This window comes from Caballeronia sp. GACF4, assembly GCF_023631025.1.
Classification (GTDB): domain Bacteria; phylum Pseudomonadota; class Gammaproteobacteria; order Burkholderiales; family Burkholderiaceae; genus Caballeronia.
This window is the reverse complement of the sequence record NZ_JALQDW010000022.1, coordinates 1-57,671: the sequence shown is the minus strand read 5'-3', so window position 1 is coordinate 57,671 and position 57,671 is coordinate 1. Positions and strand designations below refer to the sequence as shown.

At 62.0% G+C, this 57,671-nt stretch carries 48 protein-coding genes and 2 pseudogenes; 31 read left to right on the top strand and 19 right to left on the bottom strand.

Going from position 1 to position 57,671, the window contains the following annotated elements; translation table 11 throughout:
- Positions 1 to 71: 71 nt before the first annotated feature.
- The 5 genes from NCR40_RS21955 to NCR40_RS21935 all read right to left on the bottom strand — a co-directional run bounded on the left by NCR40_RS21955 (position 72) and on the right by NCR40_RS21935 (position 6,270).
- Positions 72 to 1,598, bottom strand: a complete 1,527-nt coding sequence (locus NCR40_RS21955; RefSeq protein ID WP_250510662.1) for a hybrid sensor histidine kinase/response regulator — start codon at positions 1,596 to 1,598, stop codon at positions 72 to 74.
- Between the two features lie 87 nt (positions 1,599 to 1,685).
- Complete coding sequence (locus tag NCR40_RS21950; RefSeq protein WP_250510661.1) at positions 1,686 to 2,858, bottom strand: zinc-dependent alcohol dehydrogenase; 1,173 nt, start codon at positions 2,856 to 2,858, stop codon at positions 1,686 to 1,688.
- 11 nt (positions 2,859 to 2,869) lie between these two features.
- Positions 2,870 to 3,622: an SRPBCC family protein gene (locus tag NCR40_RS21945; RefSeq protein ID WP_250510660.1), complete on the bottom strand. Its 753-nt coding sequence runs from the start codon at positions 3,620 to 3,622 to the stop codon at positions 2,870 to 2,872.
- Positions 3,623 to 3,934: 312 nt separating this feature from the next.
- Positions 3,935 to 4,969, bottom strand: coding sequence for a glycosyltransferase family 4 protein (locus NCR40_RS21940; protein ID WP_250510659.1), 1,035 nt, complete (start codon positions 4,967 to 4,969; stop codon positions 3,935 to 3,937).
- 152 nt (positions 4,970 to 5,121) lie between these two features.
- Positions 5,122 to 6,270 carry a glutathione-independent formaldehyde dehydrogenase gene (locus tag NCR40_RS21935; RefSeq protein ID WP_250510658.1) on the bottom strand — a complete coding sequence of 383 codons (1,149 nt, stop codon included), beginning with the start codon at positions 6,268 to 6,270 and terminating at the stop codon, positions 5,122 to 5,124.
- A gap of 533 nt (positions 6,271 to 6,803) precedes the next feature.
- Here NCR40_RS21935 and NCR40_RS21930 point away from each other — a divergent pair.
- From NCR40_RS21930 to arsH, 5 genes and pseudogenes are all read left to right on the top strand, one after another.
- Positions 6,804 to 8,999 (top strand): PAS domain-containing hybrid sensor histidine kinase/response regulator, encoded by a 2,196-nt coding sequence (locus NCR40_RS21930; RefSeq protein WP_350029321.1) that lies wholly within the window; start codon positions 6,804 to 6,806, stop codon positions 8,997 to 8,999.
- A 373-nt stretch (positions 9,000 to 9,372) separates the two neighbouring features.
- On the top strand, positions 9,373 to 10,224 hold the full coding sequence (locus NCR40_RS21925) for an IclR family transcriptional regulator (RefSeq protein ID WP_250510656.1): 852 nt from the start codon (positions 9,373 to 9,375) through the stop codon (positions 10,222 to 10,224).
- Between the two features lie 155 nt (positions 10,225 to 10,379).
- Positions 10,380 to 10,496 (top strand): annotated as a pseudogene (locus NCR40_RS21920) (transposase); the annotation flags it as partial.
- 170 nt (positions 10,497 to 10,666) lie between these two features.
- A pseudogene (locus NCR40_RS21915) lies at positions 10,667 to 10,837 on the top strand (arsenical-resistance protein); the annotation flags it as partial.
- A 50-nt stretch (positions 10,838 to 10,887) separates the two neighbouring features.
- The gene (gene arsH / locus NCR40_RS21910; RefSeq protein WP_350029320.1) at positions 10,888 to 11,610 is read left to right on the top strand and encodes an arsenical resistance protein ArsH; all 723 of its coding nucleotides are present in this window, start codon (positions 10,888 to 10,890) and stop codon (positions 11,608 to 11,610) included.
- A 130-nt stretch (positions 11,611 to 11,740) separates the two neighbouring features.
- On the opposite strand, the gene NCR40_RS21905 is transcribed toward arsH, so the two are convergent.
- Both NCR40_RS21905 and NCR40_RS21900 read right to left on the bottom strand, forming a co-directional pair.
- Positions 11,741 to 12,577 (bottom strand): alpha/beta fold hydrolase, encoded by an 837-nt coding sequence (locus NCR40_RS21905; RefSeq protein WP_250510655.1) that lies wholly within the window; start codon positions 12,575 to 12,577, stop codon positions 11,741 to 11,743.
- Between the two features lie 224 nt (positions 12,578 to 12,801).
- Positions 12,802 to 13,719: a LysR family transcriptional regulator gene (locus NCR40_RS21900; RefSeq protein WP_250510654.1), complete on the bottom strand. Its 918-nt coding sequence runs from the start codon at positions 13,717 to 13,719 to the stop codon at positions 12,802 to 12,804.
- A 113-nt stretch (positions 13,720 to 13,832) separates the two neighbouring features.
- On the opposite strand from NCR40_RS21900, the gene NCR40_RS21895 reads away from it, so the two are divergent.
- Positions 13,833 to 14,585: an SDR family NAD(P)-dependent oxidoreductase gene (locus NCR40_RS21895; protein ID WP_250510653.1), complete on the top strand. Its 753-nt coding sequence runs from the start codon at positions 13,833 to 13,835 to the stop codon at positions 14,583 to 14,585.
- 49 nt (positions 14,586 to 14,634) lie between these two features.
- The gene (locus NCR40_RS21890; RefSeq protein ID WP_250510652.1) at positions 14,635 to 15,360 is read left to right on the top strand and encodes a pirin family protein; all 726 of its coding nucleotides are present in this window, start codon (positions 14,635 to 14,637) and stop codon (positions 15,358 to 15,360) included.
- Positions 15,361 to 15,440: 80 nt separating this feature from the next.
- Here NCR40_RS21890 and NCR40_RS21885 read toward each other — a convergent pair whose 3' ends face one another.
- Positions 15,441 to 16,067, bottom strand: a complete 627-nt coding sequence (locus tag NCR40_RS21885) for a tyrosine-type recombinase/integrase (RefSeq protein ID WP_250510651.1) — start codon at positions 16,065 to 16,067, stop codon at positions 15,441 to 15,443.
- Positions 16,068 to 16,663: 596 nt separating this feature from the next.
- Here NCR40_RS21885 and NCR40_RS21880 point away from each other — a divergent pair.
- Genes NCR40_RS21880 through dapA (NCR40_RS21860) form a run of 5 tightly spaced genes read left to right on the top strand, consistent with a single transcriptional unit; the run spans position 16,664 to position 23,043 of the window.
- Positions 16,664 to 18,025, top strand: coding sequence for an FAD-binding oxidoreductase (locus tag NCR40_RS21880; protein ID WP_502801014.1), 1,362 nt, complete (start codon positions 16,664 to 16,666; stop codon positions 18,023 to 18,025).
- A gap of 51 nt (positions 18,026 to 18,076) precedes the next feature.
- A complete protein-coding gene (locus NCR40_RS21875) occupies positions 18,077 to 19,177 on the top strand; it encodes an ABC transporter substrate-binding protein (RefSeq protein WP_250510649.1) in 1,101 nt (366 codons plus the stop codon).
- A gap of 33 nt (positions 19,178 to 19,210) precedes the next feature.
- Positions 19,211 to 20,305, top strand: a complete 1,095-nt coding sequence (locus NCR40_RS21870; protein WP_250510648.1) for an ABC transporter ATP-binding protein — start codon at positions 19,211 to 19,213, stop codon at positions 20,303 to 20,305.
- A gap of 4 nt (positions 20,306 to 20,309) precedes the next feature.
- Positions 20,310 to 22,112 (top strand): ABC transporter permease subunit, encoded by a 1,803-nt coding sequence (locus NCR40_RS21865; RefSeq protein ID WP_502801013.1) that lies wholly within the window; start codon positions 20,310 to 20,312, stop codon positions 22,110 to 22,112.
- 25 nt (positions 22,113 to 22,137) lie between these two features.
- The gene (gene dapA, locus NCR40_RS21860) at positions 22,138 to 23,043 is read left to right on the top strand and encodes a 4-hydroxy-tetrahydrodipicolinate synthase (RefSeq protein WP_250510647.1); all 906 of its coding nucleotides are present in this window, start codon (positions 22,138 to 22,140) and stop codon (positions 23,041 to 23,043) included.
- On the opposite strand, the gene NCR40_RS21855 is transcribed toward dapA (NCR40_RS21860), so the two are convergent.
- Positions 23,044 to 23,871 carry an IclR family transcriptional regulator gene (locus NCR40_RS21855; RefSeq protein ID WP_250510646.1) on the bottom strand — a complete coding sequence of 276 codons (828 nt, stop codon included), beginning with the start codon at positions 23,869 to 23,871 and terminating at the stop codon, positions 23,044 to 23,046. It lies immediately after the preceding gene.
- A 70-nt stretch (positions 23,872 to 23,941) separates the two neighbouring features.
- Here NCR40_RS21855 and proC point away from each other — a divergent pair, with 70 nt between their 5' ends.
- From proC to NCR40_RS21805, 10 genes are all read left to right on the top strand, one after another.
- Positions 23,942 to 24,751, top strand: a complete 810-nt coding sequence (gene proC / locus NCR40_RS21850) for a pyrroline-5-carboxylate reductase (protein ID WP_250510645.1) — start codon at positions 23,942 to 23,944, stop codon at positions 24,749 to 24,751.
- 27 nt (positions 24,752 to 24,778) lie between these two features.
- Positions 24,779 to 25,528 (top strand): electron transfer flavoprotein subunit beta/FixA family protein, encoded by a 750-nt coding sequence (locus NCR40_RS21845; RefSeq protein ID WP_250510644.1) that lies wholly within the window; start codon positions 24,779 to 24,781, stop codon positions 25,526 to 25,528.
- A 2-nt stretch (positions 25,529 to 25,530) separates the two neighbouring features.
- Entirely contained in the window at positions 25,531 to 26,469 is a 939-nt protein-coding gene (locus NCR40_RS21840; RefSeq protein ID WP_250510643.1) for an electron transfer flavoprotein subunit alpha/FixB family protein, read from the top strand.
- A gap of 222 nt (positions 26,470 to 26,691) precedes the next feature.
- Positions 26,692 to 27,315 carry a TetR/AcrR family transcriptional regulator gene (locus NCR40_RS21835; RefSeq protein ID WP_250510642.1) on the top strand — a complete coding sequence of 208 codons (624 nt, stop codon included), beginning with the start codon at positions 26,692 to 26,694 and terminating at the stop codon, positions 27,313 to 27,315.
- A 71-nt stretch (positions 27,316 to 27,386) separates the two neighbouring features.
- Entirely contained in the window at positions 27,387 to 28,622 is a 1,236-nt protein-coding gene (locus NCR40_RS21830) for an ABC transporter ATP-binding protein (protein WP_250510641.1), read from the top strand.
- The gene (locus NCR40_RS21825) at positions 28,622 to 29,524 is read left to right on the top strand and encodes an ABC transporter permease (protein WP_250510640.1); all 903 of its coding nucleotides are present in this window, start codon (positions 28,622 to 28,624) and stop codon (positions 29,522 to 29,524) included. Before NCR40_RS21830 ends, NCR40_RS21825 begins: the two co-directional genes overlap by 1 nt.
- Complete coding sequence (locus NCR40_RS21820; RefSeq protein ID WP_250462523.1) at positions 29,521 to 30,342, top strand: ABC transporter permease; 822 nt, start codon at positions 29,521 to 29,523, stop codon at positions 30,340 to 30,342. Before NCR40_RS21825 ends, NCR40_RS21820 begins: the two co-directional genes overlap by 4 nt.
- 38 nt (positions 30,343 to 30,380) lie before the next feature.
- Positions 30,381 to 31,412: an extracellular solute-binding protein gene (locus NCR40_RS21815; protein WP_250510639.1), complete on the top strand. Its 1,032-nt coding sequence runs from the start codon at positions 30,381 to 30,383 to the stop codon at positions 31,410 to 31,412.
- A 21-nt stretch (positions 31,413 to 31,433) separates the two neighbouring features.
- Positions 31,434 to 33,485 (top strand): hydantoinase/oxoprolinase family protein, encoded by a 2,052-nt coding sequence (locus NCR40_RS21810; RefSeq protein WP_250510638.1) that lies wholly within the window; start codon positions 31,434 to 31,436, stop codon positions 33,483 to 33,485.
- A 9-nt stretch (positions 33,486 to 33,494) separates the two neighbouring features.
- A complete protein-coding gene (locus NCR40_RS21805; protein WP_250510637.1) occupies positions 33,495 to 35,495 on the top strand; it encodes a hydantoinase B/oxoprolinase family protein in 2,001 nt (666 codons plus the stop codon).
- Positions 35,496 to 35,583: 88 nt separating this feature from the next.
- On the opposite strand, the gene dapA (NCR40_RS21800) is transcribed toward NCR40_RS21805, so the two are convergent.
- From dapA (NCR40_RS21800) to NCR40_RS21780, 5 genes are all read right to left on the bottom strand, one after another.
- On the bottom strand, positions 35,584 to 36,489 hold the full coding sequence (dapA, locus tag NCR40_RS21800; protein WP_250510636.1) for a 4-hydroxy-tetrahydrodipicolinate synthase: 906 nt from the start codon (positions 36,487 to 36,489) through the stop codon (positions 35,584 to 35,586).
- Between the two features lie 39 nt (positions 36,490 to 36,528).
- A complete protein-coding gene (locus NCR40_RS21795) occupies positions 36,529 to 37,941 on the bottom strand; it encodes an FAD-binding oxidoreductase (RefSeq protein ID WP_250510635.1) in 1,413 nt (470 codons plus the stop codon).
- Positions 37,938 to 39,164 carry an alpha-hydroxy acid oxidase gene (locus tag NCR40_RS21790; RefSeq protein ID WP_250510634.1) on the bottom strand — a complete coding sequence of 409 codons (1,227 nt, stop codon included), beginning with the start codon at positions 39,162 to 39,164 and terminating at the stop codon, positions 37,938 to 37,940. The genes NCR40_RS21795 and NCR40_RS21790 overlap by 4 nt, the downstream gene beginning before the upstream one ends.
- Positions 39,165 to 39,188: 24 nt before the next feature.
- Positions 39,189 to 40,280: an ABC transporter substrate-binding protein gene (locus tag NCR40_RS21785; protein WP_250462503.1), complete on the bottom strand. Its 1,092-nt coding sequence runs from the start codon at positions 40,278 to 40,280 to the stop codon at positions 39,189 to 39,191.
- A 199-nt stretch (positions 40,281 to 40,479) separates the two neighbouring features.
- Positions 40,480 to 41,403, bottom strand: a complete 924-nt coding sequence (locus NCR40_RS21780; RefSeq protein WP_250510633.1) for a LysR family transcriptional regulator — start codon at positions 41,401 to 41,403, stop codon at positions 40,480 to 40,482.
- 145 nt (positions 41,404 to 41,548) lie between these two features.
- Between NCR40_RS21780 and NCR40_RS21775 the strand changes: the two genes are divergently transcribed.
- From NCR40_RS21775 to NCR40_RS21745, 7 genes are all read left to right on the top strand, one after another.
- On the top strand, positions 41,549 to 42,577 hold the full coding sequence (locus NCR40_RS21775; protein ID WP_250510632.1) for a DUF1338 domain-containing protein: 1,029 nt from the start codon (positions 41,549 to 41,551) through the stop codon (positions 42,575 to 42,577).
- Position 42,578: 1 nt separating this feature from the next.
- Positions 42,579 to 45,533, top strand: a complete 2,955-nt coding sequence (locus tag NCR40_RS21770) for an FAD-binding and (Fe-S)-binding domain-containing protein (protein ID WP_250510631.1) — start codon at positions 42,579 to 42,581, stop codon at positions 45,531 to 45,533.
- Between the two features lie 84 nt (positions 45,534 to 45,617).
- Positions 45,618 to 47,117 carry an L-piperidine-6-carboxylate dehydrogenase gene (gene amaB / locus NCR40_RS21765; RefSeq protein WP_250510630.1) on the top strand — a complete coding sequence of 500 codons (1,500 nt, stop codon included), beginning with the start codon at positions 45,618 to 45,620 and terminating at the stop codon, positions 47,115 to 47,117.
- Between the two features lie 24 nt (positions 47,118 to 47,141).
- Positions 47,142 to 48,350: an aminotransferase-like domain-containing protein gene (locus NCR40_RS21760; protein WP_250510667.1), complete on the top strand. Its 1,209-nt coding sequence runs from the start codon at positions 47,142 to 47,144 to the stop codon at positions 48,348 to 48,350.
- A 245-nt stretch (positions 48,351 to 48,595) separates the two neighbouring features.
- Positions 48,596 to 49,831, top strand: a complete 1,236-nt coding sequence (locus tag NCR40_RS21755; RefSeq protein ID WP_250510629.1) for a porin — start codon at positions 48,596 to 48,598, stop codon at positions 49,829 to 49,831.
- 65 nt (positions 49,832 to 49,896) lie between these two features.
- Positions 49,897 to 50,091, top strand: coding sequence for a hypothetical protein (locus NCR40_RS21750; RefSeq protein WP_250510628.1), 195 nt, complete (start codon positions 49,897 to 49,899; stop codon positions 50,089 to 50,091).
- A gap of 78 nt (positions 50,092 to 50,169) precedes the next feature.
- Positions 50,170 to 50,418: a hypothetical protein gene (locus NCR40_RS21745; RefSeq protein ID WP_250510627.1), complete on the top strand. Its 249-nt coding sequence runs from the start codon at positions 50,170 to 50,172 to the stop codon at positions 50,416 to 50,418.
- 544 nt (positions 50,419 to 50,962) lie between these two features.
- Here the strand turns inward: NCR40_RS21745 and NCR40_RS21740 are convergent.
- Positions 50,963 to 51,307 carry a BON domain-containing protein gene (locus NCR40_RS21740; protein WP_250510626.1) on the bottom strand — a complete coding sequence of 115 codons (345 nt, stop codon included), beginning with the start codon at positions 51,305 to 51,307 and terminating at the stop codon, positions 50,963 to 50,965.
- A gap of 195 nt (positions 51,308 to 51,502) precedes the next feature.
- A complete protein-coding gene (locus tag NCR40_RS21735) occupies positions 51,503 to 51,907 on the bottom strand; it encodes an HAD family hydrolase (protein ID WP_250510625.1) in 405 nt (134 codons plus the stop codon).
- Positions 51,908 to 52,206: 299 nt separating this feature from the next.
- On the opposite strand from NCR40_RS21735, the gene NCR40_RS21730 reads away from it, so the two are divergent.
- Both NCR40_RS21730 and NCR40_RS21725 read left to right on the top strand, forming a co-directional pair.
- The gene (locus NCR40_RS21730) at positions 52,207 to 52,719 is read left to right on the top strand and encodes an SLATT domain-containing protein (protein WP_250510624.1); all 513 of its coding nucleotides are present in this window, start codon (positions 52,207 to 52,209) and stop codon (positions 52,717 to 52,719) included.
- Positions 52,719 to 53,495: an SMODS domain-containing nucleotidyltransferase gene (locus tag NCR40_RS21725; protein ID WP_250510623.1), complete on the top strand. Its 777-nt coding sequence runs from the start codon at positions 52,719 to 52,721 to the stop codon at positions 53,493 to 53,495. The genes NCR40_RS21730 and NCR40_RS21725 overlap by 1 nt, the downstream gene beginning before the upstream one ends.
- A 31-nt stretch (positions 53,496 to 53,526) precedes the next feature.
- Here NCR40_RS21725 and NCR40_RS21720 read toward each other — a convergent pair whose 3' ends face one another.
- The 3 genes from NCR40_RS21720 to NCR40_RS21710 all read right to left on the bottom strand — a co-directional run bounded on the left by NCR40_RS21720 (position 53,527) and on the right by NCR40_RS21710 (position 57,397).
- Positions 53,527 to 54,261 carry a hypothetical protein gene (locus NCR40_RS21720; RefSeq protein WP_250510622.1) on the bottom strand — a complete coding sequence of 245 codons (735 nt, stop codon included), beginning with the start codon at positions 54,259 to 54,261 and terminating at the stop codon, positions 53,527 to 53,529.
- Positions 54,262 to 54,459: 198 nt separating this feature from the next.
- Positions 54,460 to 54,942, bottom strand: a complete 483-nt coding sequence (locus NCR40_RS21715; RefSeq protein ID WP_250510621.1) for a hypothetical protein — start codon at positions 54,940 to 54,942, stop codon at positions 54,460 to 54,462.
- Between the two features lie 1,423 nt (positions 54,943 to 56,365).
- Positions 56,366 to 57,397, bottom strand: a complete 1,032-nt coding sequence (locus NCR40_RS21710) for an IS110 family RNA-guided transposase (protein ID WP_250470253.1) — start codon at positions 57,395 to 57,397, stop codon at positions 56,366 to 56,368.
- Between the last annotated feature and the right edge of the window lie 274 nt (positions 57,398 to 57,671).

Here is a 57,671-nt window from a genome sequence, read left to right as displayed (position 1 = left end):
GGTTCGGAGAATGACGTCTGAACAAGCGACTGCAACATCTCTCCGTGGCTGCGCTAGGCTGCGAGGAAAACTCAATGCGCTTTATGCTCTGCAAGGAGTCTCTCAAGTTCATGAATAGGCGCAGGCTTGACGAGATGATGCGTAAAGCCGGCTTCGGCTGACAACTTCTGGTCTTCTTTTTGACCGTAACCCGTGTGAGCCACAAATACCGCGCTTCTGGTGCCGGGTAGTACATGAAGCTCACGGGCAAGACTGTAGCCGTCCATGCCCGGCAGCCCGATGTCGAGAATGCAGGTGTCAAAACTTTCCTTGCGAGCGCGCTCTATCGCGCCGGCTCCTTCATGCTCGATCGCTACGTCGTGACCCAAAATGTGGAGCACCGCGCCTAGCGATTCGGCAACGTCCACGTTGTCGTCGACAAGGAGAATTCGCTGTCGCTTGAAACTAGGTTGGCGCGACGTCTCGTCATCCACGACGCGCTTGTCCACGGATCTTGCCGCGACAGCGGGCAACCGGACGACGAACTCGCTACCTCGACCCAGACCTTCGCTTGATGCGGTCACGGTTCCTCTGTGTTGATGCACAAGGTTCTTCACCAAAGCTAGACCGATGCCCAAGCCGCCTTCGCTTCGCGCAGCAGTTTGCTGGCCTTGCTCAAAAAGGTCGAAGGCCCGTCTCAGCAGTTCGGGCTCCATTCCAACACCATTATCCATGACTCGGACGACAACGTTATCCTTGGTGCTCCCGACCTCAACGCTGACGAGCCCGTTCTCGGGTGTGTATTTCGCCGCGTTATTAAGCAAGTTGCCAACAACTTGCACCAAACGAATGTAGTCGCCGCAAACACACGCAGGATCGGCCCCGAAGACAATGTTCAGCTGGTGTCGTTTCTTCGCAAAGGTTGGCCTGACTTGCTCTACAGCGTCATGGACGACCTCCTTCATATCCAACGTGCGCCACTCGAGCGCAACGCGGCCGTGCGTCACGCGTGAGACATCAAGCAAATCGTTCACAAGCGCTGTCACGTGTTTGACTTGACGTGCGATCATCTCGCTTGCTCTGAGCACACGGCCGTCGACCGCCGGGTCCAACGACAGCATTTCAGCACTGGCACCGATTGGCACAAGTGGATTTCGCAGTTCGTGGGCCAGCATCGCAAGGAACTCATCTTTGCGACGGTTGGCGTTTCTTAATGCGTCCTCCGCGACTACTCTGTCGTTAATATCCGTATTGGTTCCGACCCATTTGATGATGATGTTTTCCGCGTTTCGAAGCGGCCTCGCACGGGCGAGTATCCACCGATACTCGCCTGCGGCGTTGCGAGCGCGGAAAATCGCCTCGGAAGGCTCGCCTGTCTCGACAGCGCGTGCCCACTGTCTTCGCGCATCGTCCCTGTCGGCGGGATGAACGAAGCTGACCCAAAGGCCGTCCTCTATCGGTGCTGTGCCGGCGAAAGCCGCGAATTGTTCATTGAAGTAATCGACTGATCCATCCGGGCGCGCGGTCCAAACCATCTGTGGCAAGGCGTCGATAAGCTTCAACTCACCGACGTCTTGTTGGCGAATTGTGTCGCTTGGTAAGAAACTGTCGGGGTTCACGACTCTAGATCCAAACGGTTGCACCCAGGCAAAAAAGCATCGGTGCGTCACCGTGTAAGGGCCTCTCAGGTTTGGTACACGCGGCTTTCATGGCGCGAACACCGCACGCACGCAGCCATCCGTTTTATGCTTGAACATGTCGTAGCCACGTGGCGCCTCTTCAAGCGAGAAGCGATGGGTGGCAAGGTAGGCGGGATTGAGTTCTCCTTTTTGTGCGTGCCCAAGCAACCGGTCCATATAAGCTTGCCCGTGCTGCTGAGCGCTGCGCATCGTCATGCCCTTGTTCATGATGGCGCCCATCGGGAACTTGTCGATCAGTCCGTAGACGCCGAGCACTGACAGTGTGCCGCCTTTACGACAGGCCATGATTGCCTCGCGCAGTGCCTGACCGCGATCTGTCTGCAGGCGCAACGCCTGCTTGACTCGGTCATAGGCATATTGCGGTCCGACGCCATGCGCCTCCATCCCAACTGCGTCGATGCAGGAATCAGGGCCTCGCCCGCCTGTCATTTCCTTAAGCGCATCCACCACGCTGTCGACGCTGGTGTAATCAATCGTCTCGGAGCCGGCGTGCTCGCGGGCCATCTGCAGCCGCTCTGGAAATCGGTCAATCGCGATTACTCGCTCGGCGCCCATCAGCCGCGCGCTTTGTTGTGCCATCAGACCCACGCCGCCGCAACCCCAGACCGCGACCGTATCGCCCGGGCTGATCGCGCAGAAATCCGCGCCCATGTAGCCCGTGGGCGCGGCATCCGAGAGAAACAGGGCCGTCTCGTCGGCAACCCCGTCGGGAACCGTGAAGCAGTCATTGTCGGCAAACGGTACGCGTACGTATTGCGCGTGCGCGCCCGCGTAGCCCCCGAAGGCGTGGGTGTAGCCGTAGATCCCGGCGGTGCTCTGTCCTCCAAACAGCGGCGCCTGGAGCTCAGGCTTGGGATGCGTGTTGTCACACAACGAGTAAAGGGAATGTTGGCAATACCAGCATTGGCCGCACACGATGAATGAAGGAACGACGACGCGCTGGCCCTTTGTCACGCGCTTCACAGCGGGCCCAACCTCTTCGATGACGCCCATGAACTCGTGGCCAATCACGTCGCCAGCCTTCATGGTGGGGATATAACCATCGATGAAGTGGAGGTCCGAGCCGCAAGTTGTCGACAGGCTCACGCGCAGGATCGCGTCGTGCGGGTTCACAATCTCGGGGTCGTTCACTGTGCCGACACGCAGGTCGTTCACGCCGTTCCAGTAGAGTGCTCGCATGTCTTTCCTCCTTAGCGCGTGTCGGGGCGAGCGGCAGGCTGGCGCCCAGTGGTCGGAATCTCACCGGTTTCAATCAGGCTCTTGAAACGCCGCAGTGCCCTGTCAGCGATTAAATCCAGCGGTGTGGTTCCTAGGAGATTGAGTAAAGCCTCACCGACGTCACCACCAGGCGGGTCGAAACGAAAGCGCAGCGTGGCTTCAGTGCCACGGTCGGCCGGGGCGGGGCTCAAGCGGACCGATCCCTCGCTAAAAATGGCGGCGTTGGACGACGAGCGCCAACCGATGCCCTTGCCAGGCAAGTCCACCGTCTCGGTGTCCCATTCGTAGGCGCGGCCGAGCGGACCCCGTACCCTCCAGTGCATGCGGCCGTCTCCAGTCGGGCGCACGCTCGCGAAACCTGCCATGATCTTAGGAAGCGTGCGCGGGTCGAGCCAACAATCGCGAAGCTCGTCGGCAGTCTTGCCAATCGTGATCGAGCGCTCCACTTCCGGCTCGCCGCTGGAAGCGCCGGCCGGCCTGCCGCTGCCCACCTTCACAAGGTCGAGGTGGCCGCTGCGCACCGCGGCCACGCCCGCCAACGCCGTAAGTGCAAGCGCCAAAGCGCCCTTGTTCCGACCGCCGAGCCCGACCACGATCGAGGCAGCGCCCAGCGTCAAAGGAAACCAGCCAAGGCCTTGCGACGACCCACTGGTCGAGGCGGCCGACAAGCTGCGCCCGCTCTGCGATGGTTCACCTTGTTTCGAAGCAAAGTTGCCGTTTGTCATAATCAATCCTCGTTGGCCGGTGGCATGTTACGCGGATTAGTCGATGCGATGCGGCGCAAGCAAGTGTTCGTGATGTTTGCGCCGTTCGAGATGCTCACAGGGCTCGAAAGTCCGCGTTAATGCACATGGAATGACATCTCAACAATATTCGTATAACTAAGTGTAGGTCGTGATCGAGTCGACCGGTCGAGCCCTTTGGGTTATTTCAAAGCGCAAAAACATCATAGTTCGTAATCGAATGACCGGTCCGCTCGGTATGTTCGCCGTCAGCCGCAAACGGCCGCTTATTGCGCGCGAGGGGACCTTCCTGGGTCATATAGGTTGGCTTGCAAGGACATTCTCATAAATCTCCAGATACCTGCGCACCATTCGCGTTGCGGTGAAGCGCTCTTCGAAGGCCTGACGGCAGAGCCGACGGTTCAACTGCGCTATGCGGCCCACGGCATCGACGGCCTCTTCGATGGTGTCAACAATGAATCCGGTTATTCCGTCGTCGATGATTTCGGTAACGGAGCCATTTCGGAAGGCGATGACAGGCGTGCCACAGGCAAGCGCCTCGACCATCACTAGCCCAAATGGCTCAGGCCAGTCGATAGGAAATAGCAACGCGCGCGCATGACCTAGGAAATCGTCCTTTCCCAGCTCGGTGACCTCGCCTTGGAAACTCACCAGTGGGCTGCAAAACAGCTCTCTTATCGATTGCTCGAAATAGGCTTGATCAGCGCGATCGACCTTGGCTGCAATGACGAGTGGTACGTTGGCGCGGCGCGCGATCTCGACTGCCCGGTCGGGACGTTTTTCCGTCGCAATCCGGCCAAGAAAGGCCAGATAGTCGCCCGGCTGATCGCGGAATGTGTATAGATCGCGGGGCAGCCCGTGGTAGACGGTGGCCTGCCAGTTCAACCAAGGCAAGGGCCAACGTTGTGCGTCGGAGATCGACATCACCGGAATGTCCGCAAACTCCTGGTAAAGCTGCTCGAGACCAGGCGTGTCCAGCCGCCCGTGCAAGGTGGTGAGGTGAGGGCAAGCCAGACGGCGGGAAAATGGGAAGTGTAAATAGTCGACATGATAGTGAATCAAGTCGAAATCGGGCGATTGGCGCACCACCTGTTCCAACATTGCGAAGTGCCAAGCTTGCCGATCGGTCGTATCTTCAATGAGACGCAGTGCGCACGGGCAAGAGGCGATCAGACGCGCGCGGGTGGTCGAGTCTGCGCTAGCGAAAAGCGTGACGTCATGCCCAAGCTGGACAAGTTCCTCCGTCAGATACGAGACGACCCGCTCGGTGCCTCCATACGCCTTTGGTGGGACGCTTTCGTAAAGTGTCGAAACCTGAGCTATTCGCATGACTGAGCCTCGCTTGCCGCCTCCGCCCGTTGCCGTGATGAGCACAGGTGGAAGTGTCAAGGTAATGCGCGCACCTCGAAGCAATTCAATTACCAGTCGAACATATCGCCGACCTTATGGACGGAATGTGTCGTGTCCCGCTGGCTGCTCTGTTACGTATTAGGGTGAAGGACCACCTTGGTCCAGCCGTGGTTGCGCACGTCAAAGTTGGCATAGGCCTCAGGTGCTTCGTCCAGCCCCAGCTCGTGCGAAACAATAAACGAAGGTTTTGCGCGACCCGCGTAAATCAGGTCCCGCAACTGGCGGTTGTAGGCCTTAACGTTGCATTGACCGGTGGCGATGTGCTGACCCTTGAACCAGCACTTGCCCCAGTCGAACGCAATCTTCCCCTTTTTCTCTAGTTCGTCCTGTGCGTGTGGGTCTTCCGGCACGAACACGCCCACGACGCCAATCCCACCGGTGAACTTCACCGACGAGACCAGATTGTTCATGGTGAGATTGGGTCGCTCCTTGCGCTTTGGCGCGGGATCATGGCACTGGTAGCCGACGCATTCGCATCCCACGTCTGCGCCCATTCCGTGCGTCAGGTCCATCACCCGCTGCACCGGGTCGTCTTTCGAGTAGTCGATCGCAATTGCGCCGATCGATTCGGCTAGTTTCAATCGGTCGGGATGGCAGTCGACCACCATCACGCTGCAGGCGCCCTTGATCATTGCCGAATGGGCCGCCATCAGCCCAACAGGTCCCGAGCCATAGATGACCACAGCGTCGCCGGGCCGCATCCCGGCTAGTTCAGTTGCGTGCCAGCCGGTCGGGAAGATGTCCGCACACATCACATAGTCAACTTGCTTCTCCTGCGCGTCCGGCGGAAGCTTCAAGGCCATGAAGTCCGCCCAAGGCACTCGCAGATACTCGGCCTGTCCACCTTGCCACGGCCCCATGTCCGCAAAGCCAAAAGCACCGCCGGCAATGCCGGGTTGGTTTGCACTCAGACAAAAGGCGGTAAGTCCACGCTCACAGTTCTTGCAGTGTCCGCAACTGATATTGAACGGAAGACAGACCCAGTCTCCAGGCTTGAGGCGCTCAACCGCCGCTCCCACTTCCAGCACCACGCCCAGGTTCTCGTGACCAAATATTCGGCCCTGTTCGAAGTCGGTCCGGCCCTCGTACATGTGAAGATCAGAGCCACAGATGTTGGTGCTTGTGATTTTGACGATGGCGTCGGTGGGACGCTCGATCTTAGGCTCTGGCACGTCTTCAACTGCCACTTGTTGAGGTCCACGATAGACAACAGCTTTCATGACCCAGCTCCTATAGTTTCGCCAGCAAACGCTAGCGGCGGTGAACGCGATGCGGCAATAGCCGCCGCCGACGCGCCGGTGTCCTGCCGTCAGGCAGCTCGCCCCTAGAACCGTATGTCCTTCAGACGAGGATAGGACAAAACTTCTACATCCTTCGGTTGAAATTGTCTATTCGACTCCCGCGCTGGTTGCAAACCTTCATGGAAACTTGATGCGACAGGCGGTGAAGGCTGCCTCCATTCCGCTGGATCTGACGCTATGCTGATTTAAGTCGTTAAGGAACACAGGGTGCCTTGAGGAAGACGTTTCATGTTGACGGATGTTCATGCTGAAGGCTTTTCCTTCTCTGTCGAGTAAGCGCAACTGCCTTCGCCAAGCACAGTAACGGAAGTACGCCTGAAGATGGAAATTAAACGGCAACGCGAAACAATACCAAGGCACGGACTGTGGCAGCGACCGTATGCGAATCATTTCTGCAGTCCTTATCTCTCCAGCTCGTTAAGGTGCGATTGCATACGTCTAAGCTTCGATGGATGCCCACATATAGGCACTCGCATGCTTTCGATTTCCCCATCAATTGCGAGTCAGGCCATGTATCAGAGTCGTTGGCTTGTATGTCGAAGCGCGCGGCTTTTCGCGAAGGCAATGGCTGGTTCCTGATCCGTGTTAACCTGAATCATCCAACACCGACTTCTTTAGCCATGGCCTTGCCCATCTGGTTAGGTAAAGAGTGCCGCGTAGCGCAACACCTGCGTGGCATTGACTGGGCCCAAACTTCTGTGGGTCCAATAGGGCAATGGGATGCTTGCTTACAAGGGGCGGTCACAAGCTGTCTCAGTTGTTCCTTTCCAGCTTGTGTGATGTGGGGCGAGGACCTGACCGTTATACCCAACCGGGAACTATGCGAATGTCTCGGAATGGAAGCCGCCGTTCTCGTAGGAACACTCTCGGCAAATGTCTGGACTAGCTGTCGGGATACTGTCTTACCGGTTATCCACGCGACTCTTAGGCAGCGCAGCCTCGTCCGCTCACGCGACGATGAGCTTCCTTTCACTCGCGGCTCAACAGGCGAGCAAATATATTTCGCGGTTTCTTGCAGCCCTATCTATGATAGCGACGGGGAGGTAGCCGGGGCCTTGTGCATCTTTAATGAAACCACGGAAATCGTCCTGGCCCGACAGCGCATCGCGCATGATCAGAAGGCGGTGAAAGCTGCGCGGCGTCTGGACGAAGACCGGCTGCAGGCCATTATTGACCAATTGCCCGCCGGCGTTGGCCTCACCGACGCCACCGGAAGATGGATCCTCAGCAATGCGCTGATGCGAAAATACATACCGACGGCCGTCCCATCAACGCTTCCGGAGCGGGCGACACTTTGGCAGGGATGGGACGCCTATGGAGACCCAATACCACCGCACGAGTGGCCTGGCGCACGAGCGCTGCGTGGTGAGACAGTGACACCCGGCCAGGAGATGCTTTATCTTGGCGTCCCAGGACATCGTATTTGGATGCGAGTAAGTGCGGCTCCGCTGCGTGATGAAGCTCATAATTTGGTTGGGACCTGCTCGGTGGTACAAGACATCAGCGACTTAAAGGATGCCGAGCAAGCGCTGAAGGAAGCGGATCATCGGAAGAACGAGTTCCTTGCTGTGCTCGCCCACGAGCTTCGAAACCCGTTGGCGCCGATACGAACTGGCTTAAACATTCTAGAACATACGCTTGATGCCGAAACGCGTTCGCACGTTCATCGTATGTTCAATCGCCAGATGGCTCACATTGTCCGGCTAGTTGATGACTTACTCGAGGTTTCGCGCATCACCAGCGGCAAGATCGAACTGCGCAAGGAGCAGCTAAATCTACCCGCGATCCTTTCGAACGCTATCGAGATCAGTCGACCCGCCATCGACAGAGGTCAACACCGACTTACCGTCAGATTTTCAGCTGAACCGCTAACCGTCCATGGGGACCCGGTACGGCTCACACAGATCTTCGCCAATCTGCTAAATAATGCCGCTAAGTACACTAACGCCGGTGGCCACATCGAACTTACCACCGCACGAGACAATAAGTATGCGATTGTCTCCGTACGGGATAACGGTATTGGCATTTCCGCGAACATGCTGCCACGAATTTTTGACATGTTTAGTCAAGAAGAGAAGTTCCGCAAGCATGCGCAAGGAGGCCTTGGCATCGGATTGACCTTGGTTCGAAGCCTTGTTCAACTGCACGGCAGTACTGTCTTAGCCCGCAGCGACGGTTTGGATAAAGGTAGCGAGCTGATAGTGCATCTACCCCTGATTGATGCACCCACCTCCTTGCAAACGTGCGCTGCGGAAAATGCCCCGTTTGATCAAAATAAGCTTGTGGGCAAGAGACTTCTCATCGTTGACGACAACGTTGATGCGGCGGAAAGCCTTGCCTTACTTTTGAGTATGTTGGGTGCGCAGACGCGCACTGTACACGGTGGGCTTGCGGCGTTGGACGCATTAAAGACAGTGCAAGTTGACGCTGTCCTGTTAGACGTCGGCATGCCGGACATGGATGGTTACGAGCTTGCCCGACGTATCCGTGCAACTAAGGCGTTAGCTGCATTAACATTGATCGCCATTACCGGTTGGGGCCAGCACGACGACCGACAAAAATCGCGGGCCGCAGGGATCGACCACCATCTCGTGAAACCAGTCGACATTGTCTTGTTGCAGAACGTTTTAACAGTCCAGAACGGTTAATAGACTCAATAACGTCTGCGCCGCAGACCCTAAACGATCAAGATCGTGATCCGCATGTGGTTCGGACGGGCAGCTTCACAGCGGTAGCGAACGCGTTAAAAATATGCAAGTTGATCGCAACCAGGCAAATTTGAAACTGGAAGCGCATCTGGGCGCAAGCGTGTTGCAACAGAACCACGCCGAAGTTATGTTTGACCGAAGCGGGGACAGCTTATGCTGAACGTGCAGCGGGACCGCCAGGCAGCTGATGATGGGAAAACGCTGTTAAGTTGATCCGCGGCCCACCAGAATGACGTTATCTAACTTTAGAGGCGTCCGTCTCGGCAGGCAATTAACTGGTGTTGAAGAAGTTCAAAGATGAGATTACCGAAGAATGCACATGTCAAAAAGCCGGCTATCAGACCGGGAAAAACCGAGAGAGAAAGAGGGCGAAGAAGTCACGGCGCTTGCGCGCGGTCTTGACGTTCTACGCCGTATCGCTGCCGCCGACGCCCCTGTCAGCAACCGAGAGCTGACCGAATGGACTGGCATTCCCAAACCTACCGTGTCGCGCATCACCGCGACGCTCGTGGGCGCGGGCTTGCTGCTGCGGATGCCCGACAGCGAGCGTTTCGTGCTGACCGCCTCGGTTCTGGAATTCAGCAACGGATTTTTTCGCAATTTCGATATTCGTGCTCGGGCGCGCCCCCACCTCATCGCGCTCGCCGAGGAGACCGGTCTGTCGGTGCAACTGGCGGTGCGGGACCAGTTGGAAATGGTGGTCATCGATGCCGTCCGTCCGCATTCGGCCGTGCTCGTCTCGCGTCTCGAAATGGGCGAGAGGGTGGACCTGACCCGTACCGCCGTGGGGCGCGCGTACTTGTCCGTGCTGTCACAGGCGGATCGCGAGTCGCTCATCGGTAGTCTGCAGATCGCATCCGGCGACGACTGGCCGCACATCGCGATGGGACTTCGGCGCGGTATCGAAGACACGCATCGCAATGGTTTTGCGACTTCGGGCAATGAATTGCAGTTAGGCCTCAACGCAATTGCGGCGGGCTTCATCGGACCTTCGGGAGAGCGTTACTCCGTGAATTGCAGCGGCGCGGCACATCAGTGTCCCGAAGAGACGCTCATCGAAACAGTCGCGCCCGCGCTGCTGCGCTGTGTGAGCCAGATCGCGCATGAGATCGGCGGCACGTCGGGCGCCGCAACGGCGAACATTGCGATGAACGCCACTGAGTAGACTCGACACCCTGACGCATCGGCTGGCCGACCCGTTGACGGGTTCGGCCGCCTTGTGCTCGCATCGTGCGAAATTCCCATCAGCGCGCGCGTGCACTGATAATCACGTGAAGGAAGTAAATAGTGCTAACAACTACTGGAGCAGCGTCGGTAATCGGACGGGCCCAGGCTTTCCGCTCTGGACGAGAACTTGCCGCCTATCTAGGACTTGTACCGCAGCAGACGGTTTCGGCGGCAAAGGTCAAGCTTGGCGGGATCAGCAAACGTGGCAACGTGTAACCGCGAGAAGCGCCGAATCTTAACCGGTCTGAGACATCGGTGTGTCCCACAGAAAAAATCAGTGGACGCAGCTTGCCTAGCTCTCAAACCTAGACGCTATTTGGGCGTCTATTCGAACTTACGACGTTTGGCAAATGGAACGCGGCCATGTATAAGATCTGCAACATTGCGTGACCATCGGCTTGACTGGCGCGCTGAACTTCTTCGAACTGGCTGTCGCCACGGCAATCGGATTGTTGGACTTCAGCTCCGGGGCCGCGCTCGCGACGGTCGTGCGAGTGTTGATCGAGATGCCCGTCATGCGGAGCGTGTGCGCGGTTTGCACCGCTCTAAGGACTGGGATGTGTGCGTCTGACGAATTTGGAAACGATCACAGAGAGCGAACGTGTCTAATCTTACTACTGACCTCCCCCAGGTGCACCCCGAGCTGTTTCGCCCGCCCGATATTAATCGCCTGCGGCCTGCGAACGCGTCGCCCCATCCGCCGCGCATTCTGCTGCTCTATGGTTCGCTGCGCGAGCGCTCGTTCAGCCGCCTCCTGAGCGAAGAAGCCGCGCGCCTGCTAAGGGCCATGTATGCCGAAGTGCGTACGTTCAATCCGAGCGGCCTGCCGCTGCCGGACGATGCACCGGACAGCCATCCCAAGGTCGCCGAGCTGCGCGAGCTGGTGCTGTGGTCGGAAGGTATGGTCTGGTGCTCGCCGGAGCGGCACGGTGCGATGACCGGCATCATGAAGGCGCAGATCGACTGGATTCCGCTTTCGGTCGGGGCGGTGCGGCCGACCCAGGGTAAGACGCTCGCCGTGATGCAGGTCAGCGGCGGATCGCAATCGTTCAACGCCGTCAACCAGATGCGCGTGCTCGGACGCTGGATGCGCATGCTGACCATTCCCAACCAGTCTTCGGTGGCCAAGGCCTTCCTGGAGTTCGACGAAGCCGGCCGCATGAAGCCTTCAGCGTATTTCGACCGCGTTGTTGATGTTATGGAAGAGTTAGTCAAGTTCACGTTGCTGACACGCGACATCGGTCCGTACCTTGTAGATAGGTACAGCGAACGCAAGGAGAGCGCAGAGGAACTGATGAAGCGAGTCAATCAGGCCAATATCTAAGGCTTGGCGGCTGAAAGCAGTGGCAGTGCGGACGTTCCAATATCGGCACAAAGCACCGGGCCAGTGTCTGGAAGTGGCCGACTTCGGAAGGCTGCCCGCTTCACGACTATGCTGTGAAGCGGGCATCGGCTTAGGCCTGCACGAAAGCCAGCAGTTCAGCGTTCAACACGTCCGAGTTTACGGTCAACATACCGTGCGAATAGCCGGGATACGTCTTCAGAGTTCCGTTCTTGAGTAACTCGATCGACTTCTTCGCCGAATCACCGATTGGCACAATCTGGTCGTCCTCACCGTGCAAAACGAGCGTGGGTACGGTGATGGCGCGAAGATCTTCTGTCTGGTCCGTTTCGGAAAAAGCCTTGATGCCCTCGTAATGTGCCTTTGCACTACCCACCATGCCTTGTCGCCACCAGTTCTGAATGACGCCTTGGTGGACCGTCGCATCAGGGCGGTTAAAGCCGTAGAACGGACCCGACGGTACGTCTAAAAAGAACTGCGCACGGTTGTCGGCGAGTGCCTTGCGAAAACCATCGAAGACCTCGATGGGCAAACCGTCCGGATTCGCATCCGTCTTCACCATGATCGGCGGCACGGCGCTCACCAGCACCGCTTTCGCCACTCGACCCGCCGGCTGGCCGTGTTTAGCCACATAGCGCGCGACTTCGCCGCCGCCCGTCGAGTGGCCGATGTGCACCGCATTGCGCAAGTCGAGCGCTTCGGCCACGGCGAAAGCATCGGCGGCATAGTGGTCCATGTCGTGACCATCCGACACCTGCGACGAACGGCCGTGACCGCGCCGGTCATGCGCAATGACGCGATAGCCCTTTTGGACGAAGAACAGCATTTGCGCATCCCAGTCGTCGGACGATAGCGGCCAGCCGTGGTGGAAGACAATGGGCTGCGCGTCTTTCGGGCCCCAGTCCTTGTAGAAGATATCGACGTTGTCGTTCGTGGTGACGTACGGCATGATCATTTCCTTTCTAAAGTTTTTAGTGGCAATGGCTGGCTGTCTTAAACCCGGTGTCTGTCTTCGTAGCCCCATGCTGGGTTGTTCACGGTAATCCAGCGCTGTTGCGGACGTGAGAAGCGTACGAAAAAGCGCAACGACGCAGAATAGCTGCTACTGCAAACCACCGTTGCAGTGGTGCAATATAAGAGACCAAAAAGTCATTCGAACGACGCCTGCCAGCTTCACCTTGCACCGAGCCACACCGGTTCGGAGAGATGCTGTGCGAAGTAGTCCGAGAGCGCCGTGACTTTCGCCGGACGCGAGCGCGCTGACGGCGTCACGAAGTAGAGACCGCCCTTTGTCAGGTGCCAGTCCGTCAGAATCGACTCCAGCCGTCCGTCTGCTAAGTACTCGCCAGCGATGAACTCGGGCAACTCCGCGATGGCCAGCCCTTTCAGCAACGTGGGCAACAGCGCATCGGAATTCGTCACCCGGAGCGGACCGACGGGCGTGACCGGCTCCTCCTCGCCTGCATCGTTGACGAAACGCCACACATCGCTGCGCGCTCGGTACGCATAAGACAAACATGGCCTGTCGACGAGGTCGCGAGGATGCGTAGGACGGCCGTGTCGCTCGAGATACTTCGGTGATGCGACAAGCAGTTGAGAGATTGGGCACAGGCGCTTCGCCACGAGCGAAGAATCCGGCAACGCCGCGATTCTTAGCGCCGCATCGAAACCCTGCGCGACGATGTCGACAGTCGCATCTGATAGATGCAGATCGATCGACACCTCGGGATAGGCTTCGAAGAAGCCCGGCAAGAGCGGCGCGACCCAGAGCAAGCCAAACGACATTGGCACGGCTAGACGTACGAGGCCGCGTGGCTGAACCGACATCTCTCGCGCGGCGTTTTCCGCCTCCTCCGCCTGCCGGTAGATGTCCCCGGCTTTCTCCGCAATCGTTCCGCCAAATTCTGTCAGGGCAAGCTGGCGCGAGGTGCGATTGAAGAGCCTCGCACCGAGCCGCTCTTCGAGTCTCGCCACGCCGCGCGAGACCGTGGCAACCGACACACCCATCGCACGCGCTGCCGCGGCGAACGATCCCTCTTCGGCCACCTTGGCGAACATCGCCAGTCCTTCAAAATCCGGAAACTTCGTCATTTCATTTTTGCAATGATTGTTTGCAGGCGATTCTATTTCGAAAAGATCGGTGCGTCGATATTCTTCTCACATCGCTTCACGACACATCAACCGAACAAACAAGGAGAAACACCATGGCACGTAAGCTCGAAGGAAAGATCGCTCTCGTCACCGGCGCCAGCAGCGGCATCGGCCTCGCAACGGCCAAGCGCTTCGCGGCGGAAGGCGCGCATGTGTATATCACCGGCCGCCGTCAGGCCGAACTGGATGCAGCCGTATTGGAAGTCGGCAACGCGACGGGTGTACGTGTCGATTCGTCGAAACTTGATCAGCTCGACGCACTGTATGAGCAGATCCGCGGCGAGAAGGGTCGCCTTGATGTGCTGTTCGCCAATGCAGGCGGCGGCTCGATGGTGCCGCTTGGCGAAATCACCGAAGCGCACTATCACGACACCTTCGATCGCAACGTAAAGGGCACGCTGTTCACGGTCCAGAAAGCACTGCCGCTGCTGTCGCGGGGCGCATCGGTGATCCTCGCCGGCTCGACTGTGACCATCGAAGGAACGGCGGCCTTCAGCGTCTATTCTGCCTCGAAGGCCGCTATTCGCAACTTTGCACGTAGCTGGATTCTCGATCTGAAGGACCGCGGCATCCGCGTCAACACGATCAGCCCCGGCGCGACGAAGACGCCCGGCTTGGTCGAGCTTGCCGGACCGGACGCCACGCAGCAGCAAGGGCTGCTGGATTATTTGGCGTCGCGCATTCCGATGGGCCGTGTCGGCGATCCGAACGAAATCGCGGCCGCAGCGCTCTTTCTGGCATCCGACGACGCGAGCTTCGTGAACGGCGCCGAGTTGTTCGTCGATGGCGGTCAGGCTCAAGTCTGAGCCTGCTGCTCGGGGTGGCAGCGCCAGGCTGCGCTGCCGCACTCGGCACATGGAGATCGAGATGATCGAGCATCGCCCATTCGAGACGCTCGGCCGCATCGAGCGCGACTGGCTTCAGGCGAGACTGCACTTTCGCTTCGGCGAGATCGGTCAGCCCCAACATGCACCGGTAGGCCCGCTCTACATCTGGAACGACGACACGTTCGCGCCGCAGTCGGGATTTGGCATGCACGCCCACAAGAACGTGGAGATCGTCACCTTCGTGCGCTCGGGCGTCCTCACGCACGAAGACAGCTTCGGCAACACCGGCCGCATCGAAGCGGGCGATGTGCAGGTGATGAGCGCCGGCACCGGCATTCGACATGCCGAGCGCAACATGGGAAGTGAGCCGGCGCAGTTGTTTCAGATCTGGCTGACACCGCGCACGTTCGACGGTGAGCCACGTTGGGCTCAATGTCGTTTCGATATGGATCGATATGTCGAAGGCTTCGGTGTCTTTGCAAGCGGCGCGTCAGCGGACATTGACGCCGGCGCCCTGCCGATAGATGCTGATGCCCGTCTCTTGGCTGCAAACATGCATGCCGGGCAATGCCTCGATTGCACGTTGTCCAAGGGTGCGATGGCTTATCTTGTCCCCACAGCAGGCGGCATTCAAGTGAACGACGTCCGTCTCGCCGCCCGCGATGGAGCGGCAGTGATCAACGAGTCTGCTCTGTCGATCACTGCATTCGGCGACACATGGGTCGTCCTTCTTGAGACCGTCCTGTCCCAGTAGCGGCCGTTCGAGTGGCCGCACTGTGAATTAGGCAAGCGGCAGAAATTGGCCGACAAGCGCACGCTCGTCGGCCACGGAAGCTAGACTTCCGTTTGCTCAGCCATCTCAAGTGCGTCGTCTACCTCGATCCCAAGGTACCGCACCGTGCTCTCGATCTTTGTATGGCCCAAAAGCAGTTGGACCGCGCGCAGGTTCTTAGTGCGGCGATAGATCAACGACGCTTTTGTTCGTCGCATTGTGTGCGTACCGTATGCGCTGTCGTCGAGTCCGATCGACGCGATCCAACGATGAACGATGCGTGCATACTGACGCGTCGACACATGCGCTGAGGCATGCAGCCGGCTTGGGAACAAATAATCGGCAGGCTTCAATCCTCGAGCACAAATCCAAGCCAAAACACTTTGACGAGTCTGCTCCGTTATTTCAAACTGAACCGGTCGATGCGTTTTCTGCTGCATGAAAGTCGCGCGAGCTACGATATGACCTCCCATGGAAATATCCTGCACTTGCAAGCGCGTCAAATCGCACGCTCGAAGCTTACTGTCGATCGCAAGGTTGAACATCGCCAACTCGCGAGCGTTGGATGACATCTGCAGTCTTGTCCGAATCGCCCAGATCTCACGAAGCTTCAACGGAGGCTTCTGTCCGGTCAGCCTCCCCTTATTCCACGGCACCCGACGAGCGGGCGAACAATTAAGCGCTTCCATGGCAACCTCCTCTTCGATGAAGGGAGATCAATCTTGCGCTCACGCCAGCGGTCGCTGTTCGACCCACAACGGACGGTCGCATTCTCAGCGATCCAAGGGCAGATAACGGAAGCAGTACAGTCATCCACCTCACGCTCCGCAACCTTTGCGCACGCGACGGAAGACAGTCTGCCCCAAGCTTAACAAGGCCGCTGTTCCGAGCATGCCCGTCGAAGACTTCACCGCGCATCTTCCACGTGCCTCGCAAACCATCGGACACGACGTCGACGGGCTATCCCAGCAAAGCATAGCGACACGATGGAGCAGTGCGCGTTGTCTGCCGCTCGGTCCGAAGGCGGATGCGGCCCTAACGCAGCCTCTCATCAGATTATTACTTTGTAAGTCTTTGACACAAAAGCCAAATATATCGCGCCACACTCTAAGTAATTGCTATGCAATCACCGTGATTTCATTTCAATTTTGGTGCTCATATTCTTTTCTCAACAACGGGTGGAACCTTCGTCGAAATGGAGCTTGCCTTGTTTGATGAAACTGAATTAATCGGCCGTTTGCGCAGTCTGATAGGTGATGATGCAGTCATCTCCGTCGCGGAGGACATGGGCGGTTTCGTCGAGGATTTCCGCGGGCGGTATCGCGGTGCGGCGCTGTGCGTGGTGCAGCCGTCGTCGACGGAGCAGGTCGCGGGTGTCGTCCGCCTGTGCGCGGCGGCGAGGGTGCCCTTGCTCGCCCAAGGCGGCAACACCAGCCTGTGCGGCGGCTCCGTGCCGGCGACGCAAGGCGTGCCGCCTGTCATAGTCAACCTGGCGCGCATGCGCCGCATTCGTGGCATCGACGCCGCGAACGGTTCGATGGAAGTGGAAGCGGGCTGTGTCCTCAAGACTGTGCAGGATGCAGCCGCCGATGTCGCGCTACTCTATCCCGTGAGTCTTGGCGCGGAGGGTTCGTGCCAGATCGGCGGCACGCTTTCGACCAACGCCGGCGGCACCGGCGTGCTGCGTTATGGCAATACGCGCGAGAACGTGCTCGGCCTCGAAGTGGTCATGGCCGACGGCACCATCTGGAACGGCCTGCGCGGGCTGCGCAAGGACAACACCGGCCTCGACCTCAAGCATCTTTTCATTGGCGCGGAAGGCGCGCTCGGCATCATCACGGCGGCGACCCTCAAGCTGCATCCGCTGCCGACGCATCACGCGCTCGCCTGGTTTGCGCCGACCGACCCGCAAGCCGCGCTGACGATACTCGGGATGTTCCAGGCCAACTGCGGCTCGCGCCTCTCGGCGTTCGAACTGATGAACGCACGGCAATTGCAGCTGGTCGTCGAGCACGTGATGGATCGCCGCGCACCGCTCGAAGGCGCGCACGACTGGCACGTGCTGGTCGAGCTGGGCGACACGCAAGGCGCATCCGACATGGAAAGCGTGTTGCAGGCCACGCTCGAAGAAGCGGCCGAAGCAGGCTTGCTCGAAGACGCGATCATCGCGAGCAGCGACCGTCAGCGCGCCGCACTGTGGGAAGTGCGGCACAGCGTGACGGAAGCTAACAAGAAGGCCGGCATCGGGTTGACCACGGATTGCGCGGTGCCGTTGTCCGCGGTGCCTGCGTTCATCGAACAGGCTACGCAAGCTGTGCTCGCGCTCAACGCGCAGATCGGCATCGTGATCGTCGGCCATATGGGCGACGGCAACATCCATCTGGTGCCGATGTACACCTTCGATGCCTGGCGCGCGCTGCCCGACCAGGCCGCCGCGGGCGCTGCCGTGCGTCGCGCCGTGAACGATGCCGCTCATGCGCTCGGCGGCACGTTCAGCGCGGAACATGGCGTCGGCCAGACGGGCTTGCCGGAAATGGCGCACTACAAGTCCGCGGCCGAACTGTCGATCATGCGTGCCGTGAAAAGTGCGCTCGATCCCGCGAACCTCATGAACCCGGGGCGTCTCTTTCCCGCCGCGCCGCTCTGATCCACCCCTCATCAAGCCACCACCGCCCCTCGCTTACCGCAGGAGACTTATATGAAGCCCAAGCACGATAATGACAAAACGATCCTCAACCCCGCCCGCCGCTCGGCGATCAAGACCGTAGGCGCAGGCATCGTGGCCGGCGCGTTCCCGTTTGTCTGGACGCCTTCGCGCGCGGCCAGCAAGCGCATCGTCGTGCGTGACGACGGTGGTATCTACACCAAGGCGTACGGCGCGGTGTACTACAAGCCGTTCTTCGAGAAGACCGGCATCGAAGTGGTGGGCGTGCAGGCGAATGCCGAGCCGACCGCGCAGATCAAGAGCATGGTCGAAGCAGGCAGCTACGCGTGGGACATGGCGAAGATCAGCCAGCCCGCGATTCTTCTGCTGACCTCGGGTGGCAAGGAATATCTCGAGAAGCACGGCCTCGAATCCGATCCGACCATCGCCAAGATTCCCAAGCAATACATGTCGGCATATGGCGTGGGCACCAATGTCTATTCGACCGTGCTCGCGTATCGCACCGATGCGTTCAAGGGCCGCAAGGCGCCGAGTTCGTGGGCCGATCTCTGGAACGTGAAGGACTTCCCGGGCCGCCGCTCGATCCGCAAGTATCCGTTCGATACGCTGGAAGAAGCGATGATGGCCGATGGCGCATCGACGAGCCAGGTCTATCCGATCAACTTCGATCGCGCGTTTGCAAGTCTCGACAAGATCTCGAAGCAAGTGGATGTGTGGTGGACGACGGGCGCGCAAGTCGAGCAGATGCTCAACTCGGGCGAAGTCGCGATGGTCGCGACGTGGGCCTCGCGTGCGCAATCGGCGATGGCCTCGGGCGCGCCGGTGGGCATCGTGTGGAACCAGAACATCTGGGGCTGCGACAACTGGGCGATCCTGAAGGGCACGCCGAACGCCGATGCCTGCCGCGAGTTCATCAGGTTCGCCAGCGACCCGAAGCGTCAGGCCGCGCTCGTCGAGTACTTCCCGGCGGGTCTCACGCATCCGGAATCCTTTAACTACGTGAAGCCGGAACAGGCGAAGAACTGCCCGACGTTCCCGGACAACATGAAGACCGGCGTGCATATCGATGCAAAGTACTGGCAGGAGAATCAGAGCGTGGCGCTCGAGCGCTTCAACCGCTGGATTCTCACTTAAGGCCTGGCATCGTTCATCAAGGAAGAGATCCGCATGGCAACCATCAATCTCCAGATCAGCGGTCTGTGCAAGCGTTACGGCGACTTCGTCGCGCTCGCGCCGACCGATCTTGACGTCGCACAGGGCGAGTTCCTGACGCTGCTGGGCCCGAGCGGCTCGGGCAAGACCACGCTGCTGAGCCTCATCGCGGGGCTTGCGCAGGCGGACGGCGGCTCGATCCGCATCAACGGCGTCGACGTCACCGACGGCGCGCCGTACGACCGCGACATCGGCATGGTGTTTCAGAACTACGCGCTGTTTCCGCACATGACGGTGGCGGAGAACATCGCGTTTCCCCTGCAGATGCGCAAGGTCGATGCGGCCAGCGCGAAGAAGCGCGTCGCCGAGGCGCTGGAGATGGTGCATCTGCCGCACGTCGCGGGTCGCTATCCGCGCGAGTTGTCGGGCGGGCAGCAGCAGCGTATCGCGCTGGCGCGCTGCATGGTGTACCGGCCGTCGATCATCCTGATGGACGAGCCGCTCGGCGCACTCGACAAGAAGCTGCGCGATCACATGCAGCTGGAGATCAAGCGCATTCACCGCGATCTTGGCACCACGATCATCTACGTGACGCACGATCAGGAAGAAGCGATGACGATGTCGGACCGCATCTGCTTGATGGATGCGGGCAAGATCGCGCAGCTGGGTACGCCTGCTGATCTGTACTTCCGTCCGAAGAATGTGTTCGTGGCGGATTTCCTCGGTGAATCGAATCTGCTCGATGCACAGGTCACGTCGCGTGAAGGCGATCAGGTGCGCCTCGCGATGCAAGGCATCGACAAGGGCCGCGCGATGGTCTACGACGCACAGGTGCAATCAGGCAAGCCGGTGAAGCTGATGCTGCGTCCGCAGAATTTGCGCGTGAACGGTCACAACGATTCAAGCGCGGAGACCATGTCCGCCAGGCTCACCGACATCATGGTGACCGGCGGCATGACCAAGCTGTACATGCAGCGCCAGCAGCAGAACGCGGAGGCCGCTGAACTGGTGGCGTCGTTCCCCACCGACCGGCTCGGGGCGCGCTATGAGATCGGCCAGACGCTGACGCTGTCGTGGTCGCCCGCCGATGCTGTCGCCATCGCGGGGTGAGCCGATGAACCCTTCCGCCATGACCGCGCAGAACGATCGCGCCGCGCCGCGCAAAACACGCAACCCGCGCCTGAGCCGCAAGCTGCGCGTGGCCGCGATGGCCGCACCCGTGATCGTGCTGCTCACGGTGTTCCTGATCTATCCGGTCGGACAATTGCTGCTGCTGAGTATTCACAATCAGAGCGGCTTCACGATGGCCGAGTACAAGCGGCTGTTCGCCTCGTCGGTGTATGTGGAAGTGCTGTGGGTGACGATGAAGGTATCGCTGCTCACGACCTTCTTCTCGGTGCTGGTGGGCTATCCCGTTGCGTACCTGATCTCGGCCGCCACGCGCGAGCGCAAGAACCGCTTGCTGTACTGGGTGCTGCTGTCGTTCTGGACGAGCTTTCTGGTGCGTACGTTTGCGTGGGTCGTGCTGCTCGGGCGCAACGGCGTGCTCAACTGGCTGCTGAAGCACCTCGGTCTTGTGGATTCGCCGCTGGGCCTGCTGTACAACCTGCCGGCAGTGATCGTAGGCATGACGCACGCGTTGATGCCGATCGCCATCATGACGATGCTCTCGGTGATGGAGAACATTGACCGGAGGTTGCCGAGCGCGGCATCGACGCTCGGTGCGCGTCCGGGCACGGCGTTCTGGAAGGTGTATTTCCCGCTGTCGCTGCCGGGGGTGTTTGCATCGGCGTTGATGGTGTTCGTCACCGCAATCGGCTTCTTCATCACGCCGACGCTGCTGGGCGGACGCCACGAGACGATGATTACGCAGTTGATCATCGATCAGGTGTTGCAGGCGTTGAACTGGGGCTTCGCGGGTGCGATCTCGGTGCTGCTGCTGGCGGTGGTGCTGGTGGTGTTCGTGGTGTATGACCGGATGGTCGGTCTCTCGACGATGACCGGTGGCAGCACGGCGAACAACCCGAAGCAGCACGGTGGCATGGGCCGCAAGGTCGGCGACGCGCTGCTTACGCTGCTGGCAAACGCAACCGACACGCTGATCGCCGTACTCCCGAAGCGCAAGAAGCGCGCAGGCGACGGCAACGGCATGACGCTGCGCACCGTCGTCACACTGATCCTGGTGTTCCTGAGCGCGCCTGCGTTCCTGATGATCCCACTGTCGTTCGATTCCGCCTCGGGCCTTGCCTGGCCGCCGCACGGCGTGTCGTTGCAGTGGTACCAGCAGGTGATGGACTCGCCGCTGTGGATGCAGGCCGCGACCCGTTCGCTGGTGGTAGGCGTGGGCACCGGTGTGCTGTCGATGGCGATCGGCACGCCCGCGGCGTTCCTGCTGGTGCGCGGCGGCTTGCGCTGGAATGCGGCGATGCTCGCGTTCGTGCTCGCCCCGATCGTCGTGCCGCGCATGATCCTGGCGGTGGGCGTGTTCTATTTCTTCGCGAAGATTGGCCTGGTGGGTTCGTCGCTGGGACTGGTGCTGGCGCACACGGTGGTCGCGGTGCCGTACGTGGTGATCACGATGATGGCGGTGCTGCGCAACTACGACACGCGCCTCGACCTCGCCGCACAGAGCATGGGCGCCCGCACCTTCACGACACTCAGACGCGTAACCTTCCCGATCCTGAGCGCAGGCATGCTCTCCTCGTTCCTGTTCGCGTTTGCGACTTCGTTCGATGAGTTGACCATCGCGCTGTTCTCGTCAGGCGGATTGAGCACGACGCTGCCCAAGCAGTTCTGGGACGAGACCACGATGCAGATCTCGCCGGTGATCGCCGCCGTATCCACGCTGCTGTTCGTGTTCATCTCCATTCTGATTTCCATTGCCGACCGCTTGCGTCGTCGAAGCACGGCATCCTGAGCCATTCAAATTTAAAGAGAATCGTATGTCGCTGACGTCTCAATCCTTGCATGGCATCCTGCCCGCGATTCCCACGCCGGTGAATCCGGACGATACCATCAACGTCGATGCCACCCGCGCCTTGCTGCGCTATCTGCTCGAACAGGGCATTGACGGCGTACTGCCGCTGGGCGGCACGGGCGAATACGGCGCGCTGTCGAGCGAGCAGCGCGTGCGCATGGTCGACCTGACCGCGCGCGAAGCAGCGGGCCGCATTCCGGTGATCGCCGGCGTGCTCGATCCGGGATATCACGATGCAATGAAAGCCGCGAAGGACTTCGCCGCCGCCGGCGCCGACGCCTTGCTCGTGCTGACGCCGTATTACACGAACCCGACGCAGGCCGGCATCCGCGATTACTTCCTGCGCTACGCCGACGAATCCCCGGTGCCCATCCTGCTGTACGAAATCCCGTACCGCACGCGTATCGCGATTGCGCCCGAGGTCATTCATGAGTTGTCGAAGCATGAACGCATCATCGGCATGAAGGCGTGCAACACCGACATGTATCACTTCCTGCGCGTAGTCGCGGGCGTCGATGATTCCTTCGCGGTGTTGAGCGGTGAAGACACCTTGTTCCCGCTCCACGTGGCGGCGGGGGCGCGGGGCGGTATCGTCGTGACGGCGTCGCTGTTGCCGACGGCATGGCGCCGTATCTTCGAACTCGCCAGCGCAGGCAAGACGCAGGAAGCGCTCGCGATGCATCGCTCGCTGATCCCGCTGATGAACCTCGCGTTCGCCGAAACCAATCCGGGCCCGATGAAGTCGGTCATGGACCTGATCGGCGTGAATGCGCCGGACATGCTCGCGCCGCTGGTTCGTGCCGACGACACGCTGTCGGGCAACCTGCGCGCCGAGCTGAAGAAGCAGCTGGCGATCTTCGAAGGACGCTGATCAGCGGCGCGACATCGGCAGCCGCGACTTCGAGATGGAGGTCGCGGCGACCTGTACGTGCTTGACCAGTTCCGCCTCGACACGCTCGATGGTCCAGCGCGTGGTGGGCACCGAGATGTTGACGGCGGCCACAGCGGTGCCGTCATGATCGGTGATCGGAGCGGCCACGGCGATGTCGCCCAGCACGGTTTCATTCTCGATGACGCTATAGCCCCGGCGCGATGCCTGATGCACGCGTTCGAGCAGCTTCTTCTGATCGGTTTCGGTATAGGGCGTCATGCGTTCGAGCGGTGTGCGCGACATGACGGCCTTCAGCTGCTTCTCGGGAAGACGCGAAAGAATGGCGATGCCGGACGCCGTATAAAGCGCGGGAAGACGCGCGCCCAGCGCGATATCCACGTTGAAGAGATGGCGGCCGGGAAAGCGCGCGACAAACACGATCTCATTGCCGTCGATCTCGTGCAGGTTCGTGGTTTCGCCGAGATGACGGCTGATGTCGAGCAAATAAGGCGAGGCTTTATCGATCAGCTCGTTGGCGCGGATGTAGTTATACGAAAACTGCAGGACCTTGGTCGTGAGACGGTAGTCGCGCGTTTCAGGCACACGCGCCAGATAGCCGAGCGCTTCGAGCGTATGAACGATGCGTTGCGCGGCGCTGCGGTCCAGCGACGAAGCCTTGGCGAGATCTGCAAGCGTCATCTGCCGGTTCGGACCGTCGAAGGCGTGCAGCACACGGAAGGTCTTTTCAGCGGAACCGACGAACAGCGAAGAGCGCTCGCCGGATGCTTCGCGCGTGCTGCGCGCAGACGTGGATGATGCCTTGGGCATGGGGCCAATGATTGTATTCCGATGGCTTCGATTGTAGTTCAATCAAAGATGCTTAACTCAGGAAAACGATATGAAAATCGCCTTCATCGGCGCAGGTAATCTCGCTTCGGCTCTGATGGGCGGACTCATTCGACGAGGCGCAACCCCGCATGACCTGCTGGCCGTCGATCCCGACGAAAGCAAGCGGCAAGCAGCCGCGCAGGAACTGTGTGTCGCTACGGCGGAGCGCCTTGCATCGGCGGAAGGCGTCGATGCAGTCGTGCTCGCCGTGAAGCCGCAAATCCTGGAGAAGGTGTGCGCCGCGCTTGCTCCGTTGCTCAAGCGGCAACTCGTCATCAGCGTCGCGGCAGGCGTGCGCATCGCGGATGTCTCGCGTTGGCTCGGCGGCTACGCGGCCATCGTCCGGTCGATGCCGAACACGCCCGCGTTGATCGGCATGGGCATGACGGGACTGCACGCAGCGCCAGACGTGACGCCCGACATGCGCGAGCAGGCGAATGCCGTCATGAGTTCGGTGGGCGCTACGCTGTGGGTCGAGCACGAAGCACAACTCGATGCGGTCACGGCAGTGTCGGGAAGCGGGCCGGCCTACGTGTTCTATTTCATCGAATCATTGATCGCTGCGGGCGAAAGCGCCGGGCTCGATGCCGGGCAGGCGCGCACGCTGGCGCTGGAGACGTTTTTCGGTGCATCGGCGCTGGCGCGGCAGTCGGATGAAACGGCGGCAGTGTTGCGCGAGCGGGTGACGTCGAAGGGCGGCACGACGGCGGCCGCGCTGGCCTCGTTCGAACAGTCCGGCATCAAGGAAGAAATCGGGCGCGGCGTGCGTGCGGCACAGGCGCGCTCGGATGAACTGGCCCGCGAACTGGGCGCGAAGTAAAGATAATTTCACTCTCATCTCAAGCTTATGAAAGTTATCGTAACCGTCAAACGCGTGGTGGATTACAACGTGAAGGTGCGCGTGAAGTCGGACAACACGGGCGTGGAACTCGCCAACGTGAAGATGTCGATGAACCCGTTCGATGAAATCGCCGTTGAGGAAGCAGTGCGTCTGAAGGAAGCGGGCATCGCGACTGAAGTGATCGCCGTGTCGTGCGGTGTGACGCAATGTCAGGAAACCTTGCGCACGGCGCTTGCCATCGGTGCGGATCGCGCGGTGCTGGTGGAGACGGCGGAAGAGCTTCAGCCGCTCGCCGTCGCGAAGATCCTGAAGGCGTTGGTCGATCAGGAAAAGCCTGAGCTCGTCATTCTCGGCAAGCAGGCTATCGATGACGATTCGAATCAGACCGGTCAGATGCTCGCTGCCTTGGCGGGATTGCCGCAAGCGACGTTCGCCTCGAAAGTAGTGATTGCCGATGGCCGCGCTTCTGTCTCGCGCGAAGTGGATGGCGGTGCGGAAACGCTGTCGCTGAAGCTGCCGGCAGTCATCACGACGGACTTGCGCCTGAACGAGCCGCGTTACGTCACGCTGCCAAACATCATGAAGGCGAAGAAGAAGCCGTTGAGCACGATGACGCCTGCCGAACTCGGCGTCGATGTTGCGCCGCGGTTGAAGACGCTGAAGGTCGTCGAGCCGCCGAAGCGCAGCGCCGGTATCGCGGTGCCCGACGTAAAGACTCTGGTCGAGAAGCTGAAGAACGAAGCGAAGGTGATCTGAACATGACGATTCTGGTAATTGCGGAACACGACAACGCGTCGATCAAGGCAGCCACGCTGAATACGGTTGCAGCGGCCACAACGATCGGCGGCGACGTGCATGTGCTGGTCGCAGGCTCTAACGCGCAAGGTGCAGCGGATGCCGCCGCGAAGATTGCAGGCGTGGCCACAGTCCTGCTCGCCGATGCGCCTCAACTTGCCGACGGCCTCGCGGAAAACGTCGAAGGCACGGTGCTGAACATCGCGAAGGACTATTCGCACATCCTCGCGCCGGCTACGGCTTACGGCAAGACCATCGCGCCGCGGATCGCCGCGCATCTCGACGTCGCGCAGATCAGCGACATCACGGCCGTCGACAGCGCCGACACCTTCGAGCGTCCAATCTACGCGGGCAATGCCATCGCGACGGTGCAGTCGAGCGATCCGATCAAGGTCATCACGGTGCGCGCAACCGGCTTCGATCCGGTCGCAGCGGAAGGCGGCAGTGCAGCAGTCGAGAAGATCGAAGCCGCCGCCAATGCAGGCATCTCGCAGTTCGTGAGCCGTGAAGTCACGAAGCTGGACCGTCCGGAACTGACGAGCGCGCACATCATCGTGTCGGGTGGCCGTGGCTTGGGCAGCGGCGAAAACTACACGAAGACGCTCGAGCCGCTGGCGGACAAGCTGGGCGCGGCGCTGGGCGCATCGCGCGCGGCGGTCGATGCCGGTTATGTGCCGAACGACTTCCAGGTGGGCCAGACGGGCAAGATCGTCGCGCCGCAGCTGTACGTGGCGGTCGGTATCTCGGGCGCGATCCAGCACTTGGCCGGCATGAAGGACAGCAAGGTGATCGTCGCGATCAATAAGGACGCGGAAGCGCCGATCTTCAGCGTGGCCGATTACGGTCTCCTTGGCGATCTGTTCACGGTCGTGCCGGAGCTGGTCGCAGCACTCGACCACTGACTCCTGCAGCAATGGTCGCGACTTGATGCCCCTCGGGCATGAAGTCTTGATTATTTCTCACGCTACACGCGTTTCTTTCCTCGCCAGAATACTTTCACCACGACGCCGCCGGAGCCCGCCAGGGCCTGCCGGCGCCGGCTGCGCGCGCTCGTTCGCGCGAAGCCACCCCCACTTACATACCGAGCAGATGGTATCTGCACGACGCCAGAACGGAGACCGGCCATGACGACGACCGTCGCGAAAAGGCGCACGCAGGCCGACCGCACCGCGCTCGCGCGGGCTGCGCTGGTGCGCTCGGCCATCGCGATCCTGAGCGACCTCGGCTTTGCCCGCGCAACGACCTCGGCCATCGCCGAGCATGCGGGCGTGACCACCGGCGCGCTGCATCACCACTTCCCCACCAAGGAGAGCCTGCTGTTCGCGGTGCTCGACGAACTCACCGAAGAAGCGCTCGCGCTGTTTCGCCAGTTGCGCGATCCGGCGAGCCGTGGCGACGGCGCGGCGCGCGGCATCGTCACGTCGCTGTGGGCGCTGTACGGCAGCCGCCGCTATTGGGCGGTCTGGGAAATCAACATCGGATTGCGGCCAGATCAGGCGCTGCATGAGGCGCTCATCGAGCACCGGACGCGCACGCGCGAACGCATGTACCGCGTCGTCGAGGCGAATCCGTCGCTCAGGGCCGACACGAAGCGCGCACTGACCGAACTGCTGCCGTTTCTGCTCTCGTCGATGCGCGGCATCTTCCTCGACACGTTCTTCGCCGGCCATGAAGCCGAATGGCTGAATCGCCAGCTCGAGCGGCTGATCCATGCGCTCGATCAGGAGATGAAGGCGCTGTCCGCCTAGCCGAACCGCAACATCCCGCGCAATGCCCTTATTTGAATCGCATCACCCCGATCAGGCACCTGGGAGCTCGCATGAATCACCCTAGTCGCGCTACGGCGCATCCGGCGGCAGGCGCCGCGAGAACCGGTTCGAAGAGCCTCGTCCTCGAAGGCGTCAGCAAGCGCTACGGCGGCGTTCAGGCACTCGACACGCTGACGCTCGCCGTGGAACCGGGCGAACTGGTTTCGCTGCTCGGGCCGTCGGGGTGCGGCAAGACGACCACGCTGCGGCTGATCGCGGGCTTCGAGTTTCCCGATACGGGCAGTGTGCGCATCGACGGCGCCGACGTCTCCGCGTTGCCGCCGAACAAGCGCGGTCTCGGCATGGTGTTCCAGAACTACAGCCTGTTTCCGCACATGACGGTGGGCGAGAACATCGGCTTCGGGCTGCGCATGGCGGGCGTGAAGAAGGCGCAGATCGCGGCGCACGTGACCCGCATGCTCGATCTGATTCGTCTGCCGCAGTATGGCGATCGCCGCATCGGCCAATTGTCGGGCGGCCAGCAGCAGCGCGTCGCGCTGGCGCGCGCCATCGTCAATGATCCTTCGGTGCTGCTGCTCGACGAACCGCTCGGCGCGCTCGACAAGAACCTCCGCGAAGGCATGCAGTTCGAGATCCGCCGCATGCAGCAGGAACTCGGCATCACGAGCGTGATGGTCACGCACGATCAGGAAGAAGCGATGACGATGAGCGATCGCGTCGTCGTCATGAGTCACGGGCGGATCCTGCAAAGCGGCGCGCCGCGTGAAGTGTATGACCGGCCGCACAACCGCTTCGTCGCGGAGTTTCTGGGCACGGCGAATGTGTTCTCGTGCCGCGTCAGCGCGCGCAGCGTGCAGTCGATGACCGTGGTCACGCTGCCCGAATCCGGCAACGCTCCGGTCGAGATGACGCTGGACCTGCCGCGCGCGTTGCAGGGCGACTTGCCCGGCACGCTGGAAGTGGCGCTGCGGCCGGAGAAGATCGCCATCGATGCGCCCAAGGAAGGCCATATCCGCCTGCGCGGACAGATCGTGCAGCACGTGTTTCGCGGCTCGCAACATTCCTATGAGATCGACGTGCCGGGCCTCGGCCCGCGCATCTACGCCTACGAACAAGCGTTCTCCACCGATCACGCGGGCCATGCGCGCGGCCAGGCGGTGACGGTGTCCTTCGCCCCGCACGACGTGGTCGTGCTCGAACCGGACGGCGCGCCCGCCGCCGCGCCGGATGCGAGCATCGCGCCGGTCACGCAGACCGGGCCGCTGGCGAGCGAAGGAGCGCGCTGATGTCCACGCCCGCCGCCACCGCATCTGCCGCCGCGCCGCAAGGACGGCGGCGCGCCCGCGAGGCCGCGCTGCGCATCACGCTGCTGTGCGCGCCCGCGCTCGTGCTGCTGATCGTGTTCTTTGCGTTTCCGCTGATCGGCAACGCGCTGCGCAGCCTCGGACTTGACGCGCAGGCTGCGCCGTCGCAGACGAGTCCATGGTCGAACTACGAGAAGCTGTTCGTCGATCCGTACTACCGCGGTGTGATCGTCGAGACCATCAAGGTGAGCTTCATCGCGACGCTGCTGTGTATCGCGCTCGGCTATCCGATCGCGCACTTCATGGTGCGCCGCGCGGGACGCCTCGCCATGCCGATGCTGTTCCTGCTGATCGCGCCGCTGCTCACGTCGATCATCATGCGCACGTTCGGCTGGCGCGTGCTGTTCGCGCGGCACGGTCCGTTCAACGACCTGCTGATGTGGCTGCACCTGATCGAACGGCCGCTGCGCGTGCTGGGCGGACCGCTTGGCGTGTATATCGGCATCGTGCACGTGATGGTGCCGTTCATGGTGCTTTCCATCGTGCCGGTGCTGCGCGGCGTGGACCGGCGGCTCGAAGAGTCGGCGCGCATTCTCGGCGCGGGCGCGGCGCGCACGTTCCTGCTCGTCACCTTGCCGCTCGCGATGGAAGGCATTCTTACGGGCTGCGTGCTGGTCTTCATGCTCACGAGCGGCAGCTTCGTCACACAACTGCTGCTCGGCGACGGCAGCGTGGTCACATTGCCGCTGCTGATCTTCCAGCAGTTCTCGCTCACCCAGGATCTCGGCTTCGCCAGCGCGATGGGCAACCTGCTGCTCGTCATCGTGCTTGCGTGCCTGTATGTCCAGTTGCGCGTCGCCGGACGTAAGGGAGACGCACGATGATGCGCGCCGGAACCCTCGACAGAATGGCCGCGCGCGCCGGCGCCGGTTCGCTCGCGGTCTTCACCGCGCTGTTCTTCATCGCGCTCATCGCGCCGATCGTGGTGGTGGTACTGGTGTCGTTCTCGCCGGACGAATCGCTTGCCGTGCCGCTCGGCGGCTTGTCGCTGCGCTGGTATCACCGCTTGTGGGATTACCGCCCGTTCGTCGATTCGCTGTTGACGAGCCTTTATCTCGCGCTCAGCTCGTCGTTCATCGCGATCCTGATCGCCGTGCCCGCGGCGATCGGCGTGGGCCGCAGCAGCGGCCGTGTGGCGACGGCCTTGACGACCTTCCTGCTCGCGCCCATCGCCATTCCCGCGCTGGTGATCGGGCTGTCGCTGCTGTACTTCCTGTCGAACATCGGCATTGGCGTGTCGTTCCTGGCGCTGCTGATCGCGCATACGGTCGTGTCCGTGCCCTACGTGATGCGCACCACGCTCGCAACGTACAAGAACACGCATGCATCCTATCTGGAAGCGGCCTCGGTGCTTGGCGCGGACCGCTGGCAGACCTTCCGCCACGTGACCTTGCCGCTAATCGCGCCGGGCATCTTCGCGGGCGCGCTGTTCTCGATTCTCGTGTCGCTCGACAACCTCGGCGTGTCGTACTTTTTCGGTACGGCGAACGTCACGACGCTGCCTGTCGTGATGTTGTCGTACCTGCAAAACCAGTTCGATCCCGCCATCGCCGCGATCAGCACGGTGCAGATGGCGATCACCATTGTCCTGCTGTTGATCGTCGAAAAAACCTACGGCCTGCGCGCGTTGACGACGCAATGAAGCCAGCGCCACACCACCTCACCTGCTACGGAGCCTGAATGAACGTCTCACATGCTGTGCGCGCCACTGGGCTGGCGATCTCGCTTTCCGCCGCCGCGCTGACCTCGCACGCCGCCGACCTGACCGTCACCGCTTACGGCGGTGCATGGGAACAGGCTTATCGCAAGTGCTTCGTGCAGCCGTTCGAGAAGCAGACCGGCAAGTCGGTCGACGTGATTCTCGGCAGCCCGATGCAGTGGATCAACCAGATCGCGGCGAACACGGCGCATCCGCCCATCGACGTGATGATCGGCCTCGTGGACAGCGGCGAGATCGCGCGCCAGAAAGGCCTGGTGGAGCCGATCGACGAGAAGAACGTGCCGAACCTGAAGGACATCAAGCCGAACATGCTCGCGTACGGCAAGGGCTATGGCTTCCCGATCGCGTTCGGCGACTTTGGCCTGATGTACAGCAAGAAGGCGGTGCCGAATCCGCCGAAGACGTGGAAGGAATTCGTCGATGGCACCAACGCCGGCAAGTGGCACGCGGCGCTGCCCGGCATCGCCTACGTGGGCACGGCGCAGGGCTTGATCGGCTTGTTCGCGATGGTGTACGGCGGCAGTCTCGACAACGTGCAGCCGGGTCTCGACGAGATCAAGAAGATGCAGAAGAGCGGCAACGTGACCTTCTACAGCGAACCGAATTCGCCGCTGGTGGCGCTCAAGTCGGGCGATATTGACATGGCCATGTACTTCGACGGCCGCGCCTGGGCCGAGCATGACGCGAGCAATCCGGACATCGGCTATCTGAATCCGAAGCCGGGCGCGGTAGCGTTCCCGACCATGGTGCAGAAGGTCAAGAACGGCTCGCCGCTCGGCTTCCAGTTCATGAACGTGGTGGCATCAGCGGAAGGGCAGAGCTGCTTCGCCAACCTGATCCAGTACTCGGCGTCGAACAAGAACGCCAAGTACTCGGAGAAGGTGGCGCCGCGCGTGCCGCAGGACAACGACTCGATGTGGCTGCCGTTCGACGTGATCTCGCAGAAGACGCCGCAATGGGTCGAGATGTGGAACAAGCAGATCGGTCGCTGACCGCAACAGAGGATTGAGTTCATGAGCCTGAGAATTGGAGTCGATATCGGCGGTTCCTTCACCGATTTCGCGGTGCTGGACGACGACACGCGCAGTATCCGCACGCTGAAGGTGTTCTCGCGTCCCGACAGTCCCGGCAGCGAAGTGCTGGCGGGCATGGCAGGGTTGATCGAGCGCTATGGCATCGAGGCGCGCGATGTCGCGTACTTCACGCACGGCACGACGGTGGGCGTCAACGCGGTGGTGCAGCGGCGCGGCCTGCGTCTCGCCCTCATCACCACGGAGAAGTTCGAGGACGTACTGGACATTGCGCGCCTGAAGATCCCCGACATGTATCACCTGCTGTCGCGCCGGCCGGATCCGCTGATTCCGCGCGACCGCGTGTTCGGCGTGAAGGGCCGGCTTGCGGCGGACGGCAGGGAGGAAGCGCCGATCGACAAAGCCAGCGTGCTTGCTGCCATCGAAGGCATTCGCCGCTCGGATTGCGAAGGTGTCGTGGTGTCGCTGCTGCATTCGTATCGCAATCCGCAGCACGAAAAGGACGTGAAGGCGCTGATCGCGAAGCACTATCCGGAGCTGTTCGTGTCGTGCTCGCATGAAGTGTGGCCAATCATCCGCGAATACGAGCGCACCTCCACCGCGATCATCAGCGGCTATGTGCAGCCGAAGGTCGCGGACTATCTGACGCGCCTGCAAGCTGCGCTCGCTGAAGCCGGCGTGCCCGCCGAACTGAAGGTGACCAAGTCGAACGGCGGCGTGATGAGCGCCGAGAACGGCAAGAGCAACTGCGCGCAGATGATCCTGTCGGGCACGGCGTCGGGCGTGATCGGCGCGGCGTATATCGCGAACCAGTGCGGCATTCGCAACTGCATGAGCCTCGATATCGGCGGCACGACGGCGGACGTCGCGCTGATCGTCGACGGCAAGCCGCAGTACGCGACCGGCGAATACATCGGCGAATTCCAGATTCATATTCCGTCGGTGTCGGTGTCGTCGATTGGTGACGGCGGCGGGTCCATCGCGTGGGTGGACGACTTCGGCGTGTTGAAGGTCGGCCCGCACAGCGCGGGTTCGAATCCGGGTCCGGTCTGCTACGGACGCGGCGGCGAACAGCCCACCATCACCGACGCCTTCGCCGTGATGGGCGTGCTCGGGCAATCGGACCTCGGCTACAACTCGGTGTCGCTGGACCGCGAGGCTGCGCGCCGTGCAATCGGCACGCTCGCCGGGCGGCTCGGCAAGAGCGTCGAGCAGACGGCGGAAGCCATCATCCGCGTATCCACGTCGAGCATGTATGCGGGCACGAGCCGGCTCGTGTCGCGCTTCGGCATCGACCCGCGCACCTTCACGCTGCTGCCGTTCGGCGGCGCCGGCCCGATGCTCGCGTGCTATCTGGCGCGCGCGCTGAACATGCCGGACGTCACCGTGCCGGTCACGCCGGGCGTGCTGAGCGCGCTGGGCGGACTGATCGCGGACATCAAGAACGACTTCGTCAAGACGACCTACTACGAGCTGAACGAGGCGACGCTCGCGCTCCTCGCGAACGATGCCCGCGAACTGGAGAAGCAGGCGCGCGACTGGATGACGGCTCAGATCGGTCACTCGGAGGGCGTGTCGATCGTCATGACGGCGGACATGCGCTATCGCGGGCAATCGTTCGAGATCGAGACGGCGCTCGATGCCGCCACGATCGCGTCCGGCGATCTCGCCGCAGTGCGCGAAGCGTTCCATCGCGAACATCGTCGCCTGTATGGCCACAGCGACGATCACGCGGGCATTCAGCTGGTGGCGCTGCGGCTGGTGATTTCATCGCCGACGCCGAAGCCCGAGCTCGAACGCATCGCGATGAGCGATGCGGCGCCGGTGCCGGTGCGCGAGATCGATGTGTGGATGGACGACGAAGCGCGCCGCATTCCGCTGTATCGCCGTGCCGATCTCCGCGCGGGCCAGGCGTTCGAAGGCCCGGCAGTGGTCTCGCAAGACGATGCAACCACCTGCGTGCTGCCGGGCTTCTCGGTCACCGTCGATCCGTTCGGCAATCTGGTTCTGACGAATCGCGCAACTCAACTTTGAAGACCGATCATGAAATTCGATAAATCGGAACTGCAGATCTTCGCGAACTACTGCGTCGCGGCGGCCGAGAGCATGGCTTATACGCTGGTGCGTACCGCGCACTCGACCTTCGTGAAGGAAACCGAGGACTTCTCGTGTGCACTGGCGAGCGTGGACGGCCTGACCTTCGCGTCGCCGCGCACCTTTGGCGCGACGTGGTATGTCGGTCTGGATTACGGTCCGGTGATCCGTTCGTTCACGGACTACAAGCCCGGCGACGTGTGCATGACCAACGATCCGTACAGCGGTTACGTGGCGACGCACACGCCGGACGTGGTAATGTGGAAGCCGGTGTTCTACGAAGGCGAGATCATCTGCTTCGTGTCGGGGCACATTCATAACACCGACATGGGCGGCGCCGTGCCGGCATCGCTGTCGCGCACGCTGACGGAGATCCATCAGGAAGGCATCCGCTTTCCGCCGACGCGCGTGGTGGACGGCGGCGTGGTCAACGAGACGCTGCTGTCGTGGATGATGGCAAACGTGCGCGCGCCGGATCAGAACATCGGCGACTTGAAGGCGCAGATCGCGTGTCTGACGACGGGCGAGCGGCGCGTGCTCGAGATCGTCGAGCGCTTTGGCGTCGAGGCGTTCAAGGCGGGCATTGGCCAGTTGCTCGATTACTCGGAGAGTCAGGCGCGCGCGGTGGCGCGCACGATTCCGGATGGCAAGTACTTCTTCGCCGATTACGTCGATGAAGACGCCGTCGGCGGCAAGCCGATGCGCATTGCACTGACGCTGACGGTCGATGACGGCCTGCTCGGCTTCGACTTTTCCGGCAGCGATCCGCAACTGACGTCGTCGATGAATGTGCCGACCGGGAATCATCCGCGCCACGCGTTGTTGCTGGTCGCGCTCAATTACGTGCTGTATTCGCTGAACCCGGACATCCTGCTCAACGCGGGGATGTTGCGTATCGCGACCTGCGAGATGCCGCTCGGCAGCGTGCTGAATCCGGTGCCGCCCGCCGCAGTGGGCATGCGTACGCTGACGTGCGTGGTCGTGCAGGCGGCGGTGTTCGGCGCGTTCGCGCAGGCGCTGCCGGAGCGCATGCCGGCGTGTCCGGCGTCGAGCGTGTGTCTGCTCAACGTCAAGACCACCGACACGGCGGGCCGCACCATCATGGCTTCGCTGGGTCCGGTGATGGGCGGTGCGGGCGGTGCATCGGCCGGCGACGGCTCGGATGCGTCAGGCGCGAACATGGCGTTCCTGCGCAACACGCCGGTGGAGATCAACGAAGCCGAAGTGCCGATCCGTATTCTCGAATACGGCCTCGTCGGCGACAGCGGCGGGGCGGGTCAGTATCGCGGCGGGTTGGCCATCGCGATGGAGTTCAAGGTCTTCGCACCGAACACGCTGATCACGGCGCGCAATCGCGACCGCACGCTGTTTGGCTCGTGGGGCATCAAGGGCGGCATGGCGGGGCGCACGTCGGTGTTCAAGCGCAATCCGGGCACGGCGCGCGAGCAAGTGCTCGGCAATACGGACCTGGTGGCCTGCGAGCCGGGCGATGTGATCCGGCTCGAAGGCAATGGCGGCGGCGGTTACGGCGCGCCGACGCTGCGTGCGGCCGAAGCAGTGGAACGCGATGTCCGACGTGGTCATGTGTCGGCGCAGCAGGCTCGTGAGTTGTATGGCGTGGTGATCGCGAATGGCGCCCTGGATGTGCAGGCTACCGCTGCGCTGCGTGCCGGGATGGGCACGGAGCGGAAGCTTGACGATGGCTTCTTCGACTACGGTCCGAACCGTCGCGCGCATGAAGCCGTGTGGACGCGCGAGCGCTATGCGGTGCTGTGCGAATACCTGGAGTCGGTGTCGATCGGCTGGCGCTTCTTTTTGAAGCATCAGATGTTCGAGCGTCTGGCGGCGCGCGGGGATGTCGCGGCGGGCGTGGAGATCGTGCATGCGGTGTTCGCGGAACTCGTGGCGGAGTTTCCGGCGCTGGAGGCGGGGAAGAAGCGGGCGGCTTGAGCGCCGCGTCTTGCACCAGCAGTAAAGGCAACGGGCCCGGTTCGATGAACCGGGCCCGTTTTATTTGGAGCGTGTCAGATTGATGCGCTTACGGCAACCACCCTTTCGGCAACCCCGCCAGCGCCTCCTTCATCCGCGCCACCGTCGCCGCCGCCGGTTCCACGAGCGGCAACCTCACCGGCCCCAAGCCATCGCCGAGCAGTTCAAACGCCTTCTTCGCCGGACCCGGATTGGTCTCGCTGAAGATCGCATCGAGCATCGGTGCAAGCATTGCATGTTCACGCAGCGCGGTCGCCGCATCACCATTTGCGGCACTCGCATGAATCCGCGCCCACGCCTTCGGCAACAAACTCGCCGACGTCAGAATGCCGCCCACCGCGCCCAGCAGCACGTGATGCACGTACAGCAGGTCGTCGCCGCTGAGGATCGCCATGTCCTTGCCCGCCAGCGCAACCGTCCGCGCGAACGCATTGAGATCCGTGTTGCACGCCTTCATGCCGATGATCGTGCCATCTTCCTTCGCCATCGAGGCGATGGTGGCGGGCGGCGTTGCATAACGCGTGCGCGCCGGGATGTCGTACAGCAGCAGCGGCACGCCCGCCGCATCGCGATAGCGCTGGAAATATGCTCTCACGCCGGCGTCGCTCGGCGTGACGTAGAACGGCGTAACCAGCAGCAGCGCCGCCGCGCCCGCATCGACGAAAGCCTGGCCGGCATCGAGCGCTTCCGCATAGCCCGGCGACACCACGCCCGCGACCACCGGCACGCGGCCACGCGCCGCTTCCACGGTCGCGCGCACGACCAGCGTGCGTTCAGCCGGCGAGAGCGCCGTATATTCGCCGGTGCCGCCCACCGGCACGAGGCCGGTCGCGCCATCGGCGATCAGCGTATCGACCAGTGCATGCAGACGTTCCGTATCGATTGCGCCATCCGCCGTGAACGGCGTCGGGAAAGCGGGGTACATGCCCTTGAGGGCGGAGACTTCGAGTGTCATCGGTGAGAGTCCTGTGAAAGCCTTGAACAGCAGCGCGCGTCAGAGCAGCTTGCCGGGATTCATCCGGCCATCCGGATCGAGCGCGCGCTTCACGGCGCGCATCATGTCAAGTTCAACCACGCTCTTGTAGTGCGAGAGTTCATCGCGATGCGCGCGGCCGATGCCATGCTCCGCGCTGATGCTGCCGCCGAACTCCACGGCGGCGTCGTTGACGATCTTGCCGATCGCATCGACGCGAGCGTCGCGGTCCTCGACCTTCGCCCATACCGAATGCGGGAACAGCACGATCGAGTGAATGTTGCCGTCGCCCACGTGCCCGACATAGAGAAAGCGCGCGCCTTCCACCAGTCCCGCTTCGTTCAGCCTGACTTCGGTCTGCGCGAGGCACGCGGGAATCCGCGAGATGGGCAACGAAATATCGTGCGTGACGCTCGTACCGAAGCGCACGTTGGCCTCGGACACGATATGCCGGATATGCCACAACGCCGCGGCCTGCGCTTCGCTCGCGGGCAGCGCGGCATCCAGCGCGATGCCTTCCTCGAGCGCCGCGCCGATCACGTCTTCGAGCATCGCCTGCAACGGCGCGTCGTGCGCGGCATCGGCGAGTTCGATCATCAGCACCCACGGCGACTGGCCGTCGAGCGGATCGCGCGTGTCGGGCACTTCCTGATAGACCACGTCGAGCTGGCTGCGCGACATCAGTTCAAACGAAGTCAGCGCGTCGCCGCAGGTGGCGCGGCAACGCGACAGCAGTTCGATTGCGGCATCGGCGGAATCGAGCGCGACCCATGCCGTGGCATGCGAACGCAGCGCGGGGAACAGCTTGAGCACGGCAGCGGTCACCACGCCGAGCGTGCCTTCTGCGCCGATGAACATCTGCTTCATGTCGTAGCCGGTGTTGTCCTTGCGCAGGCCGCGCAGGCCGTCCCAGACGCGGCCGTCCGGCAGTACCGCTTCGAGGCCGAGCACCAGCGCGCGCATGTTGCCGTAGCGCAGCACGGCGGTGCCGCCCGCGTTGGTCGAGATATTGCCGCCGATCTGGCACGAGCCTTCGCTCGCGAGCGACAGCGGAAACAGCCGGTCCACCGACGCCGCCGTTTCCTGGATCTGTTGCAGCGTGCAGCCGGCTTCGACGGTGAGCGTGTCGTTGCGCGTGTCGATCTCGCGGATCTTGCTCATGCGCGCGAGGCTGATGATGATGCTGTCGCCCGCTTCGGACGGCGTCGCGCCGCCCACGAGGCCGGTGTTGCCGCCTTGCGGCACCACGCTCACGCCAAGCTCCGCGCACAGTTGCATCACCTGCGCGACCTGCGCGGTGTCCGCGGGCTTGACCACGGCGTGCGCCTTCCCGTGATAGCGGCCGCGCCAGTCGGTGAGCATCGGTTCGGCGTCGGCGAGGTCCACGAGGCCCTTCGGCCCCACGATATGCAGCAGCGATTCGATCAGATTCATGATTGGACCAGCTTGGGTATGACAGTGACGTTGGGTTTGCCGGTCGCAGCCGCAGTGCCGGGCCGCGCGCCCGAGATGCGCTCGGGCAGCGTGTCGATGCCGGGGCTGCCGAGCAGCGTCATGGTCGTCACGATTTCATCGAACAGCAGCGACAGCACGTGCGCGACGCCCGCATCGCCGCGTGCCGCGAGGCCATACAGCGGCGCGCGGCCGAGCAGCACGCCGCGCGCGCCGAGCGCCACGGCCTTGACCACGTCGGCGCCGCGCCGCACGCCCGAATCGAGGTAGACATGCAGCGCATCGCCGACCGCATCGGCCACGGCGGGCAGCACGTCGAGCGGCGCATGCGCGCCTTCCAGCTGGCGGCCGCCGTGATTCGACAGCACGATGCCATCCGCGCCGTGCTGCTGCGCGAGACGCGCGTCATCGACGGTCAGGATGCCCTTGACGAGCAGCGGCCCGTTCCAGTGCTTGCGCAGCCACGCGATGTCCGACCACGCCAGCGACAGATCCATCTGGCGCGCCAGCGCGGCCGCCTGACGTTGCAAATCGGGCGCTTCGCCGAGACTGCGCGCGAGGTTGACGAGTTGCGGCGTGCCCTGGCGCGCCATCTGCAACGCCCAGTGCGGATGCCGCAGCAGATCGAGGATCAGCTTTGGCGTGATCGGCAGCGGCAGGCGGTAGTTGTTGTGAATATCGTGATCGCGGCGGCCATGCACGGGCGTGTCCACCGTGACGAGCAGCGTCGTGTAGCCGGCTTCCGACGCGCGCCGCATGATGCTCTCGGCGATCCGGCGATCCTTCTGCACGTACAGCTGCATCCACAGCTCGCCGTCCGGCGCAGCGGCGCGCACGTCTTCGAGCAACGACGTGGACGCGCTCGACAGCGCGAACGGCACGCCGCGCGCGGCAGCAGCGCGGGCCAGCGTTTCATCGGCCTTGGGCCAGAACATGCCGTTCAGTCCGGTCGGCCCGACGACCATCGGCGCGGCGGACGCGTAGCCGAACAACTGTGCGGCCGGCGAGACGTGCGAGACGTCCACCATCGCGCGCGGGGCGAAATGCACATCGGTGAACGCGGCGCGGTTGCGCGCCAGCGTATGGCCGTCTTCGGCGCCGCCGTCGAGATAGTCGAAGGCGATCTTCGCCAGCCGCCGTCGCGCGGCCTCACGGTAGTCGGCGACGTTGGCGAAGCCCTGCGTTGAAGAATAGAAAAGACTCATTGCATCGTGATGGTTCGACGAGGGTTAGCGCAGCACCCAGTCGTTGAAACGCTCGATCGCGACATCCTGATGCGCCGGCCAGTACGACGGGTCGATACGCACGCCGCGCTTCAGATTGTCCGGGAAGGTCGGCAGGTTCTTCGCGCGCTTCGCATCAATGTACTGGAACGCGTCCGGATGCGTCGGCCCGACCGCCAGCGCGCTCGCGACTTCCGCCTGGCGCTTCGGGTCCGCGCAGAACGCGACGAACTGGCGGCAGGCATCGACATTGTCGCCGCCCTTCATTATGCCGAACCCTTGCGGACCGTAGATGTGACCGTCCCAGGCAATCGCGAGCGGCGCGCCTGCATCGATGGCGGGCAGCACGCGCGCCAGCCAGCTCGATGCCATCGCCACTTCGCCCGACTTGAGCAACTGCTCGCACTGCGCGCCCGTGGTCCACCAGATGTCGATGTTCGGCTTCACGCGGTCGAGGCTCTTGAACGCCTTGTCCAGATCGCACGGATAGACGCTGCTTGGCGGCGTGCCGGCGGCCATCAGCGCTTCTTCGATGGTGTCGAACGGGAACTTGCGCAGCGCGCGGCGGCCCGGGAACGCCTTGGCATCCCACAGGTCGGCCCAGGAAGCGGGCGTCTTGCCGCCCTTGAAGGCGTCCGAGCGATAGGTCATCACCGTCGTGTAGACGTTGTGGCCGATCGCATACTGGTCGCGGAACTGCGCGGGAATCTTCGCGACGGCTGCGTTGCCGTCGAGATTGACAGGCTCCAGATAGACCTTGTCCTTGCGCGACAGAAGATACACGGCCGGGAAGCTCAGCTCGGCCATGTCCCACGTCTTCGCGCCCGTCTCGACGATGCTCTTGATCTGCGCGGTCGGTTCAGCGCCCGAGGCGACGCCCACGACTTCAATGCCTGTCGCCTGCTGGAACGGCTTGTACAGCGTGCGGGTGTAGATGTCGGTGTAGACGCCGCCCGAGTCGCGCACCACGAGGCGCTTCGAAGCGGCTTTCGCGGAGGTCCAGATGGCGGGCATCGCAAGTCCGGCCGCGCCGGCTACGCCGAGTCGAATGAAGTCGCGGCGCGAAGCGGTGGAAGGTTTCTTTTGGTCGTTTGCCATGTGGGTCCCCGCGGTGCGAAAACGGGCGCCGCGCGGACAGGCAGAGCACGCGCGGCGCCGCAGGAGCAATGGTCTGGCGGCTCGCCGCGCCTCATCGACGCATTCAACGCATTCGACGCGCCTTGCCAGCGTGCGCTCATGATCGGTCAGACGTGACGCTTCGCCAAACGAGATAAAAGCACCACATGATGCGAAATGCTCAAGACCTCGCGGGCTTGCAGTCGTCGTCGGCGGTGTAATCGCTGGCCTGCTTCAGCAGCCATTCGCGGAACTTCTCCAGCGGCTTGCCATGGCTGAGTTCGGTCGGATAGACGAGGTAGTAAGCAGAGTCGGCCTTGATGCTCGCCTCGAACGGCACGATCAGCCCGAACTGTTCGAGCTGCCCGCTCACCAGGAACTTCGGCACGAGCGCGACGCCCAGGCCTGCCGCGGCCGCGCTGATCGCCATGGTGTGCAGCTCGTAGCGCATGCCGTGCATGGTGCTCGCGTCTTCCACGCCGAGGCTCGCGAACCAGCGGGTCCAGTCGTCCGGCCGCGTGGTGGAGTGCAGCAGCGGATACGCGAGCAGTTCATGCACGTGCCCGATCGGCCGCTCCAGCAGCGACGCCTTGCACACCGGCACCACTTCCTCGCCGAACAGATAGTCCGCCGTGGTGCCGGGCCAGGTGGGCTTGCCATAGTGAATGGCGGCTTCGAAGTGCGACTCGGCAAAAGAGAACGCATCCGTGCGCACGCCCATGTTGACGCGCACGTCCGGCGTGCATGCGTAGAAATGGCCGATGCGCGGAATCAGCCACTGCGATGCGAACGTAGGCAGCACGGCCAGCTCCAGATAACCGCCGCCGCTTCCGTGCGCGATGATGGAGAGCGTGTCGCGGTCCAGCTGTTCGAGCGAACGCCGCACCTGCGTGCCGTAGATGCGGCCCGCGCGCGTCAGCACCACGCGCTGCTTGGCGCGCACGAACAGGCGCACGCCGAGATTGGATTCGAGCGTGGCGATCTGACGGGAGATCGCGCTCTCCGTGAGGAACAGTTCCTTGGCCGCGTGCGTGAAGCTCTCATGGCGCGCGGCGGCTTCGAAGGCGAGCAGCGCGCCCATGTTGGGGATCTTGAACTTGCGCATGGTGATTCCAAACACTCATCAAGTCACAATTTAATCTCGCTTTACGCGCGGCACAACGATTAAAAATAATGCGACCTTGCCGTTGCGGCTCCGCCACCGTGCGTGAAGGCCGGCAGCCAACGTCCAACCGCGACACCAGGCGACCATGCGAAATACGAATATCGAAAGCCTGCTTGAGCGTCTGCTCGGCTCCGAGAAGACGGGCTTGCTCTTCAAGACCCTGAACGCCCCCTCGATCCTGAACGACTGGGAACCCGGCACCGTCACGCGCGCCGAACTCGCCCAGGCGATGAACATGGCGCTCTTCGAAGGCCTGCTCGCGCGTTCGCCGAACGGCCGTACTTATACCGATGAAACCATCGCCAACGGCGGCTCCGTATATTTCGACCACGGGGCGCTGCGCACCGTGCGCTGGCCGCAGAACGGCGGCCTGCCGCCGGGCGAAGCCGCGTTCACCCGCATTCTCCGGCCGCTCGGCTTCCGGCTGAACGGGCGCTATCCGCTCGACAAGCTCGGCATGACCGGCCGTTCCTATGCCCATGAAGACGCGCCCGACGAGATCGCGCAGTTCTTCGTGAGCGAACTGCACCCCGAGCGTTTCTCGGAGACCTTCCAGCAGGCCGTGACGAACGTGGTGGGCGCATCGCGCGATCCGCTCACGCCGCTGGCGGTGGCGCAACTGTCGGAACTAGAGCGCGACGGCTCGCTGCCGCTCGACGCGGCGCACCAGCTGCTGCCGGTGATCGTCGGCGCATTCGAGCGTCAGCACGACCTGCCCATGCTGACCGACTATGAACTGCTGCTGGCGGAATCGGCGGAAATGGCGTGGATCGCCACCGAGGGCAACGGCTTCAATCACGCCACAGACCGCGTCGCCGACGTGTTCCAGCTCTCCGACGACGAAAAGGCCAAGGGCCGTCCGATGAAGCCCGAAGTCGAACGCTCGCGTTCCGGACGCGTGTTCCAGACGGCGTATCGCGCGGACACGGTCGAGCGCATGTTCCGCACCGCCAATGGCGACACGGTCACGCGCAAGGTGCCGGGCTCGTTCTACGAATTCATCACGCGCAAGCGCGAGTTCGACCGTGCGGCCCGCGCCTGGGTCACCGACCTGCGCTTCGATGCCGGCAATGCGCAAGGCATCTTCAAGATGACGGCCGGCGCGGCGAAGTAAGGTGAGCGCGCAACCGTATGCGGCGGATGCCGCCCAGTTGCAGTCGCTGCAGCGCGGCCTCGCGGCCGCGTTGCGCGGCGAAGTGCGCTTCGGTGCCGGCGCGAAGGCGCTCTATGCGTCGGATGCGTCCAATTACCGGCAGGTGCCGCTGGGCGTCGTGGTGCCGCGCGATGTCGATGACCTCGCGCGCGCGCTCGAACTGTGCCGTCAGCATGACGTGCCGTTCCTGACGCGCGGCGGCGGCACGTCGCAGAACGGACAGTGCGTGAACGTCGCGGTGGTGGCCGACGCGAGCAAGTACGTGAACCGGGTCGTGTCGATCGATCCCGAAGCGCGCACGGCGATCGTCGAGCCGGGCGTGATCTGCGACACCCTGCGCGATGCGGCGGGCGCGCATGGCCTGACGTTCGGCCCTGACCCGGCGACACACAGCCGCTGCACGCTCGGCGGCATGATCGCCAACAACTCGTGCGGCGCGCATTCGGTGATGGCGGGCAAGACCGCCGAGAACGTCGTAGCGCTGGAAGTGCTCACGTATGACGGCGCGCGCTTCTGGACCGGTCCGACGTCGCCCGATGAACTCGACCGCATCATCGCGGATGGCGGGCGGCAGGGCGAGATCTATCGGCAGTTGCGCGATCTGCGCGACCGCTATGCCGACGCAGTTCGCCGCGAGTTTCCGCAGATCCGCCGCCGCGTGTCCGGCTTCAATCTCGATCAACTGCTGCCGGAGAACGGCTTCAACGTCGCGCGGGCGCTAGTGGGCACGGAAGGCACGTGCGCGGTGACGCTGCGCGCGAAGGTGCGGCTCGTGCACAGTCCGGCGAGCCGCGTGATCCTCGTGCTCGGCTTCGCGGATATCTTCGTCGCGGCGGATGGCGTCGCGCATTTCGAGCGCTTTGGTCCCATCGCTATCGAAGGGCTGGATCGCGGCATCATTCGCGGCCTGCAGGCGCGTGGGCTCAAGACCGATGAAATCGCGCTGCTGCCGGAAGGCGACGCGTGGGTCGTGCTCGAATTCGGCGCCGATACGCCCGCCGAAGCTCGCGCGCAGGCCGAAGAAGCGCGCGCGTTCTTCCTGTCCGGCGCGGGTGGCGAGGGTGTGACCGGTTTCGTCGTCGAGGAGAAGGCGAAGCAGGCGCTGATCTGGTCGATCCGCGAGACGGGTGCGTCGGCGGTGGCGTTGTCGGTGGATCCGTCGAAGCCAGACCCGATCATCGGCTGGGAGGATGCGGCGGTGGATCCGCTGCGCCTCGGCGATTATCTGCGGCGCTTCCAGGCGCTTGTGGACCGTCATGGCTACGAGACCTGCCTGTACGGCCATTTCGGCGATGGCTGCGTGCACGCGCGCATCACCTTCAATCTGCGCAGCGCGGAAGGCGTGCTGGTGTGGCGGCGTTTCCTGCGCGAGGCGGCGGAACTGGTCGTGGAATTCGGCGGCTCGCTGTCGGGCGAACATGGCGACGGCCAGGCCAAGGCCGAGTTCCTGCCGATCATGTACAGCCCCGACATCATCTCGGCGATGGAGCAGTTCAAGGCCATCTGGGACCCGGCGCAGCGCCTGAATCCGGGCAAGGTCGTGAACGCCTATCGCGCCGACGAAAACCTGCGCATGGGCCCCGCGTACAAGCCCGTGCAGTTGCAGACGAAGCTCACCTTCCGCAGTCCCGAAGGCGACGGCATGCAGCGCGCGGTGGAGCGGTGCATCGGCATGGGCAAGTGCCGCTCGCTCGATGGCGGCACCATGTGCCCGAGCTTTCGCGGCAGCCGCGAGGAACGCCAGTCGACGCGCGGTCGTGCGCATCTGCTGTGGGAGATGCTGCAGGGCGACGTCATCAAGGACGGCTGGGACAGCGTCGAAGTCAAGGAAGCGCTGGACACGTGTCTTGCGTGCAAGGGCTGCCGCAGCGACTGTCCGACGCATACCGACATGGCCTCGTACAAGGCCGAATTCCTGTCGCATCACTATGCCCGCAGGCGGCGTCCGCGTCAGGCGTGGTTCATGGGGCGCATCGGGCAGTGGGCGCCGTTTGCCGCGCGCGCGCCGTGGCTCGCCAATCTCGCGGCTTCGTTCCGGCCGCTTGCGCCGGTGAGCAAATGGATCGCCGGCGTGGCGAAGGATCGCGCGTTGCCGGTGTTCGCGCCGCGCACCTTCCGTGCGACGGCGGCGGCGCAGGGCCATCGCAATGCCGCGAAGCCGACGCGCAAGGTGCTCTTCTGGGTCGATACCTTCAACGACCACTTCACGCCGGATGTGGCGCACGCCGCAAGCGACGTGCTGGCCGCGCTGGGCTATGAGGTCGTGCTGCCGAAGAAGCGTCTGTGCTGCGGCCGTCCGCTGTACGACTACGGCTTGCTCGACGAAGCGCGCGCGATGCTGCGCGAAGTGCTCGACACCTTCGCCGACGAGATCCGCGCGGGCACGCCGCTGGTCGGTCTGGAGCCGGGCTGCCTGTCGGTGTTCCGTGACGAACTGGTCAAGCAGCTTCCCGATGATCCGCTCGCGCATCAACTGGCGCGCCAGACCTTCATGTTCTCGGACTTCGTCGCCGATGCCGACTTCGACTGGCCGACACTCGACGCCGACGTGCTGCTGCACGGTCATTGTCACCAGAAGGCGCTGTTCGGCATGAAGAAGGAAACCGCGCTGCTCGGTCGACTCGGCGTGCGCTGGAAGCTGCTCGATACCGGCTGCTGCGGCATGGCCGGTTCGTTCGGCTTCAACGCGGACCATTACGAGCTTTCGATGAAGATCGGCGAAGACAAGCTGTTGCCGCTCGTGCGCGCGGCGCAGCAGGACACGCTGATCGTCACCAACGGCTTCAGTTGCCGCGAGCAGATCGCGCACGGCGCGCAACGGCACACGCTGCATGTCGCGCAACTGCTGCAACGCGCGCTGCAACACGGCACGCGCAAGCCCGCGCCACAGCGCGAACTCACTTCGCTTGATGCGTGAAGCGCATCAAGTCATGCAATTAACTCGCTTGAGCCCGGTTGCGCGCACTCGCACAATCGGGCCAGTTCCACTGGAGATCCATCCTTGAAAGCTTCCACCATTCTTTCCGATCTGGGCATCGCGCGTCTGGCCGAAGAAGGCGATATCGTCGTGCGCTCGCCGATCGACGGCGCCGTTGTCGGCCATGTGAAGAGCCACACGCAAGCGCAAGCCGATGCCGCGCTCGCCGCCGCGAAGACCGCCAGCGAAGCCTGGCGCAACGTGCCCGCGCCGCGCCGCGGCGAACTCGTGCGCCTGCTCGGCGACAAGCTGCGCGAGAAGAAGGAAGCGCTCGGACGCATCATCACCCTGGAGACCGGCAAGATTCTTCAGGAAGGCATGGGCGAAGTGCAGGAAATGATCGACATCTGCGACTTCGCGGTCGGTCTCTCGCGGCAGCTGTACGGCCTGACCATCGCGTCGGAGCGTCCCGGCCATCGCATGGCGGAATCGTGGCATCCGCTCGGCGTCTGCACCGTGATCTCGGCGTTCAACTTCCCGGCGGCCGTGTGGTCGTGGAACGCGGCGCTCGCGCTCGTGTGCGGCAATGCCGTGATCTGGAAGCCGTCGGAGAAGACGCCGCTGACGGCGCTTGCCGTGGACCGCATTCTCGAAGACGCGCTCGCCGAATTCGGCGATGCACCCAAGGGCCTCACCTGCGTCATCAACGGCGGCCGCGAGATCGGTGCGCAACTCGTCGCGGACCCGCGCTCGTCGGTCGTCAGCGCGACGGGCAGCACGGAGATGGGCCGCACGGTTGGCATCGAAGTGGCGAAGCGCTTCGGCCGCTCGATCCTCGAACTCGGCGGCAACAACGCGGGCATCGTGACCGGCACCGCCGACAGCGAACTCGCGCTGCGCGGGATCCTGTTCTCGGCGGTCGGCACAGCGGGCCAGCGCTGCACGACGCTGCGCCGCCTGTTCGTGCACGAAAGCGTGTATGAGCAGACCGTCGCGCGTCTGAAGACGCTTTACAGCAAGGTCGCCATCGGCGATCCGCTCATGGCCGGCACGCTGATGGGCCCGCTGATCGACGCGCAATCGTTCGAGCGCATGCAGGCCGCGCTTGCACAGGCGAAGGACGAAGGCGGCACGGTGACGGGCGGCGAGCGTCATGTCGTGGCGGGCCGCGAGAACGGTTACTACGTGCGTCCGGCCATCGTCGAGATGCCGTTGCAGACCGCGGTGATGCTGAAGGAAACCTTCGCGCCGATTCTCTACGTGATGAAGTACCGCGAATTCAGCGAGGCGATCGAAGCGAACAATGCGGCGTCGCATGGTCTTTCGTCGTGCGTGTTCACGACCGATCTGCGCGAGGCCGAGCGTTTCCTCTCGGATTCGGGCAGCGATTGCGGCATTGCCAACGTGAACATCGGGCCGAGCGGCGCGGAGATCGGCGGCGCGTTCGGCGGCGAGAAGGAAACCGGCGGCGGCCGCGAGTCCGGCTCCGACGCATGGAAGGGCTACATGCGCCGCGCCACCAACACGGTCAACTATTCGTCCGCGTTGCCGCTGGCTCAGGGCATCGACTTTTCGATCGAGTAAGGCGCGCGTTCCGGAGCCATCATGATGTACGACTTCACTGAGCCGTTCCGGAACCCCGGCGGCTCGCCGATCCGCGAGTTGTTCAAGTATCTCGGCGAGCCGGGGATGATCTCGCTCGCGGGCGGCTATCCGGCGAGCGATCTGTTCGATACCGACGGCTTGCAGCGCGCCGCCGCTCAGGCGTGGACGCAGCCTGCGCGCTGCCTGCAATACGGTCCCACCGATGGCCTGCCCGAGCTCAAGGACGCACTCGCGCAGCTCATGCAGCAACGCGGCGTGACGGTGCCTGCGGATCAATTGATGGTCACGACCGGCTCGCAACAGGGCTTCGATCTGTTGCTGCGCGTGCTGGTCGCCCCCGGCGATGCCGTGCTCACCGAGCAGCCCGCGTATCCCGCCACGTTGCAGGCGCTGAAGATGCAGCAGGCGCGCATCGTGACGGTGCCGGTGGATGCGCAAGGGCTGGATGTCGCACGGCTCGCGGCGATGCTCGAAAGCGGCGAGACGGGACGTCCGAAGCTGCTCTACACCGTGCCAACGTTCGCCAATCCGACAGGCGCGACGCTGTCGCTCGAACGTCGCAAGGCGCTTGTCGAACTGGCGGTGAAGCATGGCTTCATCATCGTTGAAGATGAACCTTATGCCGACCTGCGTTTTGCAGGGGAAGCCTTGCCTTCGCTGCTGAAGGTGGCGCAGGACATCGACGGCGGACGTGAGCGCGTCGTGTACTTCGGCAGTCTGTCGAAGGTGGTGGCGCCGGGGATTCGGATTGGCTGGACCGTCGCGCCCGCGGACATCGTGCGGCGCTGCACCGTCGCCAAGCAGACTGCCGATCTGTGCAGCGCGCCGTGGATGCAGGCGATTGCCGCCACGTATCTCGCACAGGGCGCGCTGAGGGAACACCTGCCGGGCATCGCGGAGCAGTATCGGCGTAAGTGCGAGGCCTTGTGCGATGCACTCGATGTGCAGCTCGCGGGCGCGCTGCAATTCCAGCGGCCGGAAGGCGGCATGTTTGTCTGGGCGCGCATGGACGGGACGGATTCATCGGAACTGCTGAAGCATGCGATCGAGCAGAAGGTGCTGTTCGTGCCGGGCAAGGCCTTCTATGCCGATCAAACCGATGCCGCCGCATTCCGTCTTTCGTTCGCTGCGCCGGATATAGGGGAGATAGGCGAAGCGGCGGCGCGGCTTGCGCGTGCGCGCGAGGCGCTGCTGGGCGAAAGCCAGCGTTAGTGGTAATCGAAGGCGCCGGGACAGGATGCCCCGGCGCCTTCGTTCGTCCGCGCCTCAGGATGAAGAAACCACAAGACTTAGTGATTATTCGTAGTTTGACGCTGGTTTCGCGTTTCCGGATAGTCGCTTCCAGCCCGGTCAGCCGGCCGGCTTAGCGCGCGGGACCAACGAGAAACACGACACTCACCTCTCGCTTCATTCTCGTTCCCCGCGATCATCGAAAAGCAACCGGATAGACATACATAATGAAAAGATGCTTGTTAGCAGGGGCAACCCTCTCTTCGTTCGCCGTCGCGGTTCCCTGCGCCGCGCAAAGCAGTGTCACGCTCTATGGCGTCATCGATGTCGGCATCAACTACACCAGCAACGCGCAGACCGGACGCGCGAATGGCGCGCTCAAGGGCGCGTCGCAGTTCAGCATGCAGGACGGCGGCTCGGGCGGCATCAGCGGCAGCCGCTGGGGCATGCGCGTGAAGGAAGATCTGGGCGGCGGATATGGGGCCATCGCCACGCTGGAAAACGGCTTCAACATCCAGAGCGGCACGCTCGGCCAGGGCGGCGCGGAATTTGGAAGGCAGGCGTTCGTCGGACTGACCACGCCCTACGGCACAGCGACCGCCGGCCGCCAGTACGACTCGGTGGTGGACTTCGTGCAGCCGTACTCGACCGTCGCGATGTGGGGCGGCTATCCGGCCAGCCAGCCGGGCGACATCGACAATCAGGGCAACACCCGGCGCGTCAACAACTCGGTCAAGTTCCGCAGCAAGGACTACGGCGGCTTCTCGTTCGGCGGCGTCTACAGCCTGGGCGGCGTGGCGGGCAGCGCCGGACGCAATCAGGTCTACTCGCTAGGCGTCGGCTTCTCGCGCGGACCGTTGTCGATCGGCGCGGCTTACCTGAACGCGCGGGATCCGAACTATTCGTTCTTTGGCACCAATCCCTCGTCCGGCACCGCAGCGACCAGCAACAACATGGGCTCATTCGGCTCGGCGACGGCCGCACAGTCGAATCCGATCTTCGGCGGCTATAGCTCGGCGCAGACCTATCAAGTCATCGCGACAGGCGCATCGTACAAGTTCGGAGCATCGTCGGTCGCGCTGAACTACAACAATGTGCAGTTCAAGCATCTCGAAGCCGGCGACGGCCCGAACACGCTTCGCTATGGCGGCACCGGCAAGTTCGACACGGTCGAGGCGAGCTATACGCTTCAGGCAACGCCCTCGCTGCTCGGTGGCGCGGTGTACGAGTATGTGCGTTCCAGCGGCGCCAATGATCGCGTCGCAGCGCATTACAATCAGGTCGGCATAGGCGCCGATTACCTGCTGTCAAAGCGCACCGATCTCTATGCGATCGGCGTGTACCAGCGCGCAAGCGGCATCGATTCGTACGGCCAGTCCGCCGTCGCGGCCATCAACGGGCAGACGCCCTCGGCGAGCAACCACCAGTTCGCGCTGCGGCTGTCGCTGCGTCATCGTTTCTAAGTCCCCTACAACCCTTGCGATCCCCGAGCGTGTTCCGGGGCCCTGCATCATGCAAAGGAGAAGGATTGGAAGACGACAAACCGCGTAGCGACGAACCTCTTCAGTACAGCCGACGTGCCGTCCTGAAGCATGCGCTCGCGGGCGCGGTGATCTCGGCGCTCGCCTTCGTATGGACGCCCGCGCGCGGCGAACAAGCGCATGTGGTGCGTAACGACGGCGGCGTCTATTCACGCAGCTGTTCGTGTTCATCTCCGCTCTGATGTCCATTGCCGACCGCTTGGGTCGTCGAAGCATTGATCTTGATGCGATCCAAATTGAGAGAAAACCGTATGTTGCCGATGTCTCAATCGTTGCATGGCCGACGCGTCATGGCGGCCGCCGGCGCGAACGCCGATGACGCCGAAGTCTGGCGCTGGTTCTCACTGCTCATGCAGGACCGGCGCGTGCGCTGGTGCCAGGCGCACGACCGATGGTTCGTCACCGTCGACAACCGCCACGTGGCGACCGAACCGTCCTTCGACGAAGCCATCAGACGCGCGAAAGAACGCGTCCAGCAGCAACGCTCGATTGAGCGGTGTCTTCGCTGAATATCGTATTTAATTGAAGCGAACGCGTTGTGCGTGTTCGCGCATTCTGAAGACTTTGTAGCCTGACGCGGCGTGAGTCCTTTGTTTATTTGGCCGCACTCGCCTTACTCCGTGAGCTTATCGCGGCACTGCGCTTTCAGCATCGCGACGCCATGACGCCGCCGCTTCGCGAAGGCCTGCCATGAGCGCTTTCTCCGCACTTTGATCGTCGGCCGGTGCATTATTCCTCGCTCAACCACTGCATATTTCGATCATGCGAGTATCGGCGGCGTAGACAGATGAGTAGCAAGCAGTGCGGTAGTCTCCATGACCGCTTTAGCGGAAATTCAGACGTTTGTTTGTCCCGCTGTGCCTGTCTGCGAGTGTCTCGTTTTGGCCGACTCCGGAATTTCGACCGCGCGCGGGACGCAGCACCAGCCGGCGTAAGCTCGAGCGGGCAGCCCCAGCGGACGGCAAGCCTTAGCAAGGGTCCCCCTGCCTGTCGGCGCCGTCGCGAAACACCGGCGGCGAAAAGAAGACCCTGCCACATCGGCAGCTGGCAGTGTTAGCCGTTACCACCGTGGAAGAGCACTAGTTTGTTATTCACCTCTCGGACGCCTTGAACTGACTTCGCGATTTCGCCGGCGCGCGCGATTTGATCGCCGCTGCGTACTGAGCCGCTTAGCGTCACAACGCCGTTTCGCGCCTTTACCAGCGCCCCCGAAACGTTGAAGCCTTGTGACTTGCCAAGAGCGCGTCGAACCGCGATAGCGAGCGCATGGTCGGAATGCGGACTCGACGGAGTTGCCGAGCTAGCCGCCGCATTTGTGGGCGCCGCGTCCTGTTCTGCGTAGACGCTGACAGCGAAGCAACAGCAACACGCTACGAGAAAAGAGCAAAGATTTCTCACGATTGGACCTCGCCTTCTCTGGCAATGAGCACTAAGAACATTCGATTATTTATTTCGCCGCGCTTCATGCCTCCACACGCTTGACAAGCAAGAGTCGGACAGCCGCTGCATCGGAATGAGGCCGAGACCGCAGCGAGTTGCCCGGAGCCGAGCAATGAACGTGGCCGGGGGACGGGCGCGCCTGCCGTGGATATTTTATTGAACACGCTCACTCGGCGGCTCTGGCGGGCGATCTGCCAGGTTCGACGAAGGGCCGGCTAGCTTGAAGTAGGCGAGCATTGCGCCTGGGCCGGGATAGATCGCGTGACAGCCTGCATCGCGAAGGCTTGACTCGGTGAAACCGCCCGAAAGGAAGCCGATGCAGCCCATCCCCGCCGCGCGCGCGGCCTGCGCATCGTAAGGGCTGTCGCCGACAGCAATGGCGTCGGAGCCTGCGACAACGAGCTTTTTCAACACGGCATTGAAGATATCAGGCGCCGGCTTGGACGCTTCGGCGTCATCGGACGAAGTCGAGGCATCGAGAAGATCGGTGATACCCGCAAGGTCGAGATATACGTTGAGCTCGTGTTTCGTCGCGGATGACGCCACGGCTACTTTCATGTCATGCTGTCATTGCCGGCGTCGTGTCGCATTAAATATACCTATTGTTCGGCTGAGCAGCTGGATAAAAAGTGCAAGGAATACAAAGGAGGAAAATTCTTGATTTTCGTCGTCTTGCCGCTCGTGCTTAACATTTTTATTTCCTATCGCCTTTTTACTTATCCTTTCGCCATCCACAGCGGGCACTAGAACCGTGTCCGGCCTGGCTTCTTCTGTCTGGCAGTTGATGCCGGGCGTTTTTCCCCATACGATTGCTTCGCCTGGAGCGGTCCCATACTGGACCGCGCGGCGAGCAAGCCATGACACCTGAAAACAAGACGAAAGAAGCTATCCGCGCCGAGCTGCAGCGCATCGAAGAAGATTGCACCCACTCCGGCAAAAAGCAGTACAACGCCGGCGAGCGGTGGGGCACCTATAACTTCTGGCTGGGCGTCCCGTCGACCATCCTCGGTGTCGTCGCCGGCGCAACGTTCATGAAGAGCCATGGCGACATTGCAGGCGGTCTGGCGATGCTGGCCGCGCTCCTGACGGCGCTGATGACGTTTCTCAAACCATCGGAGCGGGCCGCAGCGCACAAAGCCGCCGGCGACCAATATCTGGCGCTGCGGAACGACGCGCGTGTGTTCCGGCAAATCCGGCTGGACTATGCCTGCGACGACCAGGCGGCGATCGCCAGCATGGACGAATTCACCAAACGCAGGAACGAGCTTAACCAGGCCAGCCCGCTATGCGCCCGGCGCGATTTCGATCGCGCCCGTGCAGGGATTGAAGATGGTGAGGCCACCCATAACGTCGACGCAGAAGCCAAATAATGTCCGTCATCTCATATCTGGACGGCCGCGCCAATCAAGCGGTTCTATCGGCGCTGGAGGAAGCCTCGATCAACATTTCGATCCAAACGATCGGCAACCGGCTGACCAGCTATTTCGGAACGAACATCAGCAAGCAGTTCCGCTTCGGCTCGTCGACGCGGGCGACGATTCTGCCGCGATCGATGGATGAGCATTCCGACATCGACTATATGGTGGTGTTTTCCGATTCCGGTTATACGCCGCAAACCTACCTCGACCGGCTCAAGCGGTTTGCCGACTTCCACTACTCAAGCTCCGACATCAAGCAGTCGTCGCCATCGATCGTTTTGCAGTTGAACCACATCAAATTCGACCTGGTTCCGGCACTGTCCCGCTACCCATGGGGAGGCTTCCAGATCCCGAACGGGCCGAACCTGTGGCAAGACACCGATCCGTACGATTTCAATGCGACGATCACGGCCAAGAATGCCGCCGAACACTATCGATTCAAGCCGGCGGTCCGCCTGCTTAAATTTTGGAACGCCACGAACGGCTATGTCTTCGACTCGTTCAGCCTGGAGAAATACGCCGCGGGCCTGAACTACTACGGCGCGTACAACGTCGCCGGCTATCTGTACACAATGATCAATAATCTGGGCGTCGGCTATATGGAAGCGCAGTGGCGAAAGGATCGAGTAGAGCGGGCCAAGCAGCTGGTGACATCCGTCCGTCAATACGAGGCGGCCGGGCTGTATCAGGTAGCGGAGACCGAGGTGAAGAAAATCATCCCTGAATAGCCGTTCCTTGCGCCTAAACAGGGGCCGCCCTTCAATAATAAAACCTCGATTTCGAAAGGTCCACGTCGTGGGTTTCACCTTTGCGGGCACAATCGTTCGGGCGATCGGACGTGAAAATAGTATATTTTCCGACGAATTTATATGAGTAGTTTATGGCTGCGGGTAGGTGACCGGGCGGCGAATCGCGCCGAACGGCATAATGCACAATATTGATATATTGCTGTGGCGTCTCGCCATCGAAACTCACGCACAGAGTCACCGATTGAGGTAACGGACGGTTTTCGTCAAAGATGAATTTCTTCTGTTCGTAATCGTGAGTATTGACTGCGTCGGCAGTGAAATATAAGGCGGGCTTTTCATCCAGATTTTTATTGGTGAACATGGAAAACGATACGTTTTTCAGTTCTCTGTGCGAGGAGTTCGAGAAGCCAATCATGAACCAGGCAACATTGTCTTTATGCATCCAGGAAGGCGGATCGCCCATGATATAAGTCCCATAACCCGTCCCGATCATCACGGCGTTCTGTGTGTCGAAAGGGCTGAGAACTTCGCCGATGGTGGCCCCCGGGCTGTTGGAAATCGTCGAGTTGTCATTCCCAGTGACGGTCGAATTATTGTTTCCAGTAATCGTTGTGGTGTGTGCCCCGCTGTTCTGCGCAGACGGCTCTGCGGAGTGGCTCATCCATCCAATGACGGCCGCCACGATGGTGGCAATGGCGCCGATGATGGCGACCAAGATTGTCGACTTCGAACTCTCCTTAGCCATAGGATTTCCGTAGCGATTCCACATTCCACCTTGACGGTCGAGCTTCGGCCGTCCGTCGAGACCAAACTGCCCAGACCGCTCCTGGAAGTCTTATTTTCAATATTTCAGGCGCTAGAAGGAGATTAGTAAACGGAACGACGAAATGAAACCTACGCTTAGGACAAAGGGCGAAGGTCCCCTGCTCAAGGTTCGGTATCGTCACGGCGCGTCGAAAGGCGGAGCATCGCTGCGCCATTCCGCGACCTGCGGCCGGTCGACAAAGACCGGCTTTGCCAGCCAAGCGATCAGGCGTGGTTTCCATTCCTCCCAATGGCAGTCGTCGAGGTTGAATTCCTCGTCGACCTGGCCTGGATCTTCGTCTCGGAGATACGCAAAGACGATTTCCCGCCCGCTCCACCATGCGATTGCATAATCGGTCAGCAGCGCCACCCTGCCGGCTGGCTCGTCACGCAGCAGCATTCCCAGCTGGGACATGAAGGCGTCATAGGTTAGCCCGTGTTGCAGGGCAGGGCGCGGCCCCGTCCCGTTGAAATACGCCAGTTTGGCCCAGGCAAACGCGATCGGGCCGACAGCCTTTTCGCTCAGCCCGGAATACGCGCAAAAGTGCTCGAAATCGTCTTCAAGCGTATGCCCGTTCTGATTTGGCTCCAGCGGGTGCGCCTCCAACAAGGCTGACAGCATTGCGGCCGGATCTCCGTAGCACATAATGACCTCCTGGCTGTTTCCATTTGATTTAGCACGAATGGTGCCGTCAGCCAGGCCGATTCCGTGCGTCTAACCGAGGCTTTGCCGCTTCATGTTTCGGGGGCTAGTCGCGCCCCCCAACCCTGCAAAGGTATGAAGGCAAGGTGGGCGTGAAAGGTCAAGAGTTAGAAATCCGCTTCCACACCCAAAACCGCTACGCGCGATCATTTTTACCCTTCACAACCGATGCGCGCCGTTTCAGGTTGAAGTGGGTCGGCCTTGTCCGGTCCGGGGCCTTAAACACCCCTCGATTAGCGGCTCGCGTCTGCTGAAAAGACGCCCTCGCGCCTTAGGCCGGGGGGCGGCAGTGCATGTCCAAGCCTCGCCGCTAAAGACTGCCGCGCCGGTCTAATTGACGGTGTTTAACCTCCGGCCACCAGGGATCTGCCTCATCGGAGGCGGAGAGACCTCGCGGATTCGATTCGTTGTAATGCAACATCTGCAACATCTGTCCAGCTTTGGTCCGGCTGGGCTGCAGGCGGTACATATCTTGGTGCGGCACACGCGGCGCGATAGATCTGGTGGAAGTGTCGCCGTCAGTGGAGGCTTGCTCGAGCGCGATGACCCGGACCCGGACCTCGATAAATTTTTGAGATGCAGCGGAGAGCATCGAGAGTTAGGCATGAAGTGCCGAGAGATGTCGCCAAAGCGGTGACGGTGGTGAGGCCGCGGACTGGCGGCGGCGATTTTTGAATGCGACTGGTAAAATTACCAGACTGAGGCAAGGCACACGCAATGGGATTCGAACAGCTCGCTGCGCCCAAAGCGCAGTTAAAGCAAGGCGAAAGCAGCAAAACGGATGCTCCACGCACGACGTTATCGTCGGTGGCCGTTGTGTCGGGGACAACGCTATTGGACGTGTGTCGTGGAAGGTAATGTGCACGTGAATCTGAACGGCGCAATTACGGGTGTAGTCACCGTTGCCGAAGCACAGAACGGCGGATGTCAGGAGAATAAGCGGCTCGCTCGCAGGCGGGAGCAGATTGCGAAGAGCCGCGATGGTCGGCTGCGTTGACCGGCCACATCCAAAACAATTGAGAGTCAATTTTACATAAGGCAATTTATCGATTATATGAATTGTAGCGGCTAGATTGTAATGTCCGTATATGGACTCCTCCTCGTTTGCAAACACTCCGCGTGTCAGCCCTAGTATCGATCGCTCACGTATATCCGGTCTCATGAAGCTGCGCCTCAATGAGGCAGCGGACCCTGATGGGCTATTCGCGCGCTGATTCCCAATCGCTTTTACGGGCTCGAAGCCCCGGACATTAGCAGGTTCGATCAGCGCCGGTTCGACCTGTTGGCCATCATGCGGCTTGTTTTGCAATCTTAAAGAAGGTATCGCTAGTCGCGAACGACTTTACTGCGCAGCCAGCCTTGGCTGGTAATCTGTTTGCCGTGTGATCATCGCCCACGCGATCCTCGTAGTCTTGTTCGCCAAGGCGACCGCGGCAACGTTGGGATGCCGGCTTGCCGCAATACGCATGACCCAGAGACTTAGCGCATCAGTCCTGCGTTTGGCCATCTGGATCATCGCTCGAGCGCCGTGAATCAAGAGGCAACGCACATAAGAATCGCCTCTCTTACTGATTCCGAGAAGCCGTTCCTTGCCGCCTGAACTGTTCTGCTTGGGCGTCAACCCCAGCGATGCAGCCATCTGTCGTCCATTGGCAAATTGCCTGGCATCGCCCACTGCGGCCAACAAGGCCGTGGCGACCATCGGACCGACGCCACGCAACTGCTGCAGACGCACCGCTACGGGATCAGATGCCGCGATGGCAGTGATTTCGCGGTCTAGTTGTGCTATCCGATCGTCCAGTGAGCGCAGGTCTTCCCAGATCCCCGTGAGCAGTCGACGGAAACGATCACTCAGACCGCAGTTGGTATCTTCGAGCCAAACAGGAACTGCGCGTCGTAGCTGAAGTATCTGTTTGGGAGCCACGAGACCGTACTCGGAGGCCAAGCCACGAATCTGGTTTGCTTTCGCGGTTCGTTGCTCCATCAGTCCAGTGCGCACCCGGTGAGCTGCCTGCACGTCTTGTTGCCCGACCGTCTTGACGGAGACGAAACGCATGCCAGGCCGACTTATCGCTTCACAGATAGCTTCAGCATCGTTAGCGTCGTTCTTATTGCTCTTGACGTACGGCTTCACGAACTGCGGAGCGATAAGCTTGACCGTATATCCAAGCATCTGGAGACGCCGTGCCCAATAGTGAGCCCCGCCACACGCCTCCATTCCGATCTGTGCATGCAGGGGAACCGTTTTGCGCAGGATATCCAGCCATTCATCGCGTGCAAGCTTGCGACGCCAGACCGTCTTCTCGCGTCGATCCACGCCGTGAACTTGAAAGACATTTTTTGCGAGATCGATCCCGACGCGAATGATGTCCATCTTGTGTTCCTCCTGATTGACCGGTTGAAGACAACTGCAATCATGCGCCCTGTTCCCGCGGGGTGAGGAGGAGTCCATCCCATTGCTTTTAGCCAGATTCAAATGTCCGCTTCGAGCCGCCTAAGCTTACCCCGCGCCGATGCTTCGGCGCAGGAGACCGCGATGGCTGCAACGGACACGATTACCATGTCGATGCACGAGTTGGACCGATTCAAAGTGATTCAGTCAGTGGTCGACGGACTGCTCAAACCGTGGCGGGCCGCCGAGCGACTTG

Coding starts and splice junctions, on each gene's coding strand:
- NCR40_RS21710 (WP_250470253.1), bottom strand. CDS start 57,397: ATGGACATCATTCGCGTCGGGATCGATCTCGCAAAAAATGTCTTTCAA.
- NCR40_RS21950 (WP_250510661.1), bottom strand. CDS start 2,858: ATGCGAGCACTCTACTGGAACGGCGTGAACGACCTGCGTGTCGGCACA.
- proC (WP_250510645.1), top strand. CDS start 23,942: ATGAAAATCGCCTTCATCGGCGCAGGTAATCTCGCTTCGGCTCTGATG.
- NCR40_RS21775 (WP_250510632.1), top strand. CDS start 41,549: ATGCGAAATACGAATATCGAAAGCCTGCTTGAGCGTCTGCTCGGCTCC.
- NCR40_RS21900 (WP_250510654.1), bottom strand. CDS start 13,719: ATGACGAAGTTTCCGGATTTTGAAGGACTGGCGATGTTCGCCAAGGTG.
- NCR40_RS21805 (WP_250510637.1), top strand. CDS start 33,495: ATGAAATTCGATAAATCGGAACTGCAGATCTTCGCGAACTACTGCGTC.
- NCR40_RS21865 (WP_502801013.1), top strand. CDS start 20,310: ATGAACCCTTCCGCCATGACCGCGCAGAACGATCGCGCCGCGCCGCGC.
- NCR40_RS21940 (WP_250510659.1), bottom strand. CDS start 4,969: ATGCGAATAGCTCAGGTTTCGACACTTTACGAAAGCGTCCCACCAAAG.
- NCR40_RS21795 (WP_250510635.1), bottom strand. CDS start 37,941: ATGAATCTGATCGAATCGCTGCTGCATATCGTGGGGCCGAAGGGCCTC.
- NCR40_RS21935 (WP_250510658.1), bottom strand. CDS start 6,270: ATGAAAGCTGTTGTCTATCGTGGACCTCAACAAGTGGCAGTTGAAGAC.
- NCR40_RS21870 (WP_250510648.1), top strand. CDS start 19,211: ATGGCAACCATCAATCTCCAGATCAGCGGTCTGTGCAAGCGTTACGGC.
- NCR40_RS21735 (WP_250510625.1), bottom strand. CDS start 51,907: ATGAAAGTAGCCGTGGCGTCATCCGCGACGAAACACGAGCTCAACGTA.
- NCR40_RS21815 (WP_250510639.1), top strand. CDS start 30,381: ATGAACGTCTCACATGCTGTGCGCGCCACTGGGCTGGCGATCTCGCTT.
- NCR40_RS21885 (WP_250510651.1), bottom strand. CDS start 16,067: ATGGAAGCGCTTAATTGTTCGCCCGCTCGTCGGGTGCCGTGGAATAAG.
- NCR40_RS21875 (WP_250510649.1), top strand. CDS start 18,077: ATGAAGCCCAAGCACGATAATGACAAAACGATCCTCAACCCCGCCCGC.
- NCR40_RS21785 (WP_250462503.1), bottom strand. CDS start 40,280: ATGGCAAACGACCAAAAGAAACCTTCCACCGCTTCGCGCCGCGACTTC.
- NCR40_RS21755 (WP_250510629.1), top strand. CDS start 48,596: ATGAAAAGATGCTTGTTAGCAGGGGCAACCCTCTCTTCGTTCGCCGTC.
- dapA (WP_250510636.1), bottom strand. CDS start 36,489: ATGACACTCGAAGTCTCCGCCCTCAAGGGCATGTACCCCGCTTTCCCG.
- NCR40_RS21840 (WP_250510643.1), top strand. CDS start 25,531: ATGACGATTCTGGTAATTGCGGAACACGACAACGCGTCGATCAAGGCA.
- NCR40_RS21730 (WP_250510624.1), top strand. CDS start 52,207: ATGACACCTGAAAACAAGACGAAAGAAGCTATCCGCGCCGAGCTGCAG.
- NCR40_RS21930 (WP_350029321.1), top strand. CDS start 6,804: ATGCCCACATATAGGCACTCGCATGCTTTCGATTTCCCCATCAATTGC.
- dapA (WP_250510647.1), top strand. CDS start 22,138: ATGTCGCTGACGTCTCAATCCTTGCATGGCATCCTGCCCGCGATTCCC.
- NCR40_RS21745 (WP_250510627.1), top strand. CDS start 50,170: ATGTCTCAATCGTTGCATGGCCGACGCGTCATGGCGGCCGCCGGCGCG.
- NCR40_RS21790 (WP_250510634.1), bottom strand. CDS start 39,164: ATGAGTCTTTTCTATTCTTCAACGCAGGGCTTCGCCAACGTCGCCGAC.
- NCR40_RS21855 (WP_250510646.1), bottom strand. CDS start 23,871: ATGCCCAAGGCATCATCCACGTCTGCGCGCAGCACGCGCGAAGCATCC.
- NCR40_RS21890 (WP_250510652.1), top strand. CDS start 14,635: ATGGAGATCGAGATGATCGAGCATCGCCCATTCGAGACGCTCGGCCGC.
- NCR40_RS21810 (WP_250510638.1), top strand. CDS start 31,434: ATGAGCCTGAGAATTGGAGTCGATATCGGCGGTTCCTTCACCGATTTC.
- NCR40_RS21905 (WP_250510655.1), bottom strand. CDS start 12,577: ATGCCGTACGTCACCACGAACGACAACGTCGATATCTTCTACAAGGAC.
- NCR40_RS21845 (WP_250510644.1), top strand. CDS start 24,779: ATGAAAGTTATCGTAACCGTCAAACGCGTGGTGGATTACAACGTGAAG.
- NCR40_RS21720 (WP_250510622.1), bottom strand. CDS start 54,261: ATGGCTAAGGAGAGTTCGAAGTCGACAATCTTGGTCGCCATCATCGGC.
- NCR40_RS21925 (WP_250510656.1), top strand. CDS start 9,373: ATGCACATGTCAAAAAGCCGGCTATCAGACCGGGAAAAACCGAGAGAG.
- NCR40_RS21820 (WP_250462523.1), top strand. CDS start 29,521: ATGATGCGCGCCGGAACCCTCGACAGAATGGCCGCGCGCGCCGGCGCC.
- NCR40_RS21880 (WP_502801014.1), top strand. CDS start 16,664: ATGGGCGGTTTCGTCGAGGATTTCCGCGGGCGGTATCGCGGTGCGGCG.
- NCR40_RS21830 (WP_250510641.1), top strand. CDS start 27,387: ATGAATCACCCTAGTCGCGCTACGGCGCATCCGGCGGCAGGCGCCGCG.
- NCR40_RS21825 (WP_250510640.1), top strand. CDS start 28,622: ATGTCCACGCCCGCCGCCACCGCATCTGCCGCCGCGCCGCAAGGACGG.
- NCR40_RS21715 (WP_250510621.1), bottom strand. CDS start 54,942: ATGCTGTCAGCCTTGTTGGAGGCGCACCCGCTGGAGCCAAATCAGAAC.
- NCR40_RS21895 (WP_250510653.1), top strand. CDS start 13,833: ATGGCACGTAAGCTCGAAGGAAAGATCGCTCTCGTCACCGGCGCCAGC.
- NCR40_RS21725 (WP_250510623.1), top strand. CDS start 52,719: ATGTCCGTCATCTCATATCTGGACGGCCGCGCCAATCAAGCGGTTCTA.
- NCR40_RS21760 (WP_250510667.1), top strand. CDS start 47,142: ATGTACGACTTCACTGAGCCGTTCCGGAACCCCGGCGGCTCGCCGATC.
- NCR40_RS21780 (WP_250510633.1), bottom strand. CDS start 41,403: ATGCGCAAGTTCAAGATCCCCAACATGGGCGCGCTGCTCGCCTTCGAA.
- NCR40_RS21835 (WP_250510642.1), top strand. CDS start 26,692: ATGACGACGACCGTCGCGAAAAGGCGCACGCAGGCCGACCGCACCGCG.
- NCR40_RS21945 (WP_250510660.1), bottom strand. CDS start 3,622: ATGACAAACGGCAACTTTGCTTCGAAACAAGGTGAACCATCGCAGAGC.